At 38.0% G+C, this 57,671-nt stretch carries 45 protein-coding genes, 2 other RNA genes and 2 pseudogenes (1 of these 49 running past the window's edge); 7 read left to right on the top strand and 42 right to left on the bottom strand.

From position 1 onward, the window contains the following. Window positions 1–1,025, bottom strand: partial view of a glutamine--fructose-6-phosphate transaminase (isomerizing) gene (glmS, locus tag ACYQ1N_RS02900; RefSeq protein ID WP_459832533.1) — the 5' portion only. It extends 817 nt beyond the left edge of the window; only the first 1,025 of its 1,842 coding nucleotides appear in the window; the start codon lies at window positions 1,023–1,025; its stop codon lies beyond the left edge, outside the window. Between the two features lie 270 nt (window positions 1,026–1,295). Between glmS and ACYQ1N_RS02895 the strand changes: the two genes are divergently transcribed. Then, window positions 1,296–2,090 (top strand): DNA/RNA non-specific endonuclease, encoded by a 795-nt coding sequence (locus tag ACYQ1N_RS02895; protein WP_459832531.1) that lies wholly within the window; start codon window positions 1,296–1,298, stop codon window positions 2,088–2,090. 218 nt (window positions 2,091–2,308) lie between these two features. Here ACYQ1N_RS02895 and ACYQ1N_RS02890 read toward each other — a convergent pair whose 3' ends face one another. Continuing rightward, entirely contained in the window at window positions 2,309–3,322 is a 1,014-nt protein-coding gene (locus ACYQ1N_RS02890) for a hypothetical protein (RefSeq protein ID WP_459832529.1), read from the bottom strand. A gap of 287 nt (window positions 3,323–3,609) precedes the next feature. Between ACYQ1N_RS02890 and thrS the strand changes: the two genes are divergently transcribed. After that, entirely contained in the window at window positions 3,610–5,379 is a 1,770-nt protein-coding gene (gene thrS, locus ACYQ1N_RS02885) for a threonine--tRNA ligase (protein ID WP_459832527.1), read from the top strand. A gap of 303 nt (window positions 5,380–5,682) precedes the next feature. On the opposite strand, the gene ACYQ1N_RS02880 is transcribed toward thrS, so the two are convergent. The 8 genes from ACYQ1N_RS02880 to ffs all read right to left on the bottom strand — a co-directional run bounded on the left by ACYQ1N_RS02880 (window position 5,683) and on the right by ffs (window position 11,179). Further along, on the bottom strand, window positions 5,683–7,032 hold the full coding sequence (locus tag ACYQ1N_RS02880; protein WP_459832525.1) for a dihydrolipoyl dehydrogenase family protein: 1,350 nt from the start codon (window positions 7,030–7,032) through the stop codon (window positions 5,683–5,685). A gap of 137 nt (window positions 7,033–7,169) precedes the next feature. Further along, window positions 7,170–7,679: a CinA family protein gene (locus tag ACYQ1N_RS02875; protein ID WP_459832523.1), complete on the bottom strand. Its 510-nt coding sequence runs from the start codon at window positions 7,677–7,679 to the stop codon at window positions 7,170–7,172. 13 nt (window positions 7,680–7,692) lie between these two features. Further along, window positions 7,693–8,166 (bottom strand): preQ(1) synthase, encoded by a 474-nt coding sequence (gene queF, locus ACYQ1N_RS02870; RefSeq protein WP_459832521.1) that lies wholly within the window; start codon window positions 8,164–8,166, stop codon window positions 7,693–7,695. Window positions 8,167–8,228: 62 nt separating this feature from the next. Continuing rightward, on the bottom strand, window positions 8,229–8,921 hold the full coding sequence (gene queC / locus ACYQ1N_RS02865) for a 7-cyano-7-deazaguanine synthase QueC (RefSeq protein ID WP_459832519.1): 693 nt from the start codon (window positions 8,919–8,921) through the stop codon (window positions 8,229–8,231). A 3-nt stretch (window positions 8,922–8,924) separates the two neighbouring features. Further along, window positions 8,925–9,524, bottom strand: coding sequence for a GTP cyclohydrolase I FolE (gene folE, locus ACYQ1N_RS02860; protein ID WP_459832517.1), 600 nt, complete (start codon window positions 9,522–9,524; stop codon window positions 8,925–8,927). Next, a complete protein-coding gene (gene queE / locus ACYQ1N_RS02855; RefSeq protein WP_459832515.1) occupies window positions 9,524–10,195 on the bottom strand; it encodes a putative 7-carboxy-7-deazaguanine synthase QueE in 672 nt (223 codons plus the stop codon). The genes folE and queE overlap by 1 nt, the downstream gene beginning before the upstream one ends. Before the next feature lies 1 nt (window position 10,196). Further along, window positions 10,197–10,601 (bottom strand): 6-carboxytetrahydropterin synthase QueD, encoded by a 405-nt coding sequence (gene queD, locus ACYQ1N_RS02850; RefSeq protein ID WP_459832512.1) that lies wholly within the window; start codon window positions 10,599–10,601, stop codon window positions 10,197–10,199. Between the two features lie 313 nt (window positions 10,602–10,914). Further along, window positions 10,915–11,179: signal recognition particle sRNA large type (gene ffs / locus ACYQ1N_RS02845), an RNA gene on the bottom strand. 144 nt (window positions 11,180–11,323) lie between these two features. Here ffs and ACYQ1N_RS02840 point away from each other — a divergent pair. Together ACYQ1N_RS02840 and mnmA are read left to right on the top strand one after the other, a co-directional pair. Beyond that, on the top strand, window positions 11,324–11,611 hold the full coding sequence (locus ACYQ1N_RS02840) for a putative quinol monooxygenase (protein WP_459832509.1): 288 nt from the start codon (window positions 11,324–11,326) through the stop codon (window positions 11,609–11,611). A gap of 13 nt (window positions 11,612–11,624) precedes the next feature. Then, the gene (gene mnmA, locus ACYQ1N_RS02835) at window positions 11,625–12,698 is read left to right on the top strand and encodes a tRNA 2-thiouridine(34) synthase MnmA (RefSeq protein ID WP_459832507.1); all 1,074 of its coding nucleotides are present in this window, start codon (window positions 11,625–11,627) and stop codon (window positions 12,696–12,698) included. A 133-nt stretch (window positions 12,699–12,831) separates the two neighbouring features. Here mnmA and ACYQ1N_RS02830 read toward each other — a convergent pair whose 3' ends face one another. Beyond that, window positions 12,832–14,454: a potassium/proton antiporter gene (locus ACYQ1N_RS02830; protein ID WP_459832504.1), complete on the bottom strand. Its 1,623-nt coding sequence runs from the start codon at window positions 14,452–14,454 to the stop codon at window positions 12,832–12,834. 243 nt (window positions 14,455–14,697) lie between these two features. Between ACYQ1N_RS02830 and ACYQ1N_RS02825 the strand changes: the two genes are divergently transcribed. Further along, window positions 14,698–16,179 carry a DUF885 family protein gene (locus tag ACYQ1N_RS02825; protein WP_459832502.1) on the top strand — a complete coding sequence of 494 codons (1,482 nt, stop codon included), beginning with the start codon at window positions 14,698–14,700 and terminating at the stop codon, window positions 16,177–16,179. A gap of 102 nt (window positions 16,180–16,281) precedes the next feature. Here ACYQ1N_RS02825 and ppsA read toward each other — a convergent pair whose 3' ends face one another. The 20 genes and pseudogenes from ppsA to ACYQ1N_RS02725 form a co-directional block, all read right to left on the bottom strand. Then, complete coding sequence (gene ppsA / locus ACYQ1N_RS02820) at window positions 16,282–18,666, bottom strand: phosphoenolpyruvate synthase (RefSeq protein ID WP_459832499.1); 2,385 nt, start codon at window positions 18,664–18,666, stop codon at window positions 16,282–16,284. Window positions 18,667–18,932: 266 nt separating this feature from the next. Further along, window positions 18,933–19,261: RNase P RNA component class A (gene rnpB / locus ACYQ1N_RS02815), an RNA gene on the bottom strand. Window positions 19,262–19,274: 13 nt separating this feature from the next. Further along, the gene (locus ACYQ1N_RS02810; RefSeq protein WP_459832497.1) at window positions 19,275–19,802 is read right to left on the bottom strand and encodes a phosphatase PAP2 family protein; all 528 of its coding nucleotides are present in this window, start codon (window positions 19,800–19,802) and stop codon (window positions 19,275–19,277) included. A gap of 89 nt (window positions 19,803–19,891) precedes the next feature. Further along, the gene (gene hisIE, locus ACYQ1N_RS02805) at window positions 19,892–21,127 is read right to left on the bottom strand and encodes a bifunctional phosphoribosyl-AMP cyclohydrolase/phosphoribosyl-ATP diphosphatase HisIE (RefSeq protein WP_459832494.1); all 1,236 of its coding nucleotides are present in this window, start codon (window positions 21,125–21,127) and stop codon (window positions 19,892–19,894) included. After that, window positions 21,124–21,840, bottom strand: a complete 717-nt coding sequence (hisA, locus tag ACYQ1N_RS02800) for a 1-(5-phosphoribosyl)-5-[(5-phosphoribosylamino)methylideneamino]imidazole-4-carboxamide isomerase (protein WP_459832492.1) — start codon at window positions 21,838–21,840, stop codon at window positions 21,124–21,126. The genes hisIE and hisA overlap by 4 nt, the downstream gene beginning before the upstream one ends. A 12-nt stretch (window positions 21,841–21,852) precedes the next feature. Next, window positions 21,853–22,446: an imidazoleglycerol-phosphate dehydratase HisB gene (gene hisB, locus ACYQ1N_RS02795; RefSeq protein WP_459832489.1), complete on the bottom strand. Its 594-nt coding sequence runs from the start codon at window positions 22,444–22,446 to the stop codon at window positions 21,853–21,855. Between the two features lie 7 nt (window positions 22,447–22,453). Beyond that, window positions 22,454–23,752, bottom strand: a complete 1,299-nt coding sequence (gene hisD / locus ACYQ1N_RS02790; protein WP_459832488.1) for a histidinol dehydrogenase — start codon at window positions 23,750–23,752, stop codon at window positions 22,454–22,456. Then, window positions 23,752–24,387, bottom strand: coding sequence for an ATP phosphoribosyltransferase (gene hisG, locus ACYQ1N_RS02785; RefSeq protein ID WP_459832486.1), 636 nt, complete (start codon window positions 24,385–24,387; stop codon window positions 23,752–23,754). Before hisG ends, hisD begins: the two co-directional genes overlap by 1 nt. Beyond that, a complete protein-coding gene (gene hisZ / locus ACYQ1N_RS02780; protein ID WP_459832484.1) occupies window positions 24,384–25,595 on the bottom strand; it encodes an ATP phosphoribosyltransferase regulatory subunit in 1,212 nt (403 codons plus the stop codon). The genes hisG and hisZ overlap by 4 nt, the downstream gene beginning before the upstream one ends. A gap of 157 nt (window positions 25,596–25,752) precedes the next feature. Next, window positions 25,753–26,970, bottom strand: a complete 1,218-nt coding sequence (ilvA, locus tag ACYQ1N_RS02775; protein ID WP_459832482.1) for a threonine ammonia-lyase — start codon at window positions 26,968–26,970, stop codon at window positions 25,753–25,755. A 552-nt stretch (window positions 26,971–27,522) separates the two neighbouring features. After that, window positions 27,523–28,425: pseudogene (gene ftsY, locus ACYQ1N_RS02770) on the bottom strand (signal recognition particle-docking protein FtsY); the annotation flags it as partial. Between the two features lie 8 nt (window positions 28,426–28,433). After that, the gene (smc, locus tag ACYQ1N_RS02765; protein WP_459832479.1) at window positions 28,434–31,976 is read right to left on the bottom strand and encodes a chromosome segregation protein SMC; all 3,543 of its coding nucleotides are present in this window, start codon (window positions 31,974–31,976) and stop codon (window positions 28,434–28,436) included. Next, complete coding sequence (gene rnc / locus ACYQ1N_RS02760; protein WP_459832477.1) at window positions 31,976–32,698, bottom strand: ribonuclease III; 723 nt, start codon at window positions 32,696–32,698, stop codon at window positions 31,976–31,978. Before rnc ends, smc begins: the two co-directional genes overlap by 1 nt. A gap of 64 nt (window positions 32,699–32,762) precedes the next feature. Further along, complete coding sequence (acpP, locus tag ACYQ1N_RS02755) at window positions 32,763–32,990, bottom strand: acyl carrier protein (RefSeq protein ID WP_459832475.1); 228 nt, start codon at window positions 32,988–32,990, stop codon at window positions 32,763–32,765. A gap of 10 nt (window positions 32,991–33,000) precedes the next feature. Next, window positions 33,001–34,047, bottom strand: coding sequence for a phosphate acyltransferase PlsX (plsX, locus tag ACYQ1N_RS02750; RefSeq protein ID WP_459832472.1), 1,047 nt, complete (start codon window positions 34,045–34,047; stop codon window positions 33,001–33,003). 94 nt (window positions 34,048–34,141) lie between these two features. Next, window positions 34,142–35,431 (bottom strand): glutathione synthase, encoded by a 1,290-nt coding sequence (locus ACYQ1N_RS02745; protein ID WP_459832469.1) that lies wholly within the window; start codon window positions 35,429–35,431, stop codon window positions 34,142–34,144. 43 nt (window positions 35,432–35,474) lie between these two features. Further along, on the bottom strand, window positions 35,475–36,245 hold the full coding sequence (locus ACYQ1N_RS02740) for a class II glutamine amidotransferase (protein WP_459832467.1): 771 nt from the start codon (window positions 36,243–36,245) through the stop codon (window positions 35,475–35,477). A gap of 39 nt (window positions 36,246–36,284) precedes the next feature. Next, window positions 36,285–37,424, bottom strand: a complete 1,140-nt coding sequence (locus ACYQ1N_RS02735) for an iron-containing alcohol dehydrogenase (RefSeq protein ID WP_459832464.1) — start codon at window positions 37,422–37,424, stop codon at window positions 36,285–36,287. Between the two features lie 272 nt (window positions 37,425–37,696). Next, a complete protein-coding gene (locus ACYQ1N_RS02730; RefSeq protein WP_459832462.1) occupies window positions 37,697–39,502 on the bottom strand; it encodes a carbohydrate-binding domain-containing protein in 1,806 nt (601 codons plus the stop codon). A 16-nt stretch (window positions 39,503–39,518) separates the two neighbouring features. Beyond that, window positions 39,519–39,668: pseudogene (locus tag ACYQ1N_RS02725) on the bottom strand (DUF4956 domain-containing protein); the annotation flags it as partial. Window positions 39,669–39,986: 318 nt separating this feature from the next. On the opposite strand from ACYQ1N_RS02725, the gene ACYQ1N_RS02720 reads away from it, so the two are divergent. Beyond that, window positions 39,987–40,661, top strand: a complete 675-nt coding sequence (locus ACYQ1N_RS02720; RefSeq protein ID WP_459832459.1) for a response regulator transcription factor — start codon at window positions 39,987–39,989, stop codon at window positions 40,659–40,661. Continuing rightward, the gene (locus ACYQ1N_RS02715) at window positions 40,654–41,901 is read left to right on the top strand and encodes a sensor histidine kinase (protein WP_459832456.1); all 1,248 of its coding nucleotides are present in this window, start codon (window positions 40,654–40,656) and stop codon (window positions 41,899–41,901) included. Before ACYQ1N_RS02720 ends, ACYQ1N_RS02715 begins: the two co-directional genes overlap by 8 nt. A gap of 106 nt (window positions 41,902–42,007) precedes the next feature. Here ACYQ1N_RS02715 and ACYQ1N_RS02710 read toward each other — a convergent pair whose 3' ends face one another. From ACYQ1N_RS02710 to ACYQ1N_RS02660, 11 genes are all read right to left on the bottom strand, one after another. Further along, on the bottom strand, window positions 42,008–43,186 hold the full coding sequence (locus ACYQ1N_RS02710) for a toxic anion resistance protein (protein WP_459832453.1): 1,179 nt from the start codon (window positions 43,184–43,186) through the stop codon (window positions 42,008–42,010). Between the two features lie 13 nt (window positions 43,187–43,199). Beyond that, window positions 43,200–44,738, bottom strand: coding sequence for a YceG family protein (locus ACYQ1N_RS02705; RefSeq protein WP_459832450.1), 1,539 nt, complete (start codon window positions 44,736–44,738; stop codon window positions 43,200–43,202). Window positions 44,739–44,941: 203 nt separating this feature from the next. Continuing rightward, on the bottom strand, window positions 44,942–45,715 hold the full coding sequence (locus ACYQ1N_RS02700; protein ID WP_459832737.1) for an ABC transporter ATP-binding protein: 774 nt from the start codon (window positions 45,713–45,715) through the stop codon (window positions 44,942–44,944). Window positions 45,716–45,728: 13 nt separating this feature from the next. After that, the gene (locus ACYQ1N_RS02695; protein WP_459832448.1) at window positions 45,729–46,502 is read right to left on the bottom strand and encodes an ABC transporter permease; all 774 of its coding nucleotides are present in this window, start codon (window positions 46,500–46,502) and stop codon (window positions 45,729–45,731) included. Window positions 46,503–46,520: 18 nt separating this feature from the next. Then, the gene (locus tag ACYQ1N_RS02690) at window positions 46,521–47,528 is read right to left on the bottom strand and encodes an ABC transporter substrate-binding protein (RefSeq protein ID WP_459832445.1); all 1,008 of its coding nucleotides are present in this window, start codon (window positions 47,526–47,528) and stop codon (window positions 46,521–46,523) included. Between the two features lie 394 nt (window positions 47,529–47,922). Beyond that, on the bottom strand, window positions 47,923–50,394 hold the full coding sequence (locus tag ACYQ1N_RS02685) for an RICIN domain-containing protein (protein WP_459832442.1): 2,472 nt from the start codon (window positions 50,392–50,394) through the stop codon (window positions 47,923–47,925). A gap of 239 nt (window positions 50,395–50,633) precedes the next feature. Continuing rightward, window positions 50,634–51,101, bottom strand: coding sequence for a DUF2798 domain-containing protein (locus tag ACYQ1N_RS02680; protein WP_459832440.1), 468 nt, complete (start codon window positions 51,099–51,101; stop codon window positions 50,634–50,636). 162 nt (window positions 51,102–51,263) lie between these two features. Beyond that, the gene (locus tag ACYQ1N_RS02675) at window positions 51,264–51,740 is read right to left on the bottom strand and encodes a COG2426 family protein (protein ID WP_459832438.1); all 477 of its coding nucleotides are present in this window, start codon (window positions 51,738–51,740) and stop codon (window positions 51,264–51,266) included. A gap of 130 nt (window positions 51,741–51,870) precedes the next feature. Continuing rightward, the gene (locus tag ACYQ1N_RS02670; protein WP_459832436.1) at window positions 51,871–56,277 is read right to left on the bottom strand and encodes a PolC-type DNA polymerase III; all 4,407 of its coding nucleotides are present in this window, start codon (window positions 56,275–56,277) and stop codon (window positions 51,871–51,873) included. Continuing rightward, entirely contained in the window at window positions 56,277–57,329 is a 1,053-nt protein-coding gene (gene ispG, locus ACYQ1N_RS02665) for a flavodoxin-dependent (E)-4-hydroxy-3-methylbut-2-enyl-diphosphate synthase (RefSeq protein ID WP_459832434.1), read from the bottom strand. The genes ACYQ1N_RS02670 and ispG overlap by 1 nt, the downstream gene beginning before the upstream one ends. Before the next feature lie 170 nt (window positions 57,330–57,499). Further along, window positions 57,500–57,658, bottom strand: coding sequence for an RICIN domain-containing protein (locus tag ACYQ1N_RS02660; RefSeq protein ID WP_459832733.1), 159 nt, complete (start codon window positions 57,656–57,658; stop codon window positions 57,500–57,502). Window positions 57,659–57,671 lie beyond the last annotated feature (13 nt).

Below are 57,671 nucleotides of genomic sequence, written 5' to 3'. Positions count from 1 at the left end.
ATTATCGGATTTGAATATATAAATTCAGACGCCATCCATACATCTACCGGTATTCTGAGTTTTTCAATTGCAAGAGATTGAAATACCAGTCCGGCATGCATTGCCGTTCCGCACGCCACTATGCAAATTCTGTCAAATTTATCAAAAAAGTCGTCTTCTATACCGTCAGCCGTGAAGTCGGGAATCCCGTCAACAATCCTGTTCTTAATGCAATTTTCTATTACATGCGGCTGTTCCATTATTTCTTTTTCCATATAGAAAGGATATCCGCCCTTATCGGATGCGTTTTTATCCCAATCCATGGTCAAATATTCCGGAGTTATTTCGTTACCCTCTTTATCCTCCACCATAAGACTGTCTTTTGTAAGTACCAAAAGGTCATATTCAGGCAATACGAAGTATCGATTGGTATATGAACAGAGAGCGCTTACATCAGACGCCAACATACATCCGCCCTCGAAGTGTGTGGCGACAATAGGCGATACATTTCTTATGGAATATATCTTTCCCGGTTTGTCCTTAAACATTATTACGAACGCAAATGTTCCCTTCAGCTTATCAACGGTCTTATAAATAGCCGATTTAGGATTGTTTTCCACCTGATAATACATGTTCAGAAGGGCTGCAACCACTTCCGTGTCGGTCTGTGATTTCAACCCTTCGTTAAGATGAAACTCTTCTATAAGTTCTTTGTAATTCTCAATAATGCCGTTGTGAACCAATACAACGTCACCAACCATATGAGGATGTGCATTACTGTCGGAAACATTGCCGTGTGTTGCCCATCTTGTATGCCCTATACCGCAAATCGAATCAAATATCGATTGCTCCTCAGGTGTATTCATTCCGTTGCATTTATCAATCAAATCACTCACTCTGCCCGCACATTTTATAACGGACATTCTTTCACTGTGAGACAGTGCAATACCTGCACTGTCATATCCTCTATATTCAAGGAGAGCCAAAGCGTCAAGAAGTATATCCTTAGCTTTTCTGTCTCCGACATATCCTATAATTCCACACATACTAATCTCCATTATAACAACTATGTGTCATTCAGTTATAATTATTAATTATATAACCGTTAAAACATCGGGAACATCCATTCCCGCCTCATAATTTTAACTTGTACCATAATATATAATTTTACAAATAAAAGCAAATTGTAATAGTTTAATTTATTTATTTTTTAAACCGCATTACTTAAATATGTTCATAATGTTACAAATGTTTGTTTGACTTTTGTTTTTTCATAAAATATATTTAAAATGATAATTTAATAAGAAGGAGATTTTATGGCTGACAGAAGAAAGCGCAGATCCTACAGATCTCGCAAATATAAGAAGAACAGGCAAAAAACGGGTCGGATCATTTCACTTATACTGAGTTTTGCCGCCGTGATTATTATTCTGCTTATCAGCAACGGAGTCATACGATTTAATTCCGGTACATATGTGGGAAGTTCCCATACGGAAAATGCCGAACCTCTGTCATTTTCATCTGTGGATGACGTATCCGCGGTTAATTATAACGGTGCGTCTTATGCATATATTAATAACAATACGCCGGTATTTACTGATAAAGAAAAGAGCAAAGGCAGCTTTGAAACATACGGAAATCTTGATTCTTTGGGACGATGTACATACGCATTTGCAAATGTATATACTGATCTTCTCCCTAAGGGAGAGCGTGAAAGTATAGCTTCCGTTAAGCCTACCGGCTGGCATCAAAACAAATATGATTTTGTGGATCAGGGGTCTCTGTATAACAGATGCCATTTAATCGCATATTCTCTCACGGGAGAAAACGCAAATGAAAAGAATCTCGTAACCGGTACAAGATATATGAATACGGATGGCATGGGCAGTTTTGAAAAAGAAGTTCTTGACGCCGTCCGCGAGAAAAAGCTTCATGTACTATATAGGGTTACACCTGTTTTTAAAGGCAACAACCTGCTCTGTGACGGAGTTCATATGGAGGCATATTCCGTGGAGGATAAAGGCAAAACCGTAAGTTTTAATGTATTCGTATACAATGTCCAACCCGGCGTTGCAATAGATTATGCAAGCGGTAATAACAAAGCGGCATGATATACATCGAATTGCTCATATACCCATATATACAAAAAGCCCTCAGGTCTGTAAGGCACATATCATCAAGCAATATTGAGATATGACCGTCCGGACTCTGAGGACTTTTTTGTTATACGAATATAATATTTTAAAATTAAATAATTTTGCTTATGCCCGCGAAAAAATTTTCAGTGATATTTTCAATAATATTGTCAAATATATTTTTATACCGCATATTATTTAAATATTTCAGGATGTTCGTCCATATATTCATACATTGCTTCAGTCTGATGACCGAATGAGAAATGACCTACTACTATGTTTTCGGAAACCATCATCGGATGTCCCGTATTTACACAAAAAGCATTTATCTGCTCCTCGTCTATTCCCAATCTGTGGTTAAGCGGAATAACCTTGAAACCTCCCATTTTTCTCCATAACATTCTCTCAAACATTATGGCTCCGATTGAAAATCTCGTAGCACAGGCCGACTCTGTTAAAGGATCTATACCGAACTTGTTGTTCATATCATCCACATGAGGAATTACGCCGTCGTCTCCCCACAAAAACTTAGCCATTTCGGGATCTTCAAATACTCTTAATTCATGATACATAGGATGAGAACCGAATCTCTTCTCATATTGTGACACTGCATCAAGTTTTTTTACTATTCTTACCATTCCGAATCCGTTAAGAGGTATTAAAGGTGCAATAAAACCGGGATTATATTCCACGGGTTCGACATTCGGATTCTCAAGCACACCGTCATCTCTTATAAATCCCAATTTTTTAAAAGCATCCTTCTTTGTTTTTACGCCGTATTTGCAATGTGCATATGCCGTAAACATTTTATCGAAATAATCTTTCGTAATAAAGATATCCTCATCCAGCTTGAAGATATATTTTGCCTTTGGATGATTCATAATGGCTATATTTTGAACAAGTGAAACATCATTTTCCTTTGTCCATAAATAAGACCATTTATATCCCTTACAAATATCATCCAATTCCGCTACATATTTGCCGCTTGAAACTATTACGATATCTACTTTATCGTGCTCAAACATTTTAAGTCTTTTCAATGTATGAGGGAATAATTTTTCTTTACAGCCGGCAAGTACCATACACATGGCTTTTTTCCCGTTTGATCTGTCTATAAATGTGCTGTGTGCTTTAAATCTGAAATATTTTACAAGATTGTCTTTCCCTTTTCTTCCGCAATCAAGAATTTTATTCTTTATATCAGCCATTACACCCTCCGCCTTATCTTTAATTCTTATATAAGTTGGCACTATTCTAACACAATATAATTGCTATGAGCAACAATTTAATTGCATAAACGCATCCGAACCGACCTTCATTCCGTTACGGTGCTGATGTCAGGATGATTTTTATAATATAAAACCCTAATTATGTATTATTACCATATTTATTACACTGATTTTCAGGAAAAAATCATAATGAGATAAATAATATTGCAATATACTCCCCTACTTTGTAAAATGAAAATATTAATTTATGTAAGGAAAAGTATAAAATGGTTAATTTTAAAGAAGATGAACAGTTAAATATTCTTAATCATTCATGTGCACATCTTATGGCGCATGCGATTAAGCATTTATATCCACATGCAAAATTCTGGGTAGGTCCGGTAGTTGCCGAAGGTTTTTATTATGATGTAGATCTCGGTGACGACGTAATACGTGACGAAGATATTACGGCAATAGAGAAGGAAATGAAAAAAATTGCCAAAACCGGCAAGAAGATTTACAGACGGGAACTCACAAAGGAAGAAGCTCTCGAAATGTTTGCAGGCGACGAATATAAACTCGAACTTATCAATAATTTTGAAGACGGTACCGTTATTTCATGTTATGAACAGGGTGACTTTATAGATTTATGCCGCGGACCTCACGTTGATAACGTTAAGATGTGCCGCAATTTTAAACTTATCAAATACTCCGGAGCATATTGGAAAGGGGACAGTAACAACAAGGTTCTTCAGAGAATTTACGGTGTGTGTTTCCCTACAGCCGAGGAATTAGAGGAACATTTAAAACTCCTTGAAGAAGCAAAAGAGAGAGATCACAGAAAAATCGGCAAGGATATGCAGCTCTTCATGACAGACGATCTTGTGGGAAGAGGTTTACCTATGTTTCTTCCTAAGGGTTATGTTATTTGGCAGGAGTTGGAAAAATATATTAAAGATAAAGAAAGAAAACTCGGCTATCAGCATGTTCTTACCCCTTGCATAGGTACAATCAATCTCTATAAGACTTCGGGTCACTGGGATCACTACAAAGAGAATATGTTCCCGGCAATGGATGTTGAAGGCGAACAGCTTGTTCTCCGTCCGATGAACTGCCCTCACCATATGATGATTTATGCCAACAGAAATCACTCGTACAAGGATCTTCCTTTAAGAATCGGAGAAATAGCTCACGATTTTCGTTTTGAAGCAAGCGGAACTCTTAAAGGAATAGAAAGAGGAAGACATTTCTGCCAAAACGATGCACACCTCTTCGTAACTCCCGAACAGATCAAAAGTGAATTCTCAAAGGTTGTCGATCTGATATTTGAAGCATATAAGGACTTTAATATTACGGATTATCGCTGCATTCTTTCACTCAGAGATCCGGAAGACAAAGAAAAGTATCACGATGACGACGCCATGTGGAACGCTGCAGAGAGTGCTCTCCGCGAAGTTCTTAACGATCTCGGCATCGAATATACGGAAGAAATAGGCGAAGCCGCATTTTACGGACCAAAGCTTGATGTTAATGTTAAGCCTGCCGTTGGTAACGAATATACTCTTTCCACATGTCAGTTGGACTTCTGTCTTCCTTCGAAATTCAACCTGACATATATCGACAGCAACAATGAAAAGAAAACGCCTGTCGTTCTTCACAGAGCAATTCTCGGTTCTCTTGACCGATTTATGGCTTATCTTCTTGAGGAAACAAAGGGCAATCTCCCTACATGGCTTGCTCCGGAACAGGTTAGAATTCTCCCTGTAAAAACCGACGATGAGAAACTTTCGGCTTATGCCGAAGAGGTTTACAATAAATTGTTCGAAAAGGATGTAAGAGTTGAGCTTGATACCAGATCTGAAAAGTTGGGATACAAGATGAGAGAAGGTCAAATGCAAAAAGTGCCTTATCTTCTTGTCCTCGGCGCAAATGAAGCAAATGACCGTACCGTATCATTCCGTCTTCACGGTGAAGAAAATACTACCGTAATGCCTCTTGACGAATTTGTTGAAAAAATAAAGAATCAAATTGATTCAAAATCAATCGAAAAAATCTGATTTTAAATTGATTTTAAATTAATTTTAAATATGATAATCCGGTTTTAAATTATATGAATCGGATAATAAAACAGGATATCTGAGACTTCCGGAGCACTCCGAAAGTTCAGATATCCTGTTTTTATGATGGTTATAATTTGGTTTGGATTTATTATTTGTAAAACTGTATTATTTTGTTTTAATTATATGTTTGTAGTATTTTATTATTTTGTTTGGAGTTATTGTCAGTAAACTTTATTATTTTGTTTGGATTATATGTTTACGGTATTTTGTTATTGGTTTTGATTTATTGTTTGTAATATTTTATTTTTTCAACATCAACGGAATTAAACCTGAAACAATTGAATATGTCTGAGTCGGAAAGGCAAAGATCATCTGACTTAATTCCGAACCTGATATTCTTTTTTGTATGATGAAAGTAAGAAAATCAATCATCATCGCGCCTTCCGCTCCGTATACCGCCGCTCCCGCAAGATAACCTTCTTTATCGAAAATATATGTGATTTCAGCTTCGGTTTCACGATTATTTACCCATGAATTAACAGCTCCGAAAGGAACAACTTCGACTCTGTACTGTTCAGGATTCTTTTCAGCCGTTTCCACGCTTACTCCGACCTGAGCAATCCTCGGAAGTGTAAATACAAGATTAGGAATAACCGGATAATTAATAGGATTATTGTTAATACCGAGAATCTGTGCGGCTATATAATTGGATTCAAATTCAGCCGTAGGAGTAAGGTTAGGAATATTCTTATCAACCACATCTCCGCTTGCAAAAATATTAGGTACCGAAGTACGCATATATTCATCCGTTTTAATGCCTTTGGAGGAATATTCTATTCCGAGCTTTTCTAGACCGAGATTTTCCACATTTGCCACTCTTCCGGTCGCATGTAATACATAATCCGTTTCTATGGACTTGCCGCCGTCGGTATTTACAATATATGAATCTCCGTTCTTCTCAACAGATGCAACATTTTCATTAAAGATAAATTCAGCACCCTGATTCTTCATCTTTTCAATAATATTGTTAACGTATTTTCCCGGATATACGCGTAAAGGTCTGTCAGAACGATGAATTATTGTTACATTTTTTCCGAGAGCAAGAGCCATGGAAGCAAATTCCATTGAAATAATTCCGGCACCCACTATAACCATTCTCTCAGGCATAACGTCCAAATCCAGAAAATCTTTGCTGTCATGTGTAAATTCGCTTCCGGGAGCTTTCATTTCCGCGTCTCTCGAGCCGGACCCGATAACGATATACTCAGCCGTATATGTTTCATTTCCCACCTTTATGGTATGTTCATCTATAAGTTCGGCATGTCCGTTTAACAGATTCACTCCGAATTTTGTAAAAATTTGACCGAGTAAAGGGGAAAATGCTCCTATTGTCTGCTTTTTGTATGCCATAAGCTTTGTCCAATCAATACCGGGAGTTTCAACGCCGAGGTCAGAATATCTCATAAGACCTTCCTGGTATTCAAAAGGACCGTCAAGAATAATTTTCGCATCACAACCGTAATTTGTACAAGTTCCGCCATTTTTATCCTGTTCCGCAATCGCTGTTTTTTTGCCCGCTCTGGCCAAAAAAAGTGCTCCGTGATTACAAGCATGACCGCTTCCTATAAAAATAACGTCATAATCATACATAATATGTTCCTTCTTTCTTTTTTTATTTGTCAAAATTATATTGTGTAAAATATAACTATGTTATATCACTTGAATTATATTTTGTCAAATAGAAAAAAACAGGTTTATTACATAAATTTGTAAAAACCTGTTCACTGTCAGTCGGATATGTGTTCCGTCAGCTTATCATATATTTCCTTGGCAACCGCAAGTTTATACATATATCTTGAATTCTGTACCGGAATCTCCGCAACGTATGCAAAAATATCCGACCTTACGGCAATCGCAAAATATACCTTCCCCGGTTCTGAAAAATCCGCATTTTCGGGATCAACATTCCCCATTGTTCCCGTAACGCCGATTCCTATGTCCGCGTCATATTTTTTTCTGCAGCACTCCGCCATTGCAGAAGCCGTTTCTTTTGAATAGACGGAATATTTATCTATAGTCTGCGGTGAGACTCCGTCTTTAATTTTTGCTTCATTACAATATGTAATCATGGCTCCCTTAAATACGGCCGACGCTCCCTCGGTATCCGTTATCAAAGAAGCAATCTGTCCGGACGTTGCGCTTTCCATTTTGGTAATATGAATACCTTTGGAAATAAGAAGTTTTGTAAGTTTATTGTAATCCGATCTTATTTCCGATTCGTTATAAATACGGCTCATTATATACTCCGAATTATCTGTTATCTACCTTTTCAGGATACATGTCATGTTCAATCAAACGCTTATATGCAACTTCTTCCCACTTTGTTCCGAGCTTTCCGTAATTACAATACGGATCGATGGAAAGACCTCCTCTCGGAGTGAATTTACCCCAAACTTCAATATATTTCGGATCCATTAATTTAATAAGATCTTTCATGATTTTATTGACGCAGTCTTCATGAAAATCACCGTGATTTCTGAAACTGAAAAGATACAGCTTAAGAGATTTACTCTCAACCATTTTTACATCAGGAACATAGGAAATATAAATGGTTGCAAAATCAGGCTGTCCCGTAATTGGGCAAAGACTTGTAAACTCGGGACAGTTAAACTTTACGAAATAATCATTTTCCTGATGCTTGTTTTCAAATGTTTCTAAAATTTCCGGTGCATAATCATCCGGATACTTTGTTGCTTTATTTCCCAACAGTGTTAAATCTGACATAATAAACTCTCTTTCCTGAATATTATTTTAAAATTATATTGTTGTGTTTCCGTAATAAAAAATCAGTCTGAGGATAACAGCGGATCCTTTACTCCGTTTTCTTCAAACGCCTTTGCTCTGTCAATACAGGTTCCGCATTCGCCGCAAGGCACTTCTCCCCCCTCATAACAGCTCCATGTAAGTTCGTACGGTACGCCGAGCTCAAGACCTTCTCTTACGATATCCGCCTTTGTCATATTTACGAAGGGCGCTTCAACTCTTAATTCCTTACCGCTTCCTATGTATATTGCGGCATTTATTGCATCATTAAACTCTTTTGAACAATCCGGGTATGCCGCTCCCGCCGCATCATCACTGTGCGCTCCGTAGCAAATCAAACTGCATCCCTTGGAAATTGCTATGCTTGCGGCCGATGATAAAAATAAGCCGTTTCTGAAAGGCACGTATGTTGAAACAAGTTCCCCTTCCGTCTCAGCCAGCTGTTCTCCGTAAGATTCCTTTGGAATTTCCCTGTCTGAATGGGAAAGCAGGGAGCTGTCACTGAATTGAAATATTTTAGTCAGGTCAAGCTGCAGCCATTCCACATTATAGTAGTCCGTTACAGCCTTTGCACTTGCGATTTCCTTATCATGTTTTTGTCCGTAATAAACGGAGAGCGCAACAACATTTTCGTTTCCGACTCTTTTAACTTCTCTTGCAAGACAGGTTGTGCTGTCCAATCCTCCGCTTACCAAAACCAATACTTTCTCCGACATTTTTTATCCTTTCAATCTCATCCACAGAACCGCATCAGTCTCGAATCTGCCGCGTAATGTTGTAGTATATGTTGAAGCGACGGTATTCTTTATGCCTCTGGCCGTCATACAACTGTGCTTTGCATCAATAAGTACGGCTACATCTTCGGAATCCGTCACCATTTGCATAATATCGGCAATATCAGTACCGATACGCTCTTGAAGCTGAAGTCTTTTTGCAACCATCTCCGCTATTCTCGCTATCTTACTTAAACCTATCACCTTACCGTTCGGCACATATGCAACGGTAATTTTCATATCGTACATAAGGGCCAAATGGTGTTCACAATAACTAAACACTTCAATATCGCGAACAACAACCATATCTCCGGATGATTTACCGCTGTTTAAATTCTCTTCAAATGTTACTCCGAACATTTCCGCAATTTCCTCATTTGTATAGAGCATTCCTTCAAATACTTCTTCATACATTTTGGCAACCCTTGACGGAGTATCCTTTAACCCTTCTCTTTCGGGATCATCCCCGAGAGCGATGAGAATTCCTTTGATGTGTTCTTCTATCGCGGCGGTATCTATTTTTTTATTACTTTTACCTTCTGTCATTACACACCTCTTTCTTCCGGATCCCATATAAACTTATGCAACTGTAACTGCAGCCTTACGTCGTTCATTTTATGTTTCACCATATAATCAACCATAAATGCAGGTTCGATACGTCCGAACACCGGACTTAAAAATACATTGCACTTACGGACAAGTGAATATTTGTCAATAATACTTCTTGCAGCATCCAGGTCCGACTCATCGGAACAGACAAACTTCACCGTATCTCCCGTTGAGAGATAATTATAATTATCAGTATCCGCATCTGAGGAAACCCCGCTCCCCGGGAGCTTATAATCTAATGTAAAGCATAAATTATCGGATCGAACATCCCATTTTTTTATTGACCTTGTTCCGTTAGTCTCAATTTCTATACGACAATCCGTCTCATCCGTTAATCTGTCAATAAGTATGTCTATATCTCTTTGTATAAGCGGTTCTCCTCCGGTCAATGTAACATTTTTTACATTACTCATTTTTACCCGCTCAATGATTTCGTCAGCCGTCATTTCAGTATAAGGAGCATCGTCCTTATTGGCCCATTCGGTGTCGCAATAATTACAATTCAGATTACATCCCTGAAATCTGATAAATAATGCCAACGCCCCGCTTTTTGCTCCCTCTCCGTTAATACTTACAAATGTTTCGACTACTTTATATATACTTTCCATGTTACGCCTCATATCTTGCACAGTTATTAGGCGTTTCATACACTTCGGCAGCCCGTATGTTATATCCCTTATTTTTTATTTCATCATAAAAATACTTTGCAAAATTCTCTGCCGTAGGTCTGAAATCTATTGTGATAATTCTGAACCCCTCATCTGATAAGCATTCAAATGTTTGCGGCTTAAGAGTGTCTTTTTCTATAATAAGAGAATGGTCAAGATTGTCGGCTAAGGCTTTGAGAGCAGCCTTTATGTCGGTAAAATCCACTACCATTCCGTCATCAAGACTATCTCCTGCGATTTCAATTACAACTCTCCATCTGTGTCCGTGAATATTTTTGCACTTGCCGTTGTACCTTGAAAGAAAATGCGCCGAATCAAAGGCGGCTTCCGTTTTAACGATATACATATGTGAACTCCTAAAATGTGTTAAACCTGTTAAATGTATTACAAAACAAAAAGGATGTCTTTACAGACATCCTTTTATAACAAAACAGAACTTCATCTTATGTAATAAGATGAAGTGTAGCCCTGGTTTTGTTTTCAGACAGGATGGTGCAAACGAACTGTCCTATTTTTTCAAATGATAACATAATGGGCGTTTGTCAGTCAAATCTTGCGTATATCCCTTTATTAAGTTTTGTTTTATATTTAATAAAAAATAAAACTCACGACATGTCGTGAGTTTTTAATGTATTTACTGAATTAATATGTAAAATAAAAAGTGCGTCGCACCTCGAAATAAGCTCCCTTGACGCGTTCAAAAGCAATTAACTCAGCTCAGGCACCCTTCCGGCACACGAAAGATTCCGCTTAATGCTGCTTCATTCCTGACCTGACATGATTCACGGATTTCCGTTGCGGAAGACCAAAGCCTCAACGCAATCACTTTCGTGCCTTCAAAAAAACTTATCCCTCAGATTGACATCACCCCTGCTATAGCGGATTCCACAGGTACAGGGCGCCGCTACTGCCCCGGCTGCACTTCTTTCAATTATATTGATTATTTAACATTTGTCAATTAAAATTATACGGTATTTTGATTATAAAATTATTGTACTTATATTTTGCTTATATTATCATTGTACGAGTGTATATTATTGTTTGTATTATAAAAGGAGATAAATGCTTATGATTAAGATAGTAGCCGAATGGTTCGTAAAACCTGAATCAAGAGACAAGTTTCTTGAACTGTGTGAGGAGATTATAGAAGGCACTCGCGCTGAGGCCGGCAATATCAGCTATGCACTCCATGAAAATATTTCAGACCGTAACCATTTAACATTTATTGAAGAATGGAAGGATCAGGACGCAATTGATTTTCACAATAATTCCGAACATTTTGTAAAAATTGTTCCGCAATTAAAGGATTTGTGTTCCGATGAGCCGAGAATCATTCTTTATACCGTAAATATGTAAAGAAGGCAAAAACATGAACAAGAAAGTTTTAATCGCAATGAGCGGAGGTGTTGACTCAAGCGTTACCGCACTGCTTATTAAAAATAAGGGATACGACTGCATGGGAGCAACCATGAATCTGTTTCAAAACGAAGATATCGGAATACCGATGAATAAAACATGTTGTTCCATTGAGGACATTAATGACGCAAGAAGCGTTGCAAACAGAATAGGTATAGACTATCGCGTTTTTAATTTGCAGGAAAAATTTAAAGAAAAAGTAATTGAGCCTTTCATTAAATCTTACGAAGACGGTGCAACTCCTAACCCATGTATCGATTGCAACAGATATCTTAAATTCGGCAGACTTTTGGAAAGAGCCGAAGACATGAATTATGATTATGTGGCTACCGGACATTATGCCGTAATAGAATATAATGAAGAAACCGGCAGATATAATCTGAGAAAATCAAAAGATCTTAAGAAAGATCAGACATATGTTTTATATAATTTAACTCAGGACATGCTTGCACATGCTCTTTTTCCGCTTGGATCTCTTACAAAAGAAGAGGTTCGTGCCATCGCGGAAGAAAACGGATTTATAAATGCGAAAAAAGCCGAGAGTATGGACATCTGTTTTGTAAAGGGAACGGATTATGCTTCGTTTATTGAAAATTATACCGAAAAACATTACCCGGAAGGTGATTTTATTGACATGCAGGGCAATGTAATAGGTAAACACAAGGGTATTATTCGATATACAATAGGTCAGAGAAAAGGTCTCGGTGTATCCTTCGGCAAGCCTATGTTTGTATATTCCAAAAACGCAAAGGATAATACCGTTACACTTGCATCGGATGATGAACTTATGTCGAGAGAACTGTTTGCGGACAATATTAATCTGATTCCTTTTGAAAGATTGGATAAACCGATGAAGGTAAAAGCCCGTGCCAGATATAACATGAAAGAGCAGCCTGCCGTGGTTGAACAGCTTGAAGACGATCTTATCAAAGTCACGTTTGATGAACCTCAAAGAGCATTTGCAAAGGGACAGGCAGTCGTACTATACGACGGCGATTATGTTGTCGGAGGCGGAACCATAATATAAAATAAAACCTTCTGCAGCAGTGCGTAAAGTTGATTACACACCGTTACGGAAGGTTTTTATGTTAAATATTAACTTTGAAATTTTCAGTGTTTTAGTCAGAAAATCAGAAAATTATCAATTACGGTATAACCGTTCATTTATTTTGTTCAATATTTTCAATTTCACTTAATACAACCACATCCCCGTCTTGAAGTATAACATCTCCGTTAGGGATTATTACATCGCTGTTTCTCTTGATGATAACAATTCTTTTTTCACTTTCAAGATGTCTGCCTATATCTGCTATCGTACGACCGGAATAATCGTCATTTTTATGTATCTCTATCTCAGATAATTCTATACCTTTCACCTTTTCAAATGTTTTTGCACTCAGAATTACTTTATCATTACATTCAAATGTTGTATCTCCCCTCGGAATAATATTTTCACCGTCACGCTTAATCAGCACCACCACTGTTTCCGGAGGAAGCGTAATGTCTTTAAGTGTATGACCGATCCACTCATGTCCCTCAGGTACGGAAAATTGAATAAATTGAACCGGCGACTCTTCCATATAATCGGTAAAGGTTCTTGCAATACTGTTTTCATCATCAAGCATGTTTAATTTTTTAGATACAAACGGCAACAATGTTCCCTGTAACAACATGGAAAATAATACGACCAAAAAAACAATATGGAACACGTCGTTTTGTAATGTAACCATGAGGATTGCCGATATTGCAAAAACTATGGATGACGCTCCTCGAAGCCCCGACCAAGATACAAGTATCATTTGGTTAAATTTCGCTTTAAAAGGCGACATTATGGCAAATACACTCACCGGTCTTGATATAAATGTTAAAAAAACTGCGATTAATATTGCCGGAATCCATACATTTACAAACGAAGAAGGATTTGAAAGCATTCCCAGCAGGAAGAATATAAGAATTTGCATAAATGCGGTAACGCCGTCAAAGAAATTCATAACATCCGCCGTTCCCTTGAGTTTTGCGTTACCCATAATTATACCGACTATATATACACTCAGATAACCGTTTCCTCCTACCGCAACAGGCACTCCGTACGCAAGCATTGCAAACGCCAGGAAAAACATCATTCTGAATCCCGCGCCGGTATTCGGATTCATTCTTTTGGCTATAAATACCCCTACAACCGCAATTCCGACGCCTATACCCAATCCGTATACAATCTGGGCAAATATCATATACGATATGGATCCGGCACTTGCCGAACCTTGAAGAACCGATATGAATATTGCGGTCATTGTATATGCGATAGGGTCGTTACTTCCGCTTTCAAGTTCCAATATGGAAGCCGTATTATACTTTAAACTCAGACTTCTTGACCTTAAAATCGAAAACACGGTGGCAGCATCCGTTGAAGAAAGCACCGCTCCGATAAGCATACTTTCGGCTATCGGCATATGCAGTGCCAAAAAGCAGAATAACCCGGTAATTACACCTGTTGAAACTACTCCCAATGTAGATAATAAAACAGACGGAACCGCGGTTTTTCTTGCTTCTTTCCAGTTTGTTCCGAAACCGCCGAAAAACATGATAAAGATCAATGCCAAAGAACATACCGTTTCAGCGCTGTCAAACGCAAAATCAAAATCTTTTATCAGTCCGCTCATTCCCAGAAACATTCCGAATAATATGAATGCCAGTACAGCCGGTATTCCTATCTTAGTACTTATTTTATTCATGGAAATACTTACGAGAAGTATCAGCGCAATACCGATAAGATAAAAAACCATTCATTATTCCTCCGACTTTTATTACCATTAACTATATTTGATAAGTTAATATAAAACAAGTGTAAAATTTATATAAATCCACGTTTCCCGGTCATAAAAATCTGATTGTTCATTATATTCTCTATTGTCTGTTTTCTTATATTTCAATCGCCTTGCAAGCTGATTTACATTAATTAACATAAGACAATTAAATAAAAATTGTATATAATATTCATTAATATCATATAAAAAGAAAGGAATATTATGAGTACATCTTACAAAGATACTTCCAAAAAGAAAATTTTCACACCGAAAAGAATTGTGATTCTTATTGTATTCTTAGCCGGTGTATCTATTTTGATTGCATGGGCGATAATACGATTTAATCCAAGTATTTACAGAAGTCTGTTTCTTGCTTCATCCAAAGACACTCCCGAATCTTTGGATCCAGACAAGGCAGACACAACGCCCGTATCACATTCGGATACCGATAATTCTGATTTTAATGCTTATACAAACGAATTATTGAATCTGCTGGTAACTTCCGACATGAATACTTATAACTCAAGTATGGAACATCCGGAGCGTTACGGCGTCGAACCGGGTAAATACAGCCTTAATCCGAATAATCAGGCTGATACAAATGCGGCTTATCTTACATCATTTACGGATTTGAAAAAACAACTTGCGACATTTGATTATTCATCACTTAGTTTTAAACAACAAAAGGCATATGACGAAATTCGTCTCTGTCTGGACAGTTATATAACAAAGTTTACTTATCCCGATTTATCGGAACATAAATATTCAGGATCATTGTCATCACAACCGAACGGTAAGGAATATTATGAGCAGCTTTTAGAGAACTCCATCGGTGCCGGAAAAACTGTTGATGAGTATTACAAAATGAATAACGCATATCTGGAACAGTTTTTTAAAGGTCTGGATTCCACAAGCAGCGGAGATCAAAAAAAGTATAAATCATATTCCACGGACGGTGACCCAAATGAAATATTAAATAAGCTGAAAGAGGTGTCCAAAGAACATTTCCCTGCAGTACAAGATGCGCAATATACTATTGAATATTCGGAAGACGAAGGAAAATACTTTGTTGATGCAGCGAGATATATTATCCCTCCTCTTGATGACATTAACAAAAGTAAGATTATATTGAATAAAAATGCAGTCAATTATTCCAGAGATTTATTTACTATACTTGCGCATGAGGGATATCCGGGACATATGTATCAGGTTTCTTATTTATCGGACAAAATAAATAAAGGTGAAGAAGATCCGGTACGATATTTTACAATGAATAACGGTTATACAGAGGGATTTGCTTCGTATGCCGAATATCTTTCATATTCATACAACGACTCTGTTGAGTCCGGAGTAAGCGATGTGGCCAAGTACTATAACTTCGGTTATAACGCGATTTATGCAAAAATTGATATAGAAGCAAATTATTACGGTAAATCTATTGATGAACTCAGAAGCTTTCTTTCCGGTTACGGAATAAGAGACAGCAAAGTTCAGGATGATTTGTATAACGATGTAACAACTAACCCCGGTTCACGTGTAATATACGCGGTCGGACTTGAAGAAGTTTTTGAAATGCAAAGAAAAGCAAAAGATATTGCCGGCGATAATTATTCCGACGATAAATTCAACAGATTAATAACCGAGCTCGGTCCGATGGGATTTAAAGATATTGAGAAAAGATTATATATGATAAATAATTTTTAATAAAAAAAAACCGGCACTGACGTGCCGGTTTTTTTTTATTCCGGTATAAATACCGTATATATAAAATTATATTTAATTATCAAACCGAGAATTAATTACCGATTACCATGTGTAATCTTCCGTATCAGCCTTGCCTCTGCCTGTAAGAGCATCCATCATCATTCTCTGCTCGATCTGAGCAACTGTCTTCTTTGTAGATACAACTGCATCAGGATTAACAGAAATTGAATCGATACCGCTCTTAACAAGGAATTCGCAAAGTTCAGGGTATACGCTTGGAGCCTGTCCGCAAATAGAAACCGTCTTTCCGTCTCTGTGAGCCACGTCAATAAGATGACGAATTGCACGTTTAACAGCCAAATTACGCTCATCGTAAATATGCTGTACGGTTTCGTTATCACGATCCGCACCGAGAACAAGCATCGTAAGGTCGTTAGAGCCGATTGAATATCCGTCAACAAACTTGTTGAACTGGTCCGCAAGAATGATATTGGAAGGAATTTCAGCCATAAGCCAAATCTTAAAGTCTGCGCTTCTTACAAGACCTTCTTCAGCCATAATACCGGTAACTATCTCTGCTTCGTGAACCGTACGGCAGAAAGGAATCATAACCATAAGGTTCTTAAAGCCGAATTCCTCACGTACCTTCTTGATAGCCTTAAGCTCAAGCTTAAAAGCAGGAAGATACTTAGGATCATAGTAACGGGAAGCTCCTCTCCAACCGAGAAGTGCACTTGGTTCATGAGGCTCATATTTGTCTCCGCCCGTTAAATCACGATACTCGCTTGATTTGAAGTCTGAAAGACGAAGAACAACCTGACGTGGCGCAAGAGCCTGACATACCTTTCTCATACCGTCTGCAAGCTTATTAACCGCTTCTTCGGAACGGCCTGTCTCAATAAGATGAAGCGGATGCTCATGTATAAATGTTGTCCAGATAAATTCTTCACGCATAAGTCCGATTCCGTCACATGGAAGCTGACCGTGCTTCTCTGCTAAATCAGGATTACCGAGATTCATATATACCTTTGTACCTGTTACCGGAACAGATTCGGCAACAGCCGTCACTGCTGCAGGAGCTTCAGCCTTTTTAACGATACTGTCAACAATACCGTCGTATGCAACACCGTTAGTAGCATCAACCGTAATATCCATACCGTCTTTGATAACCTCGGTAGCGGCCTGTGAACGGCTTCTTGTACCTACGATACAAGGAATACCGAGCTCACGGCCTACTATTGCAGCATGACATGTCATACCGCCGGCATCCGTAATAATGGCCTTTGCCTTCTTCATGGCAGGAACCCAGTCGGGAGCAGTCATTGTTGTAACAAGAATCTCGCCTTCTTTGAATTCATCGATAAGTGAAGGATCGAGAATAACATGTGCCTTACCTGCGGCCTTTCCAGGAGAAGCAGGAAGTCCCTGAACGATAGGATCAAGATCGATATCAGAAGCTTCTTCGGAAACTGCGGTTGATTCACCGTTCTTTTTCTTCTGTGACCAAACTGTTTCCGGACGAGCCTGGAGAAGCCATACCTTGTTATCTCTCTCGTCAACGCCCCATTCCATATCCATATAACAACCGTAATGCTTTTCGATTGCCTTTGCATATGTAGCTAATTCCTTTACCTGCTCATCCGTAATGGCCTGAGCTTTTCTTTCTTCGGCAGGAACAACTTCTTCAACAACATCGCCTTCAGGCTTTCTGATCAACTTAATAGGCTTGTCATTTATTATTCTCTTTTTAATCTCAAGAGTATTCTTATCTACGGTAAAGTTGTCAGGTGTAACTGTACCCTGTACAACATACTCTCCGAGTCCGTATGAAGCTTCAATAATAATCGAATCATCGCTGCCCGATACGAGATCAACCGTAAACATAACGCCTGCAGCCTTTGAGAATACCATCATCTGAACAGTTGCGGAAAGAGCAACCGTCATATGGTCATATCCCTGTTTCTCACGATAATATGTAGCTCTGTCTGTAAATGTTGAAGCATAGCACTCCTTAATCTTCTGGATAACAACATCCGCACCCTTAACATTAAGGTATGTATCCTGCTGACCGGCAAAACTTGCATCCGGAAGGTCTTCTGCCGTAGCACTTGAACGAACAGCAACAAAAGGATCTTTGTCATTCATCTTTTCACCGAGTTCCTCATAAGCAACACGGATAGCTTCGGCAAGGTCCTCAGGCATTTCCTGCTCGCAAATCATCTCTCTGATGTTAGCTGTTACTTCACGAAGAAGAGCTGAATCCTCTACATCCGTAAGTTTGGCAAGTTCCTCACGGATACGTGGCTCAAGACCTGTTGTCTCCATAAAGTGACGGTAACCGTGTGCCGTAGTTGCAAAGCCATAAGGTACCGGAACCTTTGTAGCAGATGTAAGTTCACCGAGTGACGATGATTTACCGCCGACAAGGTCTACATCTTCTCTTCTTAATTCATCAAACCAAAGTACATATGCTTCTTCGCGATTCATACTTTTCATTTCCTCCTAAAAAGCAAATATTGCATTACAAAAATATATAATAATAAAACTAAAACATTGAAAAACACATAAAAATGCTGTAATCCATGATTGTTTTGATACTATAGCAAAATAGGGCTAATGTCAATTGAACAAGTATATATACATACTTTTTTATGACATTTATCTAAAATGCAAACTACGGATAATCACCTTAATTGTTGCACTTCCGATATGCTTTCTGTACCGATTACATAAAAATGTATCGGAAAATATACATTTTGAGCAGCACTGTAAGCCGGGTTATGTCTCGGATAATCATCTATCTTTCTCAGTGCGTCGCCGCACCGCTTAACGCGATCTACCTAAAGCACGACGGGCAATCGTATAGCTTATGTTCTGATCTTGCTTCGGACGGGGTTTGCATTGACCATTACTGTTACCAATAATGCGGTAGTCTCTTACACTGCCATTCCACCATCACCTTAAAGGCTGTTTATTTTCTATTGCACTTTCCTTAGAGTCGCCTCCACCAGACGTTATCTGGCGTCCTGCCCTGTGAAGCCCGGACTTTCCTCTGCAATGCAGCGATTATCCATGCTACTCAAATTATTTTCGGATTAATCAGTGAATTCTCTTGCAAATATCGTGAATTTCATAAGTACTCCGAGCAAAAGAGCCACAAATACATCACTGAAATGATGTACTCCGGTCATTACTCTTGAGGCGGCTATTAAAAACGCAGCCACCCACAGGAGCATACCTCCCACCGGATAATAATATGATACGGATGCCGCAATTAAGGCTGCGGAAAAAGTATGGAGACTCGGCATTGACTTTCCCTTCTTTTTCCTGTTTACAAGCGGCTTGTAATTATATTTTTCATAAGGTCTTTTTTGATTAATGAATTCTCTTGCCACGGCCACCGAGGTAAACGCCACGGCAGGAATGCCTACCGTATAAGTAAGAGATTCCTTTCCGTAATGTCTGTATGCATTCAATACGGATATGGCATATGATGAACCTACCATAAGCGGAAGCGTCAGATCCATTGCTTTGATTGCTTTTTTATATTTAGGCTTATGAGATATGGCATTCACAATTCTGTCATAATATTTTTCAAAAAAATTGTCGGAAATCCTTATCAAAACATGCCTCTTTCACAAATTATAAAACCGGATTCGGTTTAATGCATAATATAATTAATTTTTCGTATTCTGTAATTGTATAAATATTTTCATCTATTATCAAGTTCTTTTATTATATCTTCCCACGTAACGCCTTTTAACTCCATAAGCACCATAACATGGTATAAAAAATCGGCTATTTCGTACTTAATTTCTTCCGGGTTTGGATTTTTTGCGGCTATTATTATTTCCGTCGCTTCCTCACCGCATTTCTTGAGTATTTTGTCGATTCCCTTATCAAACAGATAGTTTGTGTATGAACCCTCTTTAGGATTATTTTTTCTGTCCCTTATCGTATCCATTATTTTGTTGAATACTTTAAGAGGATTAGTGCTCATATCCCTGCTTTCAAGTACATCTCTGTAAAAACAGCTGTAATTATTGGTATGACATGCGGCACCTATCTGTTTTACTTTTGCAAGAAGCGTATCCTGATCGCAATCTACTTTTAATTCTTTTACAAACTGGAAATGTCCGCTGGTTTCACCCTTTATCCAAAGTGATTTTCGGCTTCTGCTGTAATATGTCATTTTCCCCGAGCTGCATGTTTTTTCGTAGGCTTCTCTGTTCATATATGCCATCATGAGGACTTCATCAGTTTTATAATCCTGAACTATTACGGGAATAAGGCCGTTTTGATCTAACTTAAAGTCATCAAACGTAAAGTTTGGAATTGACGAATTGACATCGATTCCCATTCTCGAAAGTTCTTCTTTTTTTTCGTAGAAATCAAAGTGTTCATCAGCCAAGAAGCTTCCGGTAACTCCGTAAATCAACTCAGAGGTCATTATGGAAGCCATCTCTTTTTCGTCATCTACTGAAATCACTTCTCTTTTTACATTGTCTTTATCTGAAACAAGAATGGAATTTTCGTTGTCTATTGCAATTTTTTCATCACCGAATCGCTCAATTGAGGAAATGAGCAAATCATCCCCGTTTAATTTATCAAAACTGTTTTCTTTAACAATTGCTTTTGCAGCTCCGGCATACAGATATTTCTTTACATCTTCAAGTCTGTTAACCGCTCCCCCGACATAAAGAGGTATATCGATACTTCGCGTAATATCTCTTATGCAATATATGAATCTTTCGTGGGCTTCGTCTGTGTTTGCACTGCAAAATAACATAACTGCGTCAGCGCCGTTTTGTTCAAACATTTCGCAAACAGTGATAAGTTCTCCCGGCATTTCATCAGTTCTGTCTTTGTCTCTGTATATTTTAAATGAGATATCCCCTTTAATCTCTGATACATTAATATACAGACATGGAATTATTTTTTTTATCAATTTAATCTCCTTACCGCTTCCCTGAGATCTATTTTATTCTCATATATGGCTTTACCTATTATCGAACCGTCAATACCGCTGTCGTTTAGTCTGATAAGATCGTCAAGACACGACACTCCTCCGGATGCGATTACCGTCATTTCCGTTTTATTTTTCAGATTAAGCGTCTGCTCAACATTAGGACCGCTTAACATTCCGTCTCTCGATATATCGGTGTAAATAACGGTCCTAACGCCTCTTCTCTTCATGTCAAGCGCCAAATCCACACTTGTAACATTACTTACGGTATCCCAGCCGTGAATTGCAACCATTCCGTCCTTTGCATCTATACCAACAACTGTTTTTTCAGGGCCGAAGGTTTCAACCGCCTCCGTGACAAATTCGGGGTCGGATACGGCAATGGTGCCGAGTATAACTCTTGATATTCCTAAATTAACCGCGGCTTCTATTGAATCTTTATTCCTTATTCCTCCGCCCAGCTCACACGGTATGTTTACTGATGATGTAATTTTTTTAATAACATCGGCATTTACGGAATGCCCTGCAAGGGCTCCGTCCAAGTCCACCAAATGTATCATCTGCGCTCCGGCATTTTCAAATTCTTTCGCAATTTCCCAGGGCTTATCTGAATATACGGTTTTTTCATCAAAATTGCCCTTTCTCAGTCTTACGCATTTACCGTCTTTTAAATCAATGGCAGGTAATAAAATCATATATATTCTCCTTTAAATGGTACCCTTGGTCGATAATACATCCGTTATTCTCGGATTTACGGAAACCGCTTCCATAAGAGACTTCGCAAATGATTTATAGCATGCCTCAACCGTATGATGGTCGTTTATTCCGTGTATTTTTTTAATATGCAGGTTCATCTTTGCGTTATAAGTTACGGCATAGAAGAACTCTCTTGTCATTTGAGTGTCGTATTCGCCGATCATCGGAGCCGTATAATCGCAGTCGAAGACAAGATAAGGTCTTCCGGATAAATCAACCGCCGTAAGCACCAACGCCTCATCCATCGGAAGTATGCATGAACCGTATCTTTTTATTCCCTTTTTATCTCCCAAAGCTTTTTCAATTGCCATACCGAGCACAATTCCCGTGTCTTCAATTGTATGATGACAATCCACGTTTAAGTCACCTCTTACTTTTACATTAAGATCGAATAATCCGTGTTTTGCAAAACTTAAAAGCATATGATCGAAAAATCCGATTCCCGTACTTACCTCTCCCTTGCCTGTTCCGTCAAGATTAACGGTTATCTCTATATCGGTTTCATTCGTTTTTCTTTGTATAGTCGCTGTTCTGTAATTATCCATAGCCTGATTATTCCTCATTTTCAAATCTGACTTTGATTGAATTTGCATGAGCCGTTAAACCTTCCGCATTTGCAAATGTCTCAATATCTTTGTGAATCTTTCTCAAAGCATCTCTTGAATATGAAATAATGCTTGATTTTTTAACAAATGTATCCACGCCGAGAGGAGAGAAAAATCTTGCCGTACCGTTTGTCGGAAGAACATGGTTAGGTCCGGCAAAATAGTCTCCCAGTGGTTCGGAACTTGATTCACCGAGGAATATGGCGCCTGCATTTCTGACTTTTGTCATGGTTCCGAAAGGATCTTTTGTTACGATTTCCAGGTGTTCCGACGCTATTGCATTTACCGCATCAATTGCCGTATCCATATCCTCCGCAATCAGTATATATCCGTAATTATCCAAGGATGCCTGAATAATGTCTTTTCTTTCGAGATTTTTTACAAATCCTTCAATCTCTGACTGTACTTTTTCCGCGACTTCCAAACTCGTTGTAACAAGAATTGCCGACGCAAGCTGGTCATGCTCTGCCTGAGAGAGTAAATCGGCCGCAACATATCTCGGATTGGCCGTCTCATCGGCAAGTACGAGGATTTCCGACGGACCGGCTACCGAATCAATACCCGTATATCCAAATACTGCTTTTTTGGCCAATGCAACAAATATATTGCCAGGTCCGACAATCTTATCCACCTGCGGTATTGATTCCGTTCCGTACGCAAGCGCTCCTATGGCCTGAGCGCCTCCGACTTTGTATATTGTATCGACGCCGGCTTCTTTGGCGCTTACAAGAGTCGTAGGATATACTTTTCCGTCGCGTCCCGGAGGAGTACACATAATAATCTCATCAACTCCCGCAACCTTTGCCGGTATTACATTCATTAATACGGATGAAGGATATGCGGCTTTTCCGCCGGGAACATATACGCCTACCCTGCTTAAAGGAGTAATTTTCTGTCCCAGGATCGTTCCGTCAGGCTTAGAATCAAACCAACTCTCCTCTTTCTGCATTTCATGATATTCTTCTATATTTTTCATGGCGAGTCTGATTACTCTTATGAGTTCGTCATCCGTTTCGGCGTAAGCTTCCTCTATTTCTTCGTCCGTAACTTTAATTGTCTCCGCCGTCAGTTTAACCTTGTCGAATTTTTCCGTGTATTCAAATAAGGCAAGGTCTCCGTTGTCCTTTACATTTGTTAAAATATTATTTACGGCTTCTTCCTGCTCTCTGTAATTTATCGGACTTCTTTTTAAAAGACTTTTTAATAAATCTTTGATGGAATCTTCGTTAATATTAACAACTTTCATTATATGACCTCCCTGATATTATCTATAATTCGTGCAATACGCTCATTTTCCATTTTCATACTTACCTGATTAACCACAACTCTTGCCGACAAAGGGCATACCTCCTCAAGCACCTTAAGGCCGTTTTCTCTAAGAGTGCTTCCGGTTTCTACTATATCGACTATTACTTCCGAAAGTCCCACAAGAGGTGCAAGCTCAACAGATCCGTTTAATTTTATAATTTCAACCGTTTGTCTTTTTTTGTCAAAGAAATAATTCTTCGCAATATTAGGATACTTTGTTGCAACCCTTATCAATTCATGATTATTGAGTTTTTCCGCCGCACTTTCCGGACCGCATACACACATTTTGCATTTTCCTATTCCCAGATCCAACACTTCAAACAGTCTTCTGTTTTCTTCAAGTATGGTATCTTTTCCTACTATACCAATATCCGCGGCACCGTATTCCACATATGTCGGTACATCGCTCGGTTTTGATAAAAAGAATTTGATTTTAAGCTCTTCATTTGTAAATATAAGCTTTCTCGTATCTTTATCTTTCATTTCCTCACATGTAATACCTATTTTTTCAAATAATTCCACGGCATGATCTGCGAGCCTTCCCTTTGCAAGCGCAATTGTCAGATATCTCATATAATCTCCTCCTTTCTTTCATTATTTTCTATAAATGTTATTTTTTCATAATTTTCACTTAAAGCAAGGTTTCTGTATATATCTTTATCCCCGTTTAAAGGGTACAGTCCTGCCCGCATTCCGTTATTTCTAAGCGTTACCGCTTCAATAAACGCCATGTCCGACGAAACTTTGTCATATACTATAAGTGAGCCTTTCTTTTTAAGATAAATCGGAATATTTTGTCTTTTAATTGCATCAATCAGTCTGTCCACGGACAATGAAAATCCGATTGAAGCCCTGTCCTTACCGAACTGTCCTATGAGATTATCATATCTTCCGCCGCTTAATACCGCATTTCCCGTTCCGAATGTATATGCCTTAAATATAACGCCCGTATAATACATATGCTCGTTCAATGCGCCGATATCAAAAGATATATACTTACCGTATCCGTATTGACAAAGCTTATTATACAGCTTTGAAAGATGATCTATTGCTGCAAGGCTTGTTTCATTGTCGGTCAGTTCTCTTGCCTTATCCAAAACATCGGCTTCAAGCCCGAAAAGCCCCGGTAATGCGAGCAACGCCTGTTTTACCGATTCATCACAGTTGAGTTCATCCAAAAGCTCTTCAACCGCCAGGAAGTTTTTGTCCATTATAAGATTGGTCAACTCTTCTTTTTCGTCCTTCGTCGTACAGACTTCTCCTATTAATCCGTTGTAAAAGCTTACATTTCCCACTTCAACCTGGAAGTTCTCGAGCCCGCTCTTTTTTAAACAGTCTATGGCAAGACATATTATTTCGAAATCTTCATCTTCGGTGCCGTTTCCTATGAGCTCCGCACCTACGGTCGTGGTCTCTTTTAACTGTCCTCTGTAGGCATTTTCATAATTAATAAATACATCTTCTGTATAAAACAGCTTAACCGGAGTTTCCGTATTCATAAAATATTTTGCGGCACATCGTGCTATTGCGGGAGTTACATCCGGTCTCAGCACCAATGTGTTCCCATGATGATCAAAAAACTTAAACATCTCATTTGAAGGGATGGTTCCTCTTTCCTGATTAAATACATCGAAAAATTCAAATGTAGGAGTATCTATGTTGTTGAATCCAAAATTACTACACACATTTTCAAGCGCATCCGTAATCTTTCTTTTTTCCAGACATTCTCTGCCATATATGTCTCTTACTCCTTCCGGCGTATGTAATAAATCTTTTTTCATAACAATCCCCTCGCATTTATGTTAAATATAAAAACCGCAATCATGCGGGCTTTTCCCGTTTAATAATATTCCTTTACTGGTTTAGCATGATAAAGTAATAAAGTATGTTAAGAATAATAACACCCTGCTTGAAAAATGTCAAACAGGGGTTAAAACATTACATTCTGACTTTAACAAGACGAGGTTTTAAACCTCCGGCCTCAAGAGCCGCAACAATTTCGTTTTTGTGTTCGTTACCGAATGCTTCGATTGTAATTCTCAATTCAACCGCTGCATTTCTATTAATACTTACAAACTGGTTATGTGCAAGTTTAATTACATTTCCCTTTGCTTTGGCAATTATTTCCGAAACCTTCACCAACTCTCCCGGTTTATCCGGAAGGAGTACGGATACCGTAAATATTCTGCTTCTAAGCACAAGTCCCTGCTGTACAACAGATGACATGGTTATGACGTCCATATTTCCTCCGGAAAGTATGGATACTATTTTCTTGCCTGTTGCATGAATATGCTTGGTGGCGGCAACAGAAAGCAGTCCGGAATTTTCAACTATCATTTTATGGTTTTCTACCATGTCCAAAAATGCAACTATAAGTTCTTCATCAGGAACAGTAATAACATCGTCGATATTTTCCGCTATATACGGAAAAAGCTTATCTCCCGGTGTTTTAACGGCCGTACCGTCGGCTATGGTGTTAATCTCAGGAAGTGTTACAACATGTCCCGCTTTAATTGACTCCTGCAAACAGTTGGCACCCTCAGGTTCAACGGCAATAACTTTAGTTCTCGGAGAAATCATCTTTACCAATGTGGCAACACCGGTAACGAGTCCGCCGCCGCCTACCGGAACAAGAATATAGTCGGCATCCGGAAGCTCATCCAATATCTCCATTGCAACGGATGACTGTCCCGTGGCAACATCCAAATCATTAAAAGGATGTACAAATGTAAGTCCCTGTTCCTTTGCCAATTTCATTGCATAACTGCATGATTCGTCATATACGTCTCCATAAAGAACCACCTCAGCTCCGTATCCCTTTGTTCTGTTTACCTTAATCAAAGGCGTGTTGGTAGGCATAACCACCGTTGCCTTTACACCGTACTTTGACGCGGCATATGCAACTCCCTGGGCATGATTTCCGGCAGAAGCGGTAATTAACCCTTTTTTTCTTTCTTCGTCCGTCATTGTGCTGATTTTGTAATATGCGCCTCTTAATTTATATGCACCGGTAAACTGCATGTTTTCCGGCTTTAAATAAACTTCATTGCCGCACATGTCGCTGAAAAATTCGCTGTGTATAAGCGGTGTTCCTGCAGTTACCTCTTTTACTTTTTCGGCTGCCTCTTTAAACTTCTCTAATGTAAACTCTTCCATAATTATTGCCCTACTTATATTTTATTTTCTGAACCAACTGAAGAACCCTTTCTTTTTCTTAGGTTCTTCCGAAGTGTCTTCGTCGTTTGTTAAATCTTCAGACACAACTTCCGCGATGTTTTCCGTATTTTCCGTATTTTCCGTATCACTTATGTTGTCTGAAGCATGGAATTCTTCCTGTTCGGATATTGAATTTTCCGTACCGGAAGTATTATCGTAAACAATATCTGCATTGTCATTCTTATCAACGGTATTTTCTTTCTCCGCATCTTCTTTTTCCGCATTATTATCGCTGTCCGAAATATCAATATTGTTTGCGGAAAGTATGTCGCTCATTCCGTCTTTGAAAATTTCACCCAGTTCAAACGCGGATAATTCTTCCTCATCCTCAGAAGTATTTTCACTTGCTTTTTCTACGCTGTCCGCCTCAATGTACTCGTCACCCGTATCATCAGGACGATCTTCCGATTCAAGCTCTTCCGGTAATTCGCTGTTTGTTTCTTCCGCTGCTTCCCTCTCTTCCGAGTCGTCTCTTTCTGTATCGGAATCATCAAATAATGCTTCCACAAAGCTGTTTGAATCAAATTTCTGAAGATCCTCTATTTTTTCACCCACACCGATATATTTAACAGGGATACCGAATTCCGCCTGAATGGCAACCACGATTCCGCCCTTTGCCGTGCCGTCCATCTTCGTAAGAATAATACCGGTAATATCGGTTACATCGTTAAATTCTCTAAGCTGCTGAATTGCATTCTGTCCTGTTGTGGCATCGAGAACAATAAGATTTTCTCTGTACACTCCCGGATATTCCCTGTCTATTACTCTGTTTATTTTTGACAGTTCATTCATAAGATTTTTCTTATTGTGGAGTCGACCTGCCGTATCGGCAATTAAAATATCAACATCTCGCGCTTTAGCCGCCTGAACAGAGTCGAATACCACAGCCGCCGGGTCTGAACCTTCGGCTTGTGCAATAATATCAACTCCGCTTCGCTCGGCCCAAACTTTAAGCTGTTCGATCGCACCCGCTCTGAACGTATCCGCCGCCGCAAGAAGTACTTTTTTGCCTCGTGCCTTAAATGTTGAAGCCAATTTACCGACGGAAGTCGTCTTTCCGACACCGTTAACTCCGATAACGAGCAATACTGACTTTTCATTTTCAAATCTGTATTCATTCTCGCCTATATCCATTTTTTCTCTTATGGAATCAATGAGTAACTGTCTGCATTCTGACGGCTCTTTAATTTTATTTTTTTTGACCTTTTCTCTTAAATCTTCAAGAATTTCATCAGTGGCTCTTACTCCCATGTCGCCCATTATCATTATTTCTTCAAGATCGTCGTAGAAATCGTCATCTATGGCGCTTCTGCCTGAAAAAACATTATTAAATCCGGATATGATATTTGCTCTTGTCTTACTTAATCCGGCTTTTAATTTTGAAAAAAATCCCATAACATCTCCTATCGTTTTTCTAATTCAACAGATACAAGTTTAGAAACGCCCTTTTCCTGCATTGTTATACCGTATAATCTGTCCGCTTCATTCATTGTCCCCCTTCTGTGAGTGATAACAATAAATTGGGTATTATCGGATAATCTGTGTAAATAGTCGGCAAATCTTACAACATTCGCATCATCAAGCGCAGCCTCTATTTCATCCAAAAGGCAAAACGGCGACGGCTTCAGATTTTGAATGGCAAACAGCAGCGCAATGGCGGTTAAAGCTCTCTCGCCGCCTGACAACTGTATCATGTCGGTTAATTTTTTGCCCGGAGGTCTTGCGGTAATTATAATATCCGACTCTAAAACATCTTCCGTATTCTCCAATTCAATACCGGCCGTCCCGCCTCCGAACAGACTTCTGAAGGTCTTTTTAAAACTTACCCTTATTTGTTCGAAACTGTATTCAAACTGCTTACGCATCTCTCTGTCCAAATCCGAAATAATTTTTTTAAGAGAAGAAGCGGCTTCGATTAAATCACCGTACTGAGCTGTCAGAAAATCATATCTTTCTTTGACATGATTATATTCATCTATTGCATTTACATTAACATTCCCGAGTAATTTTATTTTATCCTTCAAGTCCTTAATATTCGCGGTAATATCGTTTATATTATCATATTTCGGATTACTTTTCTTCTTTGCGTACGAATATGTCAATTCATACTCAGACCACATATATTCGGTAATCTTCTCCGATTCGTATTCGATTTTTTCGATTTTAGATATAATCCCGGATATTTCTTTGTCATACATTGATATTTGTTCAGACAGAGACTCTCGAATAAGAGTCGATTCCTTCAATTTGTCCGTATAATTTTTCCTTCTGTTTACGTATTCCTCGATATCTGAATTAAGTTTAAATGCCTCTTTCTTCTTTTCTTTCAGATTTTCTGTTTCAGTTCTGATTATATTGCTGCATTCGTCCGTTTCGGTTATCAGATTATTTATTTGCTTTCGAATATTCTTTGCATTGTTTTCCAGATTATTTATTTCATTTTTAATTCTGGTTTTAAGATTATTAAGATATTCCGCCTTGCCCGACAGTTCGGTTTTTTCAATGTTAACGTCAGATAATGTACTGTTTAGTTCGTCAATTTCGGAATTTATTTCTTCCGATTCAAGGACAATTCTGTTATTATCCGACTTAATTGATTCTTCTTCTCTTTCAAGTGAGTCCAATTCATCTTTTTTCTTCACCAAATTATTTTTATGCTTTAACAAGAGATTTCCCAAATCAGATGCATTTTCATTTTCAATTTCGGATTTTAATTTAGTCAAAGACATGTTCATATTATTAATGTTATTTCCGGAAATTTCGATTGAAGTGCGGCAGTCTGAAATACGTTTATTTATTTCGTTCTCTTCTTTTTGCAAGGCATTAATCTTTGAAATTATATCTTTTGATTTCTCTGCGCTTTCATTATATATAAGCTGTAAAGAATTAACCTCTTTAACAAGTTCCGCAATTCTGTTGTTTCTGGACAGTAAGTTGTCATTATGTTTAAATGATCCTCCGGTAATGGAACCACCCGGATTAAGCAATTCTCCCCGCAAAGTAACTATTCTGAGAGAATAATCACTCTTCTTTTGAAGCGCAATGCCGTTATCCGCATTGTCGACAATTACAACATTTGAAACCATGCTTTTTATGATTTTTTTAAATCTTTCGTCGGTTTTAATTACCGAATCACATGTACCGATTACTCCCGGTTCCGATAAATACCTGTCGCTTATTTTCTTCTCAATGCATTTTACTGATGAAATAGGTATAAAAGTGGCCCTTCCCGCTTTTTCTTTCACCAGAATGTCGATTACATCCTTTGCAGTCTTTTCATCTTCCGTAATAATATTTTGCAATCTGTTTCCGAACGCCGTTTCAACCGCAATTTCATATTTCTTATCCGTCGAAATGATATCCGCAATAACGCCTGTTATATTTTTATTATCCACCGCAAGTTCCATAACACGCCTTACACTTCTCACATAACCTTCGTATCGCTCTGAGATGCCGCGTAATGCTGAAAGCTCGGATTTACTCTTTAATAACATGCTTTGGTTATTATTAACTTCCGTATAAATTTCGGCTTCATCTGATTTGAGTTTATCTGTTTCATCTTTTAAGGACAGCCTTTTATTTTCCAATACGGCGAGATTGTTTATTAATCTTGCACGCTCATTTTCGGCTTCCGTTACGGATTCGGACAGCCTTTCCATATCCTGATTTAAACCTTTTCGACTGTCATTTACGCTGTTTAATCTCTCATTTAAAACATTAATGTTATATTCTGCATTTTCGATTTCGCTTCTTATACGAGCCTGAGATCTTACGCATTCTATCATGTCTTCCGACAGTGAACGCTTATTGACTGAGATGCTTTCGCTTTTCTTCTGCAGAATTTCTTTTTTTAATATCAAATCCGATTCTTTAACGGCCGTGTCCGTTATTTTTTTCTTTATGTCCGCATATTCATTATCTATCTCTTCTGTTTCCGCCTCTTTATGCTTTTTGTCAGAACAAAGAGCCGACAGTGTTTCTTCAAGCTCTGCTTTCCTTTTTTCATAAGAAGATATTTTTTCCTCATGCAATGTCAGCTTCGTTTGAATTTCCGCAATTTCTTCCATGAGGTCCTTTGAATATTCTCTTTGCTTTTCTTCTTCCGATTCAACGGCAACAACGGCTTCTTCAATCGTTGAATATTCTGCTTTTGCTTCTTCAAGTTTATTATAAGCATCGTCATATTGTGACTGTGCTTCTGCCAACAGCCCGTTATATTTACTCAAATCCTTTCTGTATAAATCGGATTTAAGCACATATAAAGAGCAGTCGAATTCTTTTATTTCTTCATATAAGCTTAAATATTTCCTTGCGCTTTCCGAGGCCTCTTTAAGCGGTTTAAGTCTTGTTTCGAGTTCGGCCGTTATATCCCTTATACGCGTAAGATTTTCTTCTTCCGCTTTCAGTTCCTTAATTGCCTTCTCTTTTCTCTTTTTAAATGTGACTATACTTGCGGCCTCTTCAAATAATTCTCTTTTGTCGTCTTTTTTACCGCTTAGAATTCTGTCTATTCTTCCCTGTCCTATTATTGAATAACCTTCCTGACCCACGCCTGTATCATAGAACAGTTCTTCAATATCCTTAAGTCTGCATGCGGCCCCGTTTATCCTGTATTCACTTTCTCCGGAACGATATATGCGCCTGGATACGACAACCTCGTCATATGGCAAATTCAAACTTCTGTCCGAATTGTCAAAATATATGGACACACTTGCAAATCCCACCGGTTTTCTGACTTCCGTACCCGCAAAGATTATATCTTCCATCTTTGATCCGCGAAGACTCTTTGCGGACTGCTCTCCCAGCACCCAACGTACGGCATCGGATACATTACTCTTACCCGAACCGTTAGGACCGACTATACATGTTATTCCTTCTTTGAAATCAAATGTAAACTTATCCGCAAATGATTTAAATCCATATATTTCCAACTTCTTAAGAAGCATTATTCTTTCTCACTTTCATCCGAAAAGATACCTTTTTCCTTTAGCAGAAGAATGGCATTGTATGCCGCACTTTGCTGAGCCTTTTTCTTGGTAGGGCCTTCTGCCTGAACATTGAAAAAACCGTCGCATACACATTCAACCGTAAAAATCTTATTATGCTGAGGTCCCTTTTGTGATATTTCCCTGTATTCCAACTGTTTTCCCAAGGACTGAACCACTTCCTGTAAAATTGACTTTGAATCGTAAAAGAGATGATGTTTGACAATGTCATTTAATATAAATCTGTTTATGAAATCCGTGGCAACATCAATTCCGCCGTCCAAATATATGGCTCCTATAAGAGCTTCAAATGCATCCGAAACAATGGATGCTCTCTCTCTGCCCCCCGTAAGCTCTTCACCGTTGCCTAAAAATATATAATCCGAGAGGGAAATTGCCTTAGAGCATGATGCCAGCGTGGGTTCACATACTATGCTTGCCCTGTATTTTGACATTTTCCCCTCTGACATGTTCGGATATTTATTAAAGATTTTGGTGCTTGTTGCCAGCTCCAGCACTGCATCTCCGAGGAATTCCAGCCTTTCGTTGTTTTTAATTCCCGGTATCCTCACTTCATTCGCATATGAGCTGTGGGTCAATGCGGATATAAGGTAGTTTTTGTTTTTAAATTTGTAATTAATTTTTTGTTCGAATTCATCTAAATCTTCAAAATTTTTATTCATAATTTTTCTCTGTTATGTTAAAAAAACTGTCATAAATCATATGACAGTTTGTGTACATCAGATATCATATAGCGTCGTTGATTGCAACCAATGCATCTTCCACTGTTGAAATTTCCTCAAGAACATTCTCCGGAATCTGAACGCCAAGTCTATCCTCCAATTCGGTAATTATTTGAAACACGTCCAGGGAATCGGCTCCCAAATCTTCTATAAATCTTGAGTCGGCCTCAACCTCAGACGGACTTATATTTAATATTTCAGCAACTATTGACTTTATTTCATCTAAATTCATATTCTTTTATTTACTCCCCGTTGTTTATTATATCGCCGTTCTCTTCTTTTGACATTTTGGCGAATTCATTTTTTATCCTGTCGTTAATATTTCCTCTGACAAGCTTTGACGCCTGCCCGAATGCACTTGCAAATGCCGCTTCTTTTGCATTTCCGTGTGTTTTAATTACAAGACCGTTCAGTCCGAGCACTGCCGCTCCCCCGTAATTATTGACATCATAAGTCTTTATCATGGATTTCAACTGACCCTTAACAAGCAATGATCCGATTTTGGACGGAAATGATGATGTAATCGCTTTTTTAATTTCCGAAATAAGTGTCTTTGCAACACCTTCATACATCTTAACAATAGCATTTCCCACAAATGCATCGCATACTATGACATCCGCATCCCCCGACGGAATATTTCTCGCTTCAATACTGCCCGTAAAATTAATGTTGTCCATCTCCTTAAGTAAAGGAAATGTCTCTTTGACGAGCTTATTGCCCTTTTCCTCCTCGGCGCCCACATTAACAATGGCAACTCTCGGTGCAGGCATATCGAACATTAACTGCATATAAACGGACCCCAAAACTGCCCATTGAGTTAAGAAATCCGGTCTTGCATCCATATTTGCACCTGAATCCACTATGGTAGCAGGTCCTTTTGATGTGGGAATAATAGGGGCAAATGTCGGTCTGCTTATGCCTTTTATTCTTCCGAGTATGGTCTGAGCACCAACCATAATGGCTCCCGAATTACCGGAAGAAATAAATGCATCCGCTTCTCCGTCTCTTACCAGTTCCAGAGCTTTTACAAGAGAAGAGTCTTTCTTGGTACGAATGGCCTTAACAGGATTCTCTGACGTTTCGATAACTTCTTTTGCATCCACGATTTCAAACCCTGTCGCAGGAAGTTTATTGTTTCTTATAACACTTTGAATTTGCGGTTTTCTGCCTACCAAAATAATCTCAGTATCACGGTCGTTTTCCAGAGCTTTAACCGCTCCCCTGATAGGCTCAAGCGGAGCATAATCGCCACCCATTACATCAATTGCAATTCTTACCTTCTGCGCCACTTTTTCTTACCTTCCTTACAATTTATTCTCATGGTATCATTTACAAATTATATGTGTGTAATAATTATTTTTCAAGACTTATATGCATATTTATTCAATCCTTATATTGAAGAATATGCTTTAATCCGTCTTTAACAAAATCGTCGCCGTATTTTTTTATTATGATGTCTGCATATCTGCAATTTTCTTTTTTTATTTTATCCATCTGATATGAAATTACACTATCCACCTTTTCTTTTTGTATGTATTCGGAGAGAGTTGAATTCATGTCATTTAATATTTTTTCAATTTCTTCCGTCACATTGTTTGACGCTCCGTCTGTTGATGTAATCATAATATCCGCCGGATTTAACATCGAAGCGATTCTCATGTTTTGAATCGCGGTTCTCTGTTGTTCTTCATTTAATGTTAATTCAGGCTTGAGAGAAAGATATATAATCAAATAGTGAATAAAATTCAAATCGTTTTTGTCTATTCCCGCTTCGAAAAGAGGATTAAGATCCAACATTCTAAGCTCTATATGATCAACGCCTTTATGAAGGAGATTGTCCGGGCTGTTTATTCCTCTCGGCTTTAATCTTACCGGATAATACAGTTCGGAAGCTTCTTTTAACATACCCTTGTTAACATAATCCTGTATGCTTCCTACATAACCCTCTATGCTTTTGAAATCCAAAATCGGTATAAAATTATTCCAATATCCTATCTCACTGCACCTAGGTGATGCATATTTGCTGATTACTGTTTCACCCATTCTGCTTTCGTCAAAAAACGAACCGTCAAACAGCGGACTTGCGGCAAGCAAATATACAATCATCCAGCTTTTTTCCAAAACCTTTACCGAAAGATCCAGATAAATTCCGTTTTTGAACTCATCGAATTCAATGTTACTGTATTCATCAGATTCATAAACCGATTTCAAAAGTTCATCGCTGAATGAAAAATTGTAATGTATTCCGGAAAAAAGCATTTTCTTCTTTCCGTATGTAGCCGCCAAATGTCGTCTGTATTCGGTTTTTACGGCTAATTCTCCCTCATATTCCGCTATGGGTATATCATCCTCCCCCTTCACATAGGGAGGGTTTGAAAAAGGCCAGATATATTCCTCTCCGGTTTTTAATTTTAAAAGAGTTTCTTTAGTATCACTGTCCAACCGTGCAATTTCATTCCACACGGAGTCAACGCTGTCATTAACCCCGGTTATCATTTCCACCTGATTTTCACAGAAATCCCTGTCCCTTGAAAAATCATTACCGAAAGGATGCTTTGTATGAGCAAGATTACCGTTCTTATCAATTCTCAGGTTTTCTTTTTCTAAGCCGAAGGAACCGCATTCCAAAAAACTTATGCTTTTTTTATCGCCTTTATTTATAACAAATCCCATTTCTTTTCCCCTGTATTTCTCAAAATAAATATCTAATAAAACATTACAGGTCTGAGAAAATCTGATACAAACGTTGTGTGTTTTCAGGATTTTCCTCATATACATTCTTATGCTGCATGCCGATAAATTCAGGTTTTCCGTCTTTATATGCCAAGAGAGTATTCATGGGAACACTTTCCCATTCGTCATCATTAAAGGGATTGGTCGTAAATTTGATACAATCCGCATTTTTAGACATATAAAGTGTATTCATCTGATTGGTATGAACATATGTGTATTTTCCGTCGTAGAACAATAAATTAAGCTTATTGCCCTCTGCCATATTTGTAACTAATTCATTTAATAAATTAAACTGACTTTCATCGTCAAGCGCATCATTTTCTATGACAGCTTTATTTATACTGTCTAAAATATATAAAAATACACGCTCGCTGTCCGTTTCTCCGTTCTGCATCCTCAAATATTTATGCAGCTTCGGATAGTCAAAAATAGTACCGTTATGTATCAATGTCCACCTTCTGCCGGTGATGTCTTTCCCTGTAAACGGATGACAGTTATTGTATGTAACGTTGCCGATTGTGGCATATCTTATATGTGCAAGAACCGTTTTCCCAGATATTTCCGCAGTCATTCTTTCCCTCAGATAATCACTTTTATCCGCCTGTTTAGGTTCTTTTTCTATCTGAGCGTCTTCTCCGTCAAGTATCGCCAAACCCCATCCGTGAGGATGGTTTGGACTATGGCTGAAGAAATCTCTGAGATATTCGTTGCATTTTATCGGATATTTGGAACTTACTCCGAATAATTCACACATACCCTCACCTTCCCCTTCTTTTCTGATACAGTTGCATTTTTACCAAAGCTGTCCGTACAGTTCCATTATTTCTTTTTTATCGGGAACTCTCATTGTATTGTACGGACTTCCGCTTGCCAATGCGTCGTCTGCCATCTTTTCAATATTTATTTCAAATTCGTGTCTGTCTATTCCGTATTCGGCGGGAGTAACTACTTCGCAAATCTTACAGATATTTTCAACTTCTTCTATGAATCTGTTTGCGGTTTCAATGTCATTTAACCCTGTAATCCCCACTGCTCTTCCTAATTCCGCAAATTTATCATATGCACCGCTTACTGCAAATTTAAGGCATGTCGGAAGCAACATTGCGTTTGATAATCCGTGAGGAACATGAAATAAAGCTCCGATAGGTCTGCTCATACCGTGTACTATGGTCACCGATGAATTGCATATGGCAATTCCGGCTTCCAAAGCCGCAATTGCCATTTCCTTTCTCGCAATTTCATTTGAACCGTCTCTGTATGCTTCCGGAAGATATTTAAAAATCCTTTTAACTGCTGACTCAGCCGCAATATCCGTAAGCATTCCGGCACGTCTTGAAGTATATGCCTCTATGGCATGAGTCAACGCATCCAGTCCCGTTGCAGCCGTAACATTCGCGGGACATGAATATGTAAATATTGCATCGATTATCGATACATCAGGCATAAGTGCTGCGCCCTTTATAAGCATTTTTGTTCTGGTGCCGGTATCGGTAATAATGGTCGAAACCGTGGCTTCGGAGCCTGTTCCCGCCGTAGTCGGAACGGCAACCATGGGCGGAAGTTTACACTCCGGAACTCCTCCCATATAATCCGAACATTTTCCGCCGTTTTCCGAAAGCAAGGCAATTGCTTTCATCGAATCAATGGGACTTCCTCCTCCTATGCCTATTAAAAAATCGCACTTATTTTCCTTATAAAGGCGTACACCTTCATTTATCATCAGATCCGTAGGCTCTCCGGTAATATTGTCATATATAATGTAATCAATATTCTTATTTTCTAATATATCCGTCAGTCTTTTTATCTCACCGCTTTTAAGCAAATGTCTTCCGGCAACCACAAACGCTTTTTTTCCAAAACACGCAATACTGTCCGCCGAATTAGTAAGAGCATTATCACCGTATATAATTTTACCCGGTGTAATAAATTCCATATGCGCTCCTCCTTAATGATATAATATTTAGTAATTTAATCATACATTATAATTAATTACCATGTATTATTACATATACAAAAGTACAAAAAAGACAATGCCGGATGCCGACATTGTCTTTTTTGGAGCTATGCTTGAATATATATACAAATAATAGAATATTTGCTTTGTTATGTAGTTGATTATACACCTAATAATCTTATTATCAAGTAAAATAACCAAAATAAAGTACACTATTTGCAGCTGTTATAACCATTTTTCATGTTTTTTTATCATTTTGCGGTTATTGTTGAGTAATTCCCTCCCACTGATACAGTATATGTCTGACCGGATACTATTTCTCCGTTACTTACAACAACATATTGGTATGATAAATCCGGTGTAAACACGGCAACTGATTTTCCGCTTCCGTCCTTAACCTCCACCTGACTGCCCGCAGATCCGTTTGCCGTCAATGTTATTACTCCCTGTCCTGATCCCACAAGTGTCTGTGCCATAGCTGAGGATCCGGTACCCGTAAATGTTCCTCCCGTTATTGTTCCTACGGTATCATAGTCCAATACTGACGTATCACCTTGTGTCGGTCCGGTTACGGTCGTATTTCCTCCCGTAATTTCAAGAGAACCGTTTGAATCAATACCGTCTCCAGAAGCATTTATTACAATCGTACCTCCTGATATAAGAACACTTCCGGAACTTGAAGCCGTATACTCTCCGGTCATTTTATCCCTTCCTCCGGTATATGCGCTTGAGTCATTTCCGCCTGCCGCATTTATACCGTCGTCAGACGCTTTAATATCAATATTACCGTTTTCCACTGTTATGTTCTGAGCTTCCAATCCTTCGTAACTTTCATTTATATAAAGATTTCCGCCCGCAATGTCTAATTCACTGTCGGCATGTATGCCGTCATCTCCGGATTCTACATTAAATTCACCACCCGTAATTTTTATGGAATTGTTTGAGTGAAGACTGTCGTCTGCGGAATCAATGGTATATGTACCTCCGTTTATTAATATACTGTCTTCGGCTTTTATTCCCTTTATACTTTCGGATGAATCATCCTCTTTACTGTCTCCTGTTTGAGAGGTTTGATTATTAACGGGTGTCGTGGGCTCTGCGCCTCGTCCTCTGTTCGCCCCTTCATTCGATCTACCGTTAAATTTACCCCATGAATCGGAGGATAATTTTGTCCCGTTCTCGCTGCCTCCCCCTGCAGTAATTTTAAATGTACCGTCCTCTGCCTGAACATATGAAGACGAGCTTATTCCGTCTCCTTCCGATGTAATTTCGAATGTTCCGTTTTCGATATAAATAAATCCTAAAGAAGTATCATCTGTATTTTCCGAATGAATACCGTCTTTTCCCGATGTAATGTTAAGTGTTGCATTAATCGAACGCACACTGTCATTTGCGTCTATTCCGTGTCCCGAAGATGTAATCGTAATGTTTCCGCCTGTAAACACTAAATCATCTTTACATACAATGCCGTGTCCTGCCGGAGAAGTGACGGTAAGTGATCCCGTACCGTTTATTGTCAAATCATCCTTTGAAAATATTGCTCCGTCGATATTTTCTTCATCAGTTGCGGTAAATGTACCTCCGTTGGAAACGGTATTTTCCGTTCCGGAAACAAGCGTTAAAAATACTTTGTCACAGTTCTTTACATATAATCCGGCCGATGAGCCGCTGTTAATTTTTACTCCGTTAAATACTATATGTACCTTTGCCGCATCTTCCGTATCTATAATTATTTGTCCGTCATTTAATGTTCCGGACAGGATATACGTTCCCTCGGCGTTAACGGTTATGGTTGAACCGTTAACAGTCACACCCTCTCCGTCTGCCTGTGCACTGTCTCCGTTAAGAGTTATTTTTGTGGAATTTTCATCATATTCGGTATTAAAATCCCTGTCCGTAAACATTTCCGTATTTGAAGATTTATCGGACACATCCGCTGCGGCTGATACACCTGCCGTATCCGATAAATTCTTATTCCCGTTTGCGGTGCAACCCGCTAATGTAATCATTGATAATGTACCTGCTATAGCAATCGGTATTATTTTTTCTTTTTCCATATGCGCCCCCGTTTTCTTATAATTCAGATAATGACTCCTGCTTTGTAATCGCAATTTCAAGATTTCCGTTTCTGCATCTGATGGCGTCTATCATTTCTTTTTCAACGTTATAATTTTTCAATGTTACATCGTAAGTAAGCTTAAACATGCTTCCCATATTTGTCGTTAAATGACATATATTTACTTAATTCATTTAAAATCTTTTCGAATTGATTAACGTTCAATAAATACTTATACTCGTATCTTTTAAAAATTGTTTTTATTTCCATGTTCCACACCTCCCTTAATCTGAGCCAAGCATAAAATACTAACCTTAAACGGACTTTAACCGCAAAGAATTAAATTATTAAGAATTTTTTATGAATCGGATAGAATAAAATATTCATTGTGAAACATCTTTTTAAGGGATTCCGCTTTATGGTTTATTTAAGTTTTTTATATTACAATGGAAAAAACGATATTTTATTTTTAAGAAAGGATGTATATGAGAATATTAATTGTGGAAGATGAAAAGGCTCTTTCCAGAGTACTTGTGAAGATATTTGAAAAAAATTATTACTCCGTTGATGCGGTATATAACGGAAAAGAAGCATTGGATTATATTGCATCCGATAATTATGACATAGTTTTAATGGATGTAATGATGCCTGTTATGGACGGAATTACGGCATTAAAAAAAATTCGCGAATCCGGCAATCAAATACCCGTATTGCTCCTCACGGCAAAATCGGATGTTGAAGATAAGGTTATGGGACTGGACAGCGGAGCCAATTATTACATAACAAAGCCCTTTGATACTCAGGAGCTGCTTGCGGTTGTAAGAGCCATTACGCGAAAGGAAGCCCAATTTGACAATAAACTGCATTTTGGCAATGTAACTCTTGATACTTCCACATATAAACTCACATCAGACACCGGAAACGTAAAGCTTACAAACAAAGAGTTTCAAATGATGGAAATGTTTATGTCAAATCCAAAAATGCTTATATCAGCCGATACGCTTATGGAACGAATATGGGGATTTGACAGCGATGCCGAAATAAATGTTGTATGGGCTTATATTTCATATCTTAGAAAAAAGCTTAAAAACATTAACGCGGATTTCACCATTAAATCGTCGCGTAATTCGGGATATTCTCTGGAGTTAATAAATGATTAAAAAATTAAAGATTAAATTTATATTGCTTGGAACGAGCGTACTGTTCGTACTGCTTGCCGCCATAGTTTTTGCCATGAATTTAGTTAATTACAACTCCATGATAAGAGAGGCGGACGGGATTATTTCACTGATTTCCGAGAACAAGGGAGCTTTCCCCGATGATTTTCAGCCTTCAAATGTAATATCCGTAAGAATATCGCCGGAAACTGCATACGAATCCAGATTTTTCTCAATTACATTTGACAAACACGGCAATATAACAAATGTAAATACCAATCAGATTATGTCCGTTGACGCCGCTACCGCCGTTAAATACGGATACAGTGTATATGATTCAAAAAGTCCCAGCGGTTTTTTGGGAATATACCGTTATGTTGCAACAACAAATCATGACAATACGATAATAACATTCCTGGACTGTGACCGAAGACTTGCTTATTTCAACGATTTCCGTACGACAAGTCTGATAATGGCGGCAATCGGACTCGGAGCCGGATTTCTTATTATATTTATTATCTCCGGAAGGATTGTCAGACCTGTTGCCGAAAGTTATAAAAAGCAAAAACAATTCATTACGGATGCCGGTCATGAGATAAAAACGCCGTTAGCTATTATTAATGCAAATGTGGACTTATTGGAAATGGAATCCGATGAGAAAAACGAAAGTCTTGATGATATAAGAACTCAGGTTGAAAGACTGCGTATTCTTACCGATGATCTTATTATGCTTTCAAAAATAGAAGAAGGCGGACAGGTAATTAATAAAAACAATTTTTCACTTTCCGACACAATTAAAGAAAGTGTTGAGAGTTTTAATGTACTGGCAAACAGTCATCACAAAAATATTGTATGTAATATCACTCCCGACATATATTTATACGGAGATAAAAAATATATACTGCAATTGAGCAGTATTCTGATTGATAACGCCATAAAATACTCTCCGGCAGATACGGATATTACCGTGTCTCTGGTAAAAAGCGGAAAAGAGTCTCAATTAAGCATTCATAATTACACGGATACGGAAGTAGACGGCTCAAAATTAAATTCCGTATTTGACAGGTTCTACCGCACTGATTCATCCAGAAATTCAGAAACCGGCGGTTACGGCATAGGGCTTTCCGTCGCTAAAGCGATAGTTTCATCCCACAGCGGTAAAATATCCGCTTCCACAGCGGACGGTCACGACTTTAAAATAACAGTCAGCTTCCCTTTCAATTCCATGACTACAAATATTTAACTTATTTTTAAACAAACCATAAAAAAATGACGGTTAAACACATTTACATATATAAATCATATGTTTTTATGTGTTTAACCGTCATTTTTAATGCGTGAATGTCGAATTATTTTTTCTTTTCAGGCATACTGTATTTTTCGTTAAATTCTTTCTTTATCTTTTCAAGTCTTGCCTTATCTTCTTCTCTCTGTCTTCCCGCTTCTTCCTGAATTCTGTTTGTTTCTTCAATTCCGTTGGTGATTGTTTCCCATGTTTTTTCGAGAGTTTCTATCTTAATGGAACTGCCTGAAGCAAGCTGAGCCGTTAATTTGGATGTTTCAACCGTATTTTCGGCGTTTTTAATAAGCATTTCGTTGGTTTTTTCATCCAACTCAGCCATGGCTTCCGCCTGAATCTTTTGTCTCTTTAAGAGAATGGCCTGAGAAAGAGCCTGTTTAAACACCGGAAGTGTAACAATGAAAGCCGAATTAATCTTTCTTACCAAATTGTAATTACTGAATTCCATTGTCTTAATCATAGGTATTGACTGCATTGCAACATTTTCCGCCGTTCTCAAATCATGTACTCTCTGTTCAAGCATCATAAGAGCCTGATTAAGGGTCGTAATTTCAAACTGTATGGAATTATCACCGGTCGTTTCAAGATCCGACTGTCTTTTTGCAATATAATCTTTCAATTCTTTGCAGGCCTGTTCTCCCGCAAGAATATATTTTATAAGCTCATGATAAAATTCCACATTTGCATCAAACATATCGTTTAATTTACGGTTTGATTGAGTTATCTCGGATTCATAACCTCTGAGCTGTACATATATCTTATCTATTTCATCGCCCATTGTATGGTATTTCGCAAGTATTTTTTCAAGCTGTTTCTTTGCATTTCCGAATATACGTCCGAAAAATCCGGGTTCCTCTTTTATTTCATCAATGTCAAACTCATCCATAATTTTGGAAAGAGCCTTCATCATTTTGCCTGTATCATTAATCTGTGAAATGCTCATACTGTTTAAAACAGAATCGGATGCCTTGGAAATTTCATTAGTAACATCAGAACCAAAATATACTATGCTTTCAAGGTTATTAAGTTCAATTTTGCTTACAAGTCTGTCCACTTCCTCGGAATTAACATATACTTCTCTTGTCTTTTGCGCATCGGCCGTAACATCATAACTCTCCATTTTTTCGATATTGCTGTCAATATCCGACATTTCAACTTCTTTTACTGATGTATCAACGTCTATGATATCCTTCGGAGTCTTTTCAACCTTTGTAAAATCTAATGCCATATGTTTCTCCTTTTCATAATGCTTTTTCGTTATACTTAGAAGGATTAAGTTTTATTTCTTTTATGTTAAAAACATATTCTCCTATATTATGCTCTTCCATAATACTGTCATTATAATATTTTTCCGCACTTACATAACCTGTAGGAATATACAAAAGTATGTCAAATCCCATTAAATTAAGGAATGCAAGGAGAATGGAATCATCATAAGAAATCGTTCTTTCTTCCGTATTAACATACAGTATCTTCGGATTTCTCTTTGTAAAATCAAAGTTCTGAATCATACGCACTATTTCTTTAGGCATACTTAATACCGAAGCAATAATATTGTATACGGAATCACTGTCCTGTTGAATTATTGTCTTTTGTTTAATAAGCAGTTCAAGCTTTTCCAATATTAAATCCTGAGTTTCGGTTTTTAACATTTTGTAATTATATTTGGGGCTTGATAATATCTTATCTTTTTTCAAAGATCCGTTCTCAAAAAAATCTTTCGCATATTTCTTCATGTTATTAATTATCACATATGAAATAATATGTGTATTGCTTACCAAAAATGTGTCTTTATTTATAAGCGATTGAATATGCTTCCAATATTTTTTCATATTTCCGTCTTCGACTCCGGAAATCTTGGAGAATATAACCGGCACTGATACCGAATCTTCATTTACGCTGAAGTACGGGCGATATTTTATTTCTTCATGCCAGAGATTGTCTGTCTCCTCGTACATGGTCTGTAATGTAATAATATTTAATTTTTTAAATTGTCTGTCACGAAACATCCCTGAGTCTTTATAAAGCAATGTGTCAAGTTCTCTTTCGGCATGATATGCCATTGTTCCGAGCCTTATATTTGAATTTTCCTCCGGAAATCGGTCTAAATTCATACTCTCATCATATTCTTTTTCATACAAAGCACTGTCGTTAACAAGGCAATTTGCTTTATCCGGAACCAAAATCAACACATCAACGGGCATTCGCGAAAGCATTTTTATAAATAAACATTCATTTTCGTTTTTGCATGCCCCCATATGTATAAAACAGGAAATGTCTCCGTCTTTGCAGCCGGTAAACAGTTTGGATTTATATATGTCTAACTGATAAAGTAAATATGTCAGTTTTCCGCTTATCATGTTAAAATCCACATCCGATGAATTGCATATTTCATACGCAACCGATGAAAATGCGTTTCTCATTGAATGCTGTAATTTAACATTATCGGATATTATTTGGCCGCTTATGGCTTCAATAAGATTATCAATATTATCTTCGGATAAAAAAAACTGTTTATCATTTTCGTTTACTTCAGGAATTTCGTTATTGACAATGACAACCTGTCTTCCGGATGACTTTATATCCTGTCCGAATTTTAACAGGTCATTGACATAACCGACTTTATCTTCAACACCTTTTATTCTGTAAAAAGCATTGTAAAAGAGATTGGGATCACTTCCCCGTTTATCCGGAGGCAGCAATATGTCATCAATCCATTTTCCGCTTATCCAGGCATTGGTACAGTTCGAATAGTTAATGTTCGTTTTATCATCATGCATATAACACCTTCATATTCGGTAAAACTAAACTTTTAAGTACTTATGTATATATTAATATATACACAGTTAATATGTAAACTATATATTTATGTCGTCATAACATGAAGCCGGCATTTAGAGGTTTATTGTCTATAGCAGACGTAAAATAAAACTTCGGCTTATATAATAAAAACAGAGTATACGGATAACTCCGTACGCTCTGTTTAAATATAATATTCTATTCTGTTTTCATGTTTCATTTTAAATATGTCAAAAACCTTATCTCTCGCCGCAAGAAAATCATCCGATGTTCTGTCTCTGTCTCCGGACATATTAATGTTCACAATACTCTTTATACCTCTATTGGCATTGTCCAAAATTACTATTCTGTCTGCAAGATATACAGCTTCTTCTATGTCATGTGTAACAAATAATATTGTCTTATTCTCTTCTCTGCATATTCTGAGAATATCATCCTGAAGTTTCATCCTCGTTATGGCATCCAATGCTCCGAATGGTTCGTCCATAAATAATACATCCGGATTCGCGGCTAGTGCTCTTGCTATTGAAACTCTCTGTTTCATACCGCCGGAAAGTTCTGCGGGATGCTTATGTTCGGAGCCGCTTAAACCCACAAGTTCAATATTTTTCACAGCTGTTTTTTCTCTCTCTTCTTTCGGAACTTTCATTTTCTCAAGTCCCAATTCTACGTTTTTTATTACTGTTCTCCATGGGAACAATCCGTAATTTTGAAATATTGTTATGTATTTGAGAGAAGGCTTTTCTACCGCTTTCCCGTCAATTTTGACGATTCCCTTACTCACTTTCTCAAATCCCGCAGCGGCGTTTAAAAGTGTTGATTTGCCGCATCCCGACGGACCTAACAGACAAATAAATTCGCCTTTTTTTATGGAAAGATTTACATTTTCAAGAACAATATTTTCATTTCCGCTTCTGTCTTTATACGACACGGTTACATTTTCAAAATCTATAAACATATCATCCATATAATCACCTTATACCGTAATTCTTACTTACTTTTCTTTCAATGCTCCTGATAATATAGTCCAAAATAAAACCTATAACGCCTATTGTGATTATTACCGCCATAAGAGCATCCATTCTGACGGCGTTTTTAGCGTCCATTATCAAAAATCCCAGCCCGGACTGGGAACCCACCATTTCACCGGATACAAGGAATATCCACGAAGTGCCGAGAGCAAGTCTTAAACTGTTCATAATCTGCGGAAATGATGCCGGAAATATAACTTTTGTAACATTTTCCCATTTTGTAAGCTCGAAATTCGACGCTACTTTTATATATGTGTTGTCAATGGAATTAACCGCACTTACAGAGGATAGCAATATTGGGAAAAATCCCGCTATGAATATTATTACCATTGCCGGAATATCGCCTATTCCGAATATAAGCACTATAAACGGAAGCCATGCAACAGGCGCAATAGGTCTGATTAACTGTATTATCGGATTTACAAAGGCAAATGCTTTAGAAAATATTCCAAGTGCAATGCCGCCTGCAACTCCGCATATTATCGCAAGACCGTATCCTATTATAAATCTGTACATGCTGAATCCTATGTGCTGCCACAAATTTAACGCCGAAGAGCTTCCCTTCAGTCCGGTAGTAAGCAGTTCTCCGAATGCGGCAACAGTTTCCGCAGGTCCCGGAAATAATGCTCTGTTTACTCCCGAAACCGTAACCGCCAGCTGCCATATAGCCGCTAAAACACTAAATGATATAATCACGTAAAATATTTTTTTCAACTTACTTTTCTCCTGTTTTTAAGGGTTGTATATAAAACTTTCATATGACGGCGGGTTTTCGTTTATTTTATATTTAATTAATTTTTCACAAAGAGCGTCATATTCTTCCTTTGATATGGTCAGATTTCTAAAATTTATCCACTGCATTGATTCATCAATAACCGAACTTTCCTGACCGAGAAATTTCTCTGCGGTTTCCGCCGATTCGCCGCTCTCAAGTTCTTCGGATGCTCTGTAATAATTTTTTATTAATTCGTCAGCCGTTTTTCTGTTGTCTGTAATATTCCGATTGAACACCAATGCACAACATAACGAGTTGTTCCATAATTCGTCGGATGTGGAAAGTACTCTGCCGAAACCCTTTGATACCGACACCGCTCCGTATGGTTCAGCTACGCAGTATCCGCTTATTGCTCCGCTTGCCAATGAAAACGGCATTTCCGCCGGAGGCATTTGTATTATTTTTACATCTTCTTTTGTAAGACCGTTCTTCTCAAGCATCTCATTTATCAATATATTTTGAGACGACTGAATTGACGGTATCGCCAATGTCTTTCCTTTTAAGTCCCGTGCCGATTCAATGTCTTTTGATACCACGACGACGTTTCCGTCTCTGTGTCCGAGAGCCGCTGCCGTCAGGTCTATTCCGTTTGATTTGGCATTCATTGCAAGCTCTATAAGAACCGAAGCTCCGTCTATCCTACCCGCATTTAATGCGTCCATAAGATCTGTCCACGAAGAGAATCTTTGAAGTTGTATCTGTATATCGGAATTATTCTTCTCTAATAATTCTTTTTCTTTAAGCACCGCCAATGAATGTGTTATCGGCAAATATCCTATTGTAACGACATTTTTTTCTGAATTGTAATTATTATTTTGAGAAGTTAAAGCGGTATTATTTGCACACCCCGCAAACAGTAAAGAACCGAATAAAATAAATGATAATGCAGCCGCAGCTTTTTTATATTTGGATTTCAAAACCTTCGTATGGATGTTTTTTTCCTTTTTATCAATGATTTTTCTCATTTATTACCTACTTTTTATATATGTTTACTTTGTATTAATAAGTTAATAATATAGGTGCAATATGTTATTGTCAATAATTCAGATATGATTTTAGGTATATAATATTCTTATATTTTTGAAAGTTTGTAGGAATAAAACACTGAATTTTAAAGATTAATTTTTTAAATTATATTTTTCAATTTTTACGTTATTTATAAAACAAAAACAGCTGCCTCCCGGAAAATATCCGAGCGACAGCCGCTTTTATTCTTTAATCATATGATATTTTTAATCGCTTTATTAATAAGTATATAAACTTCAAGTTGATCTATTATTAAGTAGTATACAAATATGCTTGTATCATTAAATCGACGATTTTCATTTTTTTTAGATGTTTCAATTAAGTCTTCAGAGCTTAGATAATTGCTACGGCTCCGATATCCATGGCATTATATACGCCTTCAAAATCAGAACCGCTTACCCAATGACTTCCGCTCAAGGGATCAGTTACACGATAACTGTTATTGCCCTCATTATAACCCGTAAGAGTCATAACATGGATGTTGCTGTAACCACGCCATCCGTTCATCGCGCTGTAAACTTTTGTATTAGGAGATTTAAATCTCACTGTAACCCATATTATGCATGGATTACCTTTTTTTATTTCTTCTTTCAGCCTTTTCACTCCCTTATGGGATATATTTTCGACTTTACAGTAGCGGGAGGCAAATGAAGTAAACGGAGCAGGATAAATAACCTGATTCAGCCAATAAGTAACATTGTACGGTGAACCGACAAAACCGTTTACGGGCAGCGCAGCCTTAGGCATTGCATCCAAAATCTGATTTAATGTCAGGTTAGGCTGATAACCTTTGGCGCGAAGTGCCTGTAACAGAGATGTTCCTTCACACCCTTCCGGAGCTCCCAAAGCATTTTGATTATAGTACGGAACATCTACTATCTCATGTAACTTCACGCGTTCAAGACAGAATAACTGAGCATTGGAACCGTTAAAGAACCATGTACCGATATTGTTGCCGGAATAATATCTGCCTCCGGAAATGTCTAAAACCGTATATCCCGAAGCTTTTTTGAAGATAAGCTGATCCGTTCCCTTCTTACGGTAAATATTCCATTTTTGAGCATCGGCATTATTATATGTTTGCCATTGATGAACATTGGTACCGGATATATTATTGTTTCCCGAAACGTCAAGAGCACTTTGGAAATTTGTATTACCTGTCTTTATCACAAATTCTCCGTCCGCAGTTTGCTGAATTTTAAAATGTTGAGCCATGTTGTTGTTATTACCGCACAGCTGAACGTTGGTTCCGTTTCCGCGCCTTGCATTGGCAATGTCCAAGGTATAATTGCCGCCGTTTATTGCAGGATGAATCTTGTAATTGTCTATGGAATTAATGCTGCGTCCGTCGGTGGAAGTTATCTGGGACAGGTTATGTATCTTCTCCAAGCCCCTGTTTTCTTCGTCAAATGAAGAAGGTTTTACAAGACGGAAGGACTGAGCGTTACATGCATTTAAGTCATATACCTGTATATTTTGTCCTGTTTTGTGTCTGTTACCGGATACGTCAAGAGCCTTGCCGCTGATTGAGTTAACAAAAATATATTGTCCGTTGCTTTTTTTATAAATTTTCCATAACTGTGCCTGTGAGTCGTTATTTTCCCACTGCCATACATTTGCTCCGCTTTTCGGTGAAACGCCGCACACATCAACAGATTTACCGTGATTTGTCTTTATTCTGTACTCTCCGTTTCCGGCATTTTCAATGTAAAACTTTTGGGCATCGGCATAATTTTTATCCCAAAGCCTGATATTTGCTCCGTTAGAAGAAGATCCGCCCGCAACATCAACTGCATAATTTTTGTCAGCCGAGGATATAATATTATACCAGTCCTCTTTTATGTCCGTTACTCTGCTCAATCCGTATTTTACAGCATCATTTCTTGTGATGTCTTTTTTTAACGTCCACGTTTGGGTATCGGAAGGAAGTTTGTTCTCACCGACCATTTCCCATGTCCATACCCATGTTCCGTTATCAGTCTTTGCTCCGCACAAATCCATGATTTGTATTCTTCCGTTACCGTCTGTTACGGGAGTACCGTTTTCATCCGTAACGATAAAAATATATTTATCATCTTTGGTTAAAACCGTAAAATATGTACCTTTTCGGTCCTTGTCATGTTCCTGCAGAATCCTTGTACCGTTACCGACACTGCCGTTATCAACTTTCAATACGGATGTTTTATCCGTAACATCCGTCTGAATCCGATAAACATTTTCTTTTATTTTATCAAAAATAAATCTCTGAGCCGGGCTGTTATTATTGCCGTACAGCTGAACCTGAGTGCCGTTGATCTGAGATGCACCGGCGATGTCAATACTTTTTGAATCGTCGGCAAATGAGTGTATGGTATAACAGTCCGATTCAATTGAAGCAAAATCATATCCGTCCCCAAAAAGTTTGCGCATATCTTCGATATTTCCGAATGGTTTATCATTATGCTCTTCGGTTTTGTCATCAGATGTATTTGCAGGATTTTCATCTTTATCATCGGATGTGTTTGCGTCATCTTCAGTATTAAGTTTCGTTTCTTCTCCGCTTATCTGATCATCATTTTTCTCCGGAACTGTTTCTGTAACATCAGTTTTGGAATTTTCGGCTTCAGTTCCGTTTTTTGTTTCAACACCGTTGTCATCCGACGTAACAATTTCAGTAGGATCTGTTAAATTATCGGTGGACGGTATCTCCGATTCTGTATTTTCTTTCGGAATATCCGCCAGTGCAGACATCGGTGTAATACCTAAAGTTAAAAGACCGGCGCATGCCGCTATACCGGTTGATAATAATCCTTTTAATTTTTTCATTTTTTATTCATCTCCCCACTCCATTTCCTTTTCACATTCCCAAAATATTTTACCATAAAATAAATGATGATCGCCGTTTTCCTGTGTATATCCCTATAAATATTTTAGGTAATCCCACTTTTTCATTAAAAACAAATATCACTTAGGATTTTAAAAATCCTAAGTGATACGGTAAGTTGCAGGCGTACCGTTTTCAAAATTTACAATACATTGAAATATACGTACATTAAAAACATGCCTTATTTAGTTTTAGAAAACCATGGTCTGAATATCGCTCTTACGACGGGACCCGCGAAAAATAATTGATAAAAAAGTGCCATCGGAAAATTTCTTACCAATAATGTAAACCATGTTGTAATTATTGTTTCGGGTCCGGCAAAATCATGTAAAAATACGGCGATAAAACTCATAATCGGACACATGAACATTACAATGGTGCAGGACATAATAATCGTAATAATTAACGGCTGAGTTTCTCTCGGATTTATCGCCTTAAAGGCAACCTTTGGAGCAACTCTTCCGACAAATAAAAATTCAATGGCAAATGCAATTATATATGTAACGGGCATTGCAATCAGAGCTTCCAAAAACATCTCGTTTTTAAGACCGCCCAATGAAAAAGCCGCATTGTACAGAACCATACCGTAAACCATTACGGCAACCATAACAATTGTAAATACAAAATCCTGGAATTTAGTCTTCGGCATTATACACCTCTCTCAATACTAAACAAAATATTGTGTTGTTCGTTAGCATTGAAAGATTACAATGTACGTTTCCAATTTATACCAATATTCTACATTATTTGACAACGTACGTAATATATCATAAATAAATTTTCTTAATAATTATACATTTGCATTATATTGTTACATTCCGAATACCTTAAGTCCCACAAGAGTGATCGCTGTCATTATACCTCCGGCAATGATTACTCCAAACAATACCGAAAAGAATGTTCTTTTTAATCCAAAGTCCATCATACTTGCGGCAAGTGTACCTGTCCATGCTCCTGTACCCGGAAGAGGAATGCCAACAAATATCATAAGAGCCACAAATACGCCGCCGGCTCCCTTTTTGCTGAGTTTTTTACTTCCGTTGTGTCCCTTTTTCAGAATCCATCTGCATGGTTTGCCTATCCCTTTTTTATCAGCTCCCCATTTTAGAAATCTTCTTGCGAAAATATATATAAACGGTACCGGAATCATATTTCCTATTACACATACCGCATATGCCAAAAATATCGGAACCACCGGATCCATGGCCTGAGATGCAATTATTGACCCTCTTAATTCCCATACCGGAATCATTGACATGAAAAAAAGTTTAATACAATTGCCAAACATAAATTAAAATTATCCCCTCTAAAATTAACTTTTTACAAAAATCAACAAGTTCAGTTTATCAGATATTTTATTGAATATACAATACGGCATATATTTTTTATACAATTTTCATATATACATAAACCGGGCTTTATTGCAAGTCAAACAGAGACAGCTGATTAGTATCCGTAAGTCCGTCAAGAGCGTGTATGCTGTCAAGCTTATCAATTACCGTATTTCCTATCTTCGCTCTTCTTTTAAGATCTTCTTTGGATAGGAACTTTCCGTTTGAAGCCGCTATTTCGATGGATTCACCGGCAACTTCCCCTACTTTATCTATCACTTTAAACGAAGGCATAATTTTACCGTCAAATATCTGAAATGTCCTTGATTTGGCTTTATAAATGTCTATTGGGATAAATTCAAGACCTCTTTCATACATTTCCTCAACAAGACGCATATCTTTTAATTCTTCCTGCTCCGCATTGGATAGTTCTTTTGTATCAGAACGCTTTCTGTAATCGGCAATATAATATTTTAATTTTTCTTTTCCGAGGGCCATCTTTTCGTAATCAAATGCATTTGCCCTTATACTGAAATATGCACAATAATATTCCAAAGGATAAAATATCTTAAAATATGCAACTCTCCATGCCATCATTACATATGCAGCGGCGTGTGCCTTAGGGAACATGTATTTTATTTTATTACATGACCAAATGTACCAGTCAGGCACGCCGTGGGCTCTCATTTCTTCCTCCCACTCCGGAGTTAATCCTTTTCCCTTACGCACCTTTTCCATTATGTTAAATGATAATTCGCTGTCCATTCCTTTATTTATCAGATAAACCATAATATCATCTCTGGTACATACGGCAGTAGATATTGTGGCTGTACCTTCACTGATAAGCTTCTGAGCATTACCGAGCCACACATCGGTACCGTGGGCAAGTCCCGCAATCCTTACGAGATCGGAAAATTGAGTAGGCTTTGCCTCCTTTAACATTCCCATGGCAAAGTCCGTACCGAATTCCGGAACTCCGAGAGTTCCAAGTTCCGTTCCGCCTATCTGCTCCGGTTTTATTCCCAGAGCATCCGTTCCGGCAAAGAGGGACATTACTTCTTTTGAGTCAAGAGGAATTGCCAAGGGATCAACGCCTGTCATGTCCTGAAGATATTTTATCATTGTCGGATCCAGGTGTCCCAATATATCAAGCTTTAAAAGGTTGTGATCGATACTGTGATAATCGAAATGAGTCGTTATAATATCACTTTTCATATCATTTGCAGGATGCTGTACGGGAGTAAATGTATGAATTTCCTCTCCGATAGGTAAAACAACAATCCCTCCCGGATGCTGACCCGTCGTTCTTCTTACGTCAACGCATCCGCTTGCAATCCTCTCTATCTCACATTTTCTCTTTATTATAGGCATTCCGGTTTTTTCCGATAATTCCTCGAAATATCCCTTAACCAGACCGTATGCAGTTTTTTCTGCCACCGTACCTATTGTTCCGGCTTTAAATGTCTGACCTTTTCCGAATATAACTTCGGTAAATGCATGAGCCTTACTCTGGTATTCGTTTGAAAAATTAAGGTCGATATCAGGTTCCTTATTTCCCTTAAATCCCAGAAATGTCTCAAACGGTATGTCAAACCCGAGTTTTTGAAGTTTATTGCCGCATTTCGGACACATTTTGTCAGGCATGTCGCAACCTGCTCCGCCTGCAAATTTAAGTACGTCTTCCGATTTAAAATCGACATAATAACACTTATTACATAAATAATGAGGAGACAGCGGATTTACTTCTGTAATACCGGCCATTGTGGCGGCAAACGAAGACCCAACCGAACCTCTGGAACCTACAAGGTATCCGTCGTCATTTGATTTCCAAACCAGTTGTTGCGCAATGATATACATAACCGAATAACCGTTTGAAATAATGGAATTAAGCTCTCTGTCCAATCTTCCGCTTACTTCCTCCGGCAAATCCGGTCCGTACATTTCATGTGCTTTTTTTAAACATATCTGTCTTAGGGTTTCATCTGAATTCTCAATTACCGGCGGACATTTATCGGGTCTGATGGGTGAAATTTTCTCACACATATCGGCAATCATATTTGTGTTTTTTACTACAACTTCATATGCTTTTTCAGATCCCAGATATTCGAATTCCTTAAGCATCTCATCTGTTGTTTTCAGATAAAGAGGAGGCTGTCTGTCAAAATCCTTAAATCCGCTTCCTGCCTGAATCACCGCTCTGTATATTGCATCTTCCGGATTTAGAAAATGTACATCTCCCGTCGCGCATACCGGCTTATTGAATTTTATGCCGAGATCTGCGATTTTTCTGTTAATGTCTCTTATGTCCTCTTCGCTTTTTACAAAGCTGTTTTCATCTTCAATCAGATATTCGCTGTTTCCAACCGGCATAATTTCCAGGTAATCATAAAAGTCAACTATATTTGCAATCACCTGTTCATTTCGTCCGGACAGAATGGCGCTGAACAGTTCTCCCGATGCACACGCACTTCCTACAAGAATACCCTCTCTGTGAGTTTTTAATACACTCTTCGGAATTTTGGGAAATCTGTAAAAATGCTCCAAATGTGATGAAGATATCATTCTGTATAAGTTATTCTTACCTTCTGTTGAAGTTGCAAGGAGGACGGCGTGATACGGATGAAGTTTCCTCAATGCTTCAGGACCAATCTTACCTTTTTCAAGCAAGTCATCCAGAGTAAAAATATCTCTCTCATTAAGCATTTCCGATAATTTTAAGAAAATATGAGAAGTTGCCTCCGCATCGTCCACGGCTCTGTGATGATTGTTTAATACAAGTCCCAAATGCTTTACCAAAGTATCCAATTTGAAATTTTTAAGACCCGGCATAAGATATTGGGCTATAAGAACCGTATCAAGTACCGTAAAATCTGTTTCAATGCCTAATCGAATCGCATTATCGACAATAAAACTTACGTCAAATTCGGCGTTATGCGCCACCACAGCGGCATCGCCGACAAATTCCAGAAACCTCGGAAGCACCTTATCTATAATATCGGCATTCGCCACCATACCGTCATTAATGGATGTAAGTTTTTCTATCTTAATCGGAATCGGAATTTGAGGATTAACAAATTCACTGAACCTGTCCGTAATCTTACCGTCCTTAATCTTAACTGCTCCGATTTCTATTATTTTATCGTAATGAGCCGAAAATCCCGTTGTTTCAATGTCAAAAACCACATATTCGTCTTTGAGAGACTGTCCTTTTCCGTTTCGTACCAACGGCTTGTCATCATCTATTAAATAGGCTTCCACACCGTATATGACTTTGAAATCATCCATCTTTTCGGCAGTGTGCATACATTCCGGAAATGATTGTACGACGCCGTGATCCGTTATTGCTATTGCAGGGTGACCGAACTCATGAGCTTTCTTTATAATATCCGATGCACGTGACACTCCGTCCATATCGCTCATTTTTGTATGACAGTGCAATTCAACTCTTTTTACTTCCGCATTGTCCGCTCTTATTTCTCTTGTATCAGAGCCTTTTCTGATTCCCAACACTCTTCCGATAACAATATCCTGTTCAAACTGGTTAAATGATGCGTCGCCCTTTAACTTTATAAATGAACCCTCTCTGATAAATTCATCGAATTCTTCTGTTTTTTCATTTGGCACAAACAGGTTAGCCGTAATGGTATCTTTAAAATCAGTAATGTCAAATTTTAAAATTGTTTTTTCATTTTTAATCGGAGTCTTCTCTGTTTTCCTTATCATCCCGCATACGGCAACAGTTCTCGTTGTTTCATCTATACTGCTGACAGGTATAATTTCTTCATCGGAAAAATCTCTGCCATATAATACATCTTCGTTATTAAATGATGTTTTACGGTTATTTTTCTCATCTTTTCTTACTGCAGTCTTCTCTTTTTTTGTATTGGTATGCTTTTCTTCTTCGGTCTTTTCTTCAAAAATGTTGGTTTCGGATATTATTTTATTAATTTCTCTCTCCAAAGCCTTCGTTTTAATATCTTCATATTTGCCGAGAGTTCTGTCCTTATGTGTTATAAAAACATCTACCGGCGTTCGAAATCTTTTTAAAAACAAATCATTAAAATAACTTTTTAATTCATGTCCGTAATTATCTGCGGCAAATCCCTTCGGCAGCCTTAATTCCACCTTATCACCGTCAAATATTACATCCGTGTCTTTATATGCAATAAATGCAAGACTGAAATAAGTTTCAAGCTCTAATCTTATGCTTTCACGGTATTCATTGTAAATATTTTCCGGAGTATATGAATTGAGTAATTTATATCTGTCCAATACTCTCAGATTGGCAGCTCCGAAATTTTCAAATATCTGCTTAAACAGGGCTTTTTCCGATTCAATAATATATTTTTTGGGAATAATTTTATTACTCTCGATATATATTCTTATGTTAAGCCCCGTGGTGCTCTTTTTGATTCCGGAAACCTCCGCATTTTCAAAATACAGCGCCGTTTCCGAATCAAGATGCAGTTTTGGGAAAACTTCAAAAAATCTCATTAAAATCTATCAACCTCTCGCTTTAATTCTTCTAAGAGTTTGTCTTCCGGAACTTTCTTAATTACCTCTCCTCCTTTAATAAGAAGTCCGACTCCGTCTCCTCCGGCAATTCCTATATCGGCTTCCTTTGCCTCACCCGGTCCGTTTACAACACATCCCATAACAGCAACCTTTATTGGTTTATTTACTCCCGCAAGCGTATCTTCAACTTTCTTTGCAAGGCCTATAATATCAATCTTTGTTCTTCCGCATGTCGGACATGATATTATTTCAACCATATCTTTTTTCAGACCTAATGTATTCAAAATATATTTAGCGACCAATATCTCGTTTTCAGGTTCATCGGTTAGTGAAACTCTTATTGTATTTCCGATTCCTTCAGATAAAATTATACCCAATCCGACTGAAGATTTGATTGTTCCGCTGAGCAGCGTTCCCGCCTCGGTAATACCCACATGAAGCGGATATTTACACTTATTTGCAATTAATTTATGTGCTTCCACGGCCATAAGCACATTGCTTGATTTTATACTTACAACAAGATTGTCGTAATCTAAGTCTTCAACCGCCTTTATCTGCTTTAATGCGCTTTCAACGATACCCTCCGCGGTTACGCTTCCGTATTTTTCAAGAATTTCTTTTTCGAGAGATCCTGAATTGACACCTATTCTTATTGGGATATTTCTTTCTTTTGCAACCGCCACAACTTTGGCCACATTTTCCCTGCTCCCGATATTGCCGGGATTTATTCGTATTTTGTCCGCTCCGTTTTCCATTGCGGCTATCGCAAGTCTGTAATCGAAATGAATATCCGCAACCAGAGGTATATGAATTCTTTTCTTTATTTCCTTAAAAGCCTCTGCCGCATTCATATTCGGTACAGTGGAACGCACAATATCACATCCCGCCTCTTCGAGTCTGAGTATCTGATTGACCGTACTTTCCACATCTTCCGTAAATGTATTTGTCATTGACTGAATGGCTATTCTGTTATTGCCGCCGATCTTCACTCCACCTATATTTATTTCTTTTGTATTTTCTCTTAATAACATAGATGCACCTCTGTATCCCATTTAGTTTTTTCTAATTGTAGCACTAAAACCGCCCTGTTTCATTACACTATATAAAGCATAAGATTACAGAGCGGTTTATATTAATTTTTTTATTAAATTATATTTGTTTAATAATATCTGTTAAATTGTATTCAAATGTTTAATCTGTATTATTTTATAATTCTCCACTGCTGTGCGGTATTGCCTTTAGAGTAGAACCAGAGCCATACATTTGCTCCGTTATTCATGCTTGCACCGCATACATCCATTACACAATACCCGAAAGCATGTTTAAATACTAAATTGTCAGTGCCCTTTACTCTGTATATCTGCCATTGCTGG

It is taken from the genome of Howardella ureilytica, assembly GCF_054657495.1.
The sequence above is the reverse complement of the archived record's forward strand: the minus strand, read 5'-3'. Positions and strand labels throughout refer to the sequence as shown.

Coding starts and splice junctions, on each gene's coding strand:
- ispG (WP_459832434.1), bottom strand. CDS start 57,329: ATGTTATTAAGAGAAAATACAAAAGAAATAAATATAGGTGGAGTGAAG.
- ACYQ1N_RS02840 (WP_459832509.1), top strand. CDS start 11,324: ATGATTAAGATAGTAGCCGAATGGTTCGTAAAACCTGAATCAAGAGAC.
- ACYQ1N_RS02735 (WP_459832464.1), bottom strand. CDS start 37,424: ATGGAATTTATTACACCGGGTAAAATTATATACGGTGATAATGCTCTT.
- ACYQ1N_RS02830 (WP_459832504.1), bottom strand. CDS start 14,454: ATGGTTTTTTATCTTATCGGTATTGCGCTGATACTTCTCGTAAGTATT.
- ACYQ1N_RS02715 (WP_459832456.1), top strand. CDS start 40,654: ATGATTAAAAAATTAAAGATTAAATTTATATTGCTTGGAACGAGCGTA.
- hisB (WP_459832489.1), bottom strand. CDS start 22,446: ATGGATAATTACAGAACAGCGACTATACAAAGAAAAACGAATGAAACC.
- queE (WP_459832515.1), bottom strand. CDS start 10,195: ATGGAAAGTATATATAAAGTAGTCGAAACATTTGTAAGTATTAACGGA.
- ACYQ1N_RS02730 (WP_459832462.1), bottom strand. CDS start 39,502: ATGGAAAAAGAAAAAATAATACCGATTGCTATAGCAGGTACATTATCA.
- mnmA (WP_459832507.1), top strand. CDS start 11,625: ATGAACAAGAAAGTTTTAATCGCAATGAGCGGAGGTGTTGACTCAAGC.
- ACYQ1N_RS02895 (WP_459832531.1), top strand. CDS start 1,296: ATGGCTGACAGAAGAAAGCGCAGATCCTACAGATCTCGCAAATATAAG.
- ACYQ1N_RS02875 (WP_459832523.1), bottom strand. CDS start 7,679: ATGAGCCGTATTTATAACGAATCGGAAATAAGATCGGATTACAATAAA.
- ilvA (WP_459832482.1), bottom strand. CDS start 26,970: ATGGAAGAGTTTACATTAGAGAAGTTTAAAGAGGCAGCCGAAAAAGTA.
- ACYQ1N_RS02685 (WP_459832442.1), bottom strand. CDS start 50,394: ATGAAAAAATTAAAAGGATTATTATCAACCGGTATAGCGGCATGCGCC.
- ACYQ1N_RS02700 (WP_459832737.1), bottom strand. CDS start 45,715: ATGTTTATAGATTTTGAAAATGTAACCGTGTCGTATAAAGACAGAAGC.
- ACYQ1N_RS02705 (WP_459832450.1), bottom strand. CDS start 44,738: ATGCATGATGATAAAACGAACATTAACTATTCGAACTGTACCAATGCC.
- ACYQ1N_RS02720 (WP_459832459.1), top strand. CDS start 39,987: ATGAGAATATTAATTGTGGAAGATGAAAAGGCTCTTTCCAGAGTACTT.
- ACYQ1N_RS02740 (WP_459832467.1), bottom strand. CDS start 36,245: ATGTGTGAATTATTCGGAGTAAGTTCCAAATATCCGATAAAATGCAAC.
- ACYQ1N_RS02680 (WP_459832440.1), bottom strand. CDS start 51,101: ATGCCGAAGACTAAATTCCAGGATTTTGTATTTACAATTGTTATGGTT.
- ACYQ1N_RS02710 (WP_459832453.1), bottom strand. CDS start 43,186: ATGGCATTAGATTTTACAAAGGTTGAAAAGACTCCGAAGGATATCATA.
- ppsA (WP_459832499.1), bottom strand. CDS start 18,666: ATGAATCGCGAAGAAGCATATGTACTTTGGTTTGATGAATTAAGAAGA.
- thrS (WP_459832527.1), top strand. CDS start 3,610: ATGGTTAATTTTAAAGAAGATGAACAGTTAAATATTCTTAATCATTCA.
- ACYQ1N_RS02890 (WP_459832529.1), bottom strand. CDS start 3,322: ATGGCTGATATAAAGAATAAAATTCTTGATTGCGGAAGAAAAGGGAAA.
- rnc (WP_459832477.1), bottom strand. CDS start 32,698: ATGAATAAAAATTTTGAAGATTTAGATGAATTCGAACAAAAAATTAAT.
- hisD (WP_459832488.1), bottom strand. CDS start 23,752: ATGAAAGTTGTTAATATTAACGAAGATTCCATCAAAGATTTATTAAAA.
- queF (WP_459832521.1), bottom strand. CDS start 8,166: ATGTCAGATTTAACACTGTTGGGAAATAAAGCAACAAAGTATCCGGAT.
- hisG (WP_459832486.1), bottom strand. CDS start 24,387: ATGAGATATCTGACAATTGCGCTTGCAAAGGGAAGGCTCGCAGATCAT.
- ACYQ1N_RS02825 (WP_459832502.1), top strand. CDS start 14,698: ATGAGTACATCTTACAAAGATACTTCCAAAAAGAAAATTTTCACACCG.
- queC (WP_459832519.1), bottom strand. CDS start 8,921: ATGTCGGAGAAAGTATTGGTTTTGGTAAGCGGAGGATTGGACAGCACA.
- ACYQ1N_RS02675 (WP_459832438.1), bottom strand. CDS start 51,740: ATGTTTGGCAATTGTATTAAACTTTTTTTCATGTCAATGATTCCGGTA.
- acpP (WP_459832475.1), bottom strand. CDS start 32,990: ATGAATTTAGATGAAATAAAGTCAATAGTTGCTGAAATATTAAATATA.
- ACYQ1N_RS02690 (WP_459832445.1), bottom strand. CDS start 47,528: ATGAGAAAAATCATTGATAAAAAGGAAAAAAACATCCATACGAAGGTT.
- hisA (WP_459832492.1), bottom strand. CDS start 21,840: ATGATTTTATTACCTGCCATTGATTTAAAAGACGGTAAATGCGTAAGA.
- queD (WP_459832512.1), bottom strand. CDS start 10,601: ATGTATATCGTTAAAACGGAAGCCGCCTTTGATTCGGCGCATTTTCTT.
- smc (WP_459832479.1), bottom strand. CDS start 31,976: ATGCTTCTTAAGAAGTTGGAAATATATGGATTTAAATCATTTGCGGAT.
- hisZ (WP_459832484.1), bottom strand. CDS start 25,595: ATGAAAAAAGATTTATTACATACGCCGGAAGGAGTAAGAGACATATAT.
- ACYQ1N_RS02880 (WP_459832525.1), bottom strand. CDS start 7,032: ATGTATGATTATGACGTTATTTTTATAGGAAGCGGTCATGCTTGTAAT.
- ACYQ1N_RS02745 (WP_459832469.1), bottom strand. CDS start 35,431: ATGGGATTTGTTATAAATAAAGGCGATAAAAAAAGCATAAGTTTTTTG.
- ACYQ1N_RS02670 (WP_459832436.1), bottom strand. CDS start 56,277: ATGAGATTTTTTGAAGTTTTCCCAAAACTGCATCTTGATTCGGAAACG.
- folE (WP_459832517.1), bottom strand. CDS start 9,524: ATGACAGAAGGTAAAAGTAATAAAAAAATAGATACCGCCGCGATAGAA.